The organism is Pseudomonas urethralis (assembly GCF_021602465.1).
In the GTDB taxonomy this organism is placed as follows: domain Bacteria; phylum Pseudomonadota; class Gammaproteobacteria; order Pseudomonadales; family Pseudomonadaceae; genus Aquipseudomonas; species Aquipseudomonas vlassakiae.
The window spans coordinates 1-55,687 of record NZ_BQIJ01000021.1; the positions used below are offsets into that span (position 1 = coordinate 1).

General features: G+C 63.6%; 52 protein-coding genes and 1 pseudogene (1 of these 53 cut by a window edge). 27 read left to right on the forward strand and 26 right to left on the reverse strand.

Going from position 1 to position 55,687, the window contains the following annotated elements; all coding sequences use genetic code 11:
* Window positions 1–415: 415 nt before the first annotated feature.
* Window positions 416–1,231, reverse strand: coding sequence for an exodeoxyribonuclease III (gene xthA / locus L6D64_RS24515; protein WP_176510132.1), 816 nt, complete (start codon window positions 1,229–1,231; stop codon window positions 416–418).
* A 164-nt stretch (window positions 1,232–1,395) separates the two neighbouring features.
* Here xthA and L6D64_RS24520 point away from each other — a divergent pair, with 164 nt between their 5' ends.
* From L6D64_RS24520 to L6D64_RS24530, 3 genes are read left to right on the forward strand one after another with little or no spacing between them, the layout of a single operon-like run.
* A complete protein-coding gene (locus tag L6D64_RS24520; protein WP_176510131.1) occupies window positions 1,396–2,046 on the forward strand; it encodes a GNAT family N-acetyltransferase in 651 nt (216 codons plus the stop codon).
* A 53-nt stretch (window positions 2,047–2,099) separates the two neighbouring features.
* Window positions 2,100–3,842 (forward strand): autotransporter assembly complex protein TamA, encoded by a 1,743-nt coding sequence (locus L6D64_RS24525; protein WP_176510134.1) that lies wholly within the window; start codon window positions 2,100–2,102, stop codon window positions 3,840–3,842.
* The gene (locus tag L6D64_RS24530) at window positions 3,839–7,513 is read left to right on the forward strand and encodes a translocation/assembly module TamB domain-containing protein (protein ID WP_176510130.1); all 3,675 of its coding nucleotides are present in this window, start codon (window positions 3,839–3,841) and stop codon (window positions 7,511–7,513) included. Before L6D64_RS24525 ends, L6D64_RS24530 begins: the two co-directional genes overlap by 4 nt.
* Window positions 7,514–7,521: 8 nt before the next feature.
* On the opposite strand, the pseudogene L6D64_RS24535 reads toward L6D64_RS24530, so the two are convergent.
* The 4 genes and pseudogenes from L6D64_RS24535 to L6D64_RS24550 all read right to left on the reverse strand — a co-directional run bounded on the left by L6D64_RS24535 (window position 7,522) and on the right by L6D64_RS24550 (window position 9,948).
* Window positions 7,522–8,057, reverse strand: a pseudogene (locus tag L6D64_RS24535) (DUF2589 domain-containing protein).
* A gap of 83 nt (window positions 8,058–8,140) precedes the next feature.
* Window positions 8,141–8,815, reverse strand: a complete 675-nt coding sequence (locus L6D64_RS24540) for a DUF2589 domain-containing protein (RefSeq protein ID WP_176510129.1) — start codon at window positions 8,813–8,815, stop codon at window positions 8,141–8,143.
* A gap of 63 nt (window positions 8,816–8,878) precedes the next feature.
* On the reverse strand, window positions 8,879–9,259 hold the full coding sequence (locus L6D64_RS24545; protein WP_176510133.1) for a Mor transcription activator family protein: 381 nt from the start codon (window positions 9,257–9,259) through the stop codon (window positions 8,879–8,881).
* A 230-nt stretch (window positions 9,260–9,489) separates the two neighbouring features.
* A complete protein-coding gene (locus L6D64_RS24550; RefSeq protein ID WP_176510128.1) occupies window positions 9,490–9,948 on the reverse strand; it encodes a hypothetical protein in 459 nt (152 codons plus the stop codon).
* A 148-nt stretch (window positions 9,949–10,096) separates the two neighbouring features.
* On the opposite strand from L6D64_RS24550, the gene L6D64_RS24555 reads away from it, so the two are divergent.
* The gene (locus L6D64_RS24555) at window positions 10,097–10,285 is read left to right on the forward strand and encodes a hypothetical protein (RefSeq protein WP_003248064.1); all 189 of its coding nucleotides are present in this window, start codon (window positions 10,097–10,099) and stop codon (window positions 10,283–10,285) included.
* A gap of 34 nt (window positions 10,286–10,319) precedes the next feature.
* On the opposite strand, the gene L6D64_RS24560 is transcribed toward L6D64_RS24555, so the two are convergent.
* A complete protein-coding gene (locus L6D64_RS24560; protein WP_176510127.1) occupies window positions 10,320–10,694 on the reverse strand; it encodes a fe2+ zn2+ uptake regulation protein in 375 nt (124 codons plus the stop codon).
* A 195-nt stretch (window positions 10,695–10,889) separates the two neighbouring features.
* On the opposite strand from L6D64_RS24560, the gene pvdQ reads away from it, so the two are divergent.
* Window positions 10,890–13,208: a bifunctional acylase PvdQ gene (gene pvdQ / locus L6D64_RS24565; RefSeq protein ID WP_176510126.1), complete on the forward strand. Its 2,319-nt coding sequence runs from the start codon at window positions 10,890–10,892 to the stop codon at window positions 13,206–13,208.
* Between the two features lie 121 nt (window positions 13,209–13,329).
* Here pvdQ and L6D64_RS24570 read toward each other — a convergent pair whose 3' ends face one another.
* Together L6D64_RS24570 and L6D64_RS24575 are read right to left on the reverse strand one after the other, a co-directional pair.
* A complete protein-coding gene (locus L6D64_RS24570; RefSeq protein WP_176510125.1) occupies window positions 13,330–14,052 on the reverse strand; it encodes a UDP-2,3-diacylglucosamine diphosphatase in 723 nt (240 codons plus the stop codon).
* Complete coding sequence (locus L6D64_RS24575; protein ID WP_176510124.1) at window positions 14,049–14,549, reverse strand: peptidylprolyl isomerase; 501 nt, start codon at window positions 14,547–14,549, stop codon at window positions 14,049–14,051. Before L6D64_RS24575 ends, L6D64_RS24570 begins: the two co-directional genes overlap by 4 nt.
* A 248-nt stretch (window positions 14,550–14,797) precedes the next feature.
* On the opposite strand from L6D64_RS24575, the gene L6D64_RS24580 reads away from it, so the two are divergent.
* Together L6D64_RS24580 and cysS are read left to right on the forward strand one after the other, a co-directional pair.
* Window positions 14,798–16,501: a glutamine--tRNA ligase/YqeY domain fusion protein gene (locus tag L6D64_RS24580; RefSeq protein ID WP_054887315.1), complete on the forward strand. Its 1,704-nt coding sequence runs from the start codon at window positions 14,798–14,800 to the stop codon at window positions 16,499–16,501.
* Between the two features lie 9 nt (window positions 16,502–16,510).
* Window positions 16,511–17,893, forward strand: a complete 1,383-nt coding sequence (gene cysS, locus L6D64_RS24585; RefSeq protein WP_176510123.1) for a cysteine--tRNA ligase — start codon at window positions 16,511–16,513, stop codon at window positions 17,891–17,893.
* Between the two features lie 133 nt (window positions 17,894–18,026).
* On the opposite strand, the gene L6D64_RS24590 is transcribed toward cysS, so the two are convergent.
* From L6D64_RS24590 to L6D64_RS24610, 5 genes are all read right to left on the reverse strand, one after another.
* Complete coding sequence (locus L6D64_RS24590; RefSeq protein WP_176510122.1) at window positions 18,027–19,418, reverse strand: sensor histidine kinase; 1,392 nt, start codon at window positions 19,416–19,418, stop codon at window positions 18,027–18,029.
* A complete protein-coding gene (locus L6D64_RS24595) occupies window positions 19,396–20,076 on the reverse strand; it encodes a response regulator transcription factor (protein ID WP_054887312.1) in 681 nt (226 codons plus the stop codon). Before L6D64_RS24595 ends, L6D64_RS24590 begins: the two co-directional genes overlap by 23 nt.
* Before the next feature lie 145 nt (window positions 20,077–20,221).
* On the reverse strand, window positions 20,222–21,241 hold the full coding sequence (locus L6D64_RS24600; RefSeq protein WP_176510121.1) for a branched-chain amino acid aminotransferase: 1,020 nt from the start codon (window positions 21,239–21,241) through the stop codon (window positions 20,222–20,224).
* A gap of 199 nt (window positions 21,242–21,440) precedes the next feature.
* Entirely contained in the window at window positions 21,441–21,806 is a 366-nt protein-coding gene (locus L6D64_RS24605) for a hypothetical protein (protein ID WP_176510120.1), read from the reverse strand.
* A complete protein-coding gene (locus L6D64_RS24610; RefSeq protein WP_176510119.1) occupies window positions 21,803–22,180 on the reverse strand; it encodes a glyoxalase superfamily protein in 378 nt (125 codons plus the stop codon). The genes L6D64_RS24605 and L6D64_RS24610 overlap by 4 nt, the downstream gene beginning before the upstream one ends.
* 272 nt (window positions 22,181–22,452) lie before the next feature.
* Here L6D64_RS24610 and L6D64_RS24615 point away from each other — a divergent pair, with 272 nt between their 5' ends.
* From L6D64_RS24615 to ureG, 8 genes are read left to right on the forward strand one after another with little or no spacing between them, the layout of a single operon-like run.
* The gene (locus L6D64_RS24615; protein ID WP_176510118.1) at window positions 22,453–23,286 is read left to right on the forward strand and encodes an urease accessory protein UreD; all 834 of its coding nucleotides are present in this window, start codon (window positions 22,453–22,455) and stop codon (window positions 23,284–23,286) included.
* A gap of 9 nt (window positions 23,287–23,295) precedes the next feature.
* A complete protein-coding gene (locus L6D64_RS24620) occupies window positions 23,296–23,598 on the forward strand; it encodes an urease subunit gamma (protein WP_027916767.1) in 303 nt (100 codons plus the stop codon).
* 19 nt (window positions 23,599–23,617) lie between these two features.
* Window positions 23,618–23,935 carry an urease subunit beta gene (locus L6D64_RS24625; protein WP_176510117.1) on the forward strand — a complete coding sequence of 106 codons (318 nt, stop codon included), beginning with the start codon at window positions 23,618–23,620 and terminating at the stop codon, window positions 23,933–23,935.
* Window positions 23,932–25,635: an urease subunit alpha gene (gene ureC / locus L6D64_RS24630; RefSeq protein ID WP_176510116.1), complete on the forward strand. Its 1,704-nt coding sequence runs from the start codon at window positions 23,932–23,934 to the stop codon at window positions 25,633–25,635. Before L6D64_RS24625 ends, ureC begins: the two co-directional genes overlap by 4 nt.
* 10 nt (window positions 25,636–25,645) lie before the next feature.
* Window positions 25,646–26,137, forward strand: coding sequence for an urease accessory protein UreE (ureE, locus tag L6D64_RS24635; protein WP_176510115.1), 492 nt, complete (start codon window positions 25,646–25,648; stop codon window positions 26,135–26,137).
* A gap of 23 nt (window positions 26,138–26,160) precedes the next feature.
* Window positions 26,161–26,706 carry a HupE/UreJ family protein gene (locus tag L6D64_RS24640; RefSeq protein WP_099813961.1) on the forward strand — a complete coding sequence of 182 codons (546 nt, stop codon included), beginning with the start codon at window positions 26,161–26,163 and terminating at the stop codon, window positions 26,704–26,706.
* On the forward strand, window positions 26,706–27,380 hold the full coding sequence (locus L6D64_RS24645) for an urease accessory protein UreF (RefSeq protein ID WP_176510114.1): 675 nt from the start codon (window positions 26,706–26,708) through the stop codon (window positions 27,378–27,380). Before L6D64_RS24640 ends, L6D64_RS24645 begins: the two co-directional genes overlap by 1 nt.
* An 11-nt stretch (window positions 27,381–27,391) precedes the next feature.
* Entirely contained in the window at window positions 27,392–28,015 is a 624-nt protein-coding gene (ureG, locus tag L6D64_RS24650) for an urease accessory protein UreG (RefSeq protein ID WP_027916761.1), read from the forward strand.
* Here the strand turns inward: ureG and L6D64_RS24655 are convergent.
* The 3 genes from L6D64_RS24655 to L6D64_RS24665 all read right to left on the reverse strand — a co-directional run bounded on the left by L6D64_RS24655 (window position 27,978) and on the right by L6D64_RS24665 (window position 31,263).
* Complete coding sequence (locus L6D64_RS24655) at window positions 27,978–29,576, reverse strand: GGDEF domain-containing protein (protein ID WP_176510113.1); 1,599 nt, start codon at window positions 29,574–29,576, stop codon at window positions 27,978–27,980. The genes ureG and L6D64_RS24655 overlap by 38 nt on opposite strands.
* 104 nt (window positions 29,577–29,680) lie before the next feature.
* Window positions 29,681–30,409, reverse strand: a complete 729-nt coding sequence (locus L6D64_RS24660) for a DUF899 domain-containing protein (RefSeq protein WP_176510112.1) — start codon at window positions 30,407–30,409, stop codon at window positions 29,681–29,683.
* A gap of 194 nt (window positions 30,410–30,603) precedes the next feature.
* Window positions 30,604–31,263 carry an HAD family hydrolase gene (locus tag L6D64_RS24665; RefSeq protein ID WP_176510111.1) on the reverse strand — a complete coding sequence of 220 codons (660 nt, stop codon included), beginning with the start codon at window positions 31,261–31,263 and terminating at the stop codon, window positions 30,604–30,606.
* Between the two features lie 102 nt (window positions 31,264–31,365).
* Between L6D64_RS24665 and lexA the strand changes: the two genes are divergently transcribed.
* From lexA to L6D64_RS24685, 4 genes are read left to right on the forward strand one after another with little or no spacing between them, the layout of a single operon-like run.
* Window positions 31,366–31,974 (forward strand): transcriptional repressor LexA, encoded by a 609-nt coding sequence (gene lexA, locus L6D64_RS24670; RefSeq protein ID WP_476748440.1) that lies wholly within the window; start codon window positions 31,366–31,368, stop codon window positions 31,972–31,974.
* Complete coding sequence (gene imuA / locus L6D64_RS24675; protein WP_176510109.1) at window positions 31,974–32,594, forward strand: translesion DNA synthesis-associated protein ImuA; 621 nt, start codon at window positions 31,974–31,976, stop codon at window positions 32,592–32,594. The genes lexA and imuA overlap by 1 nt, the downstream gene beginning before the upstream one ends.
* Window positions 32,595–32,600: 6 nt before the next feature.
* The gene (locus L6D64_RS24680; protein ID WP_176510108.1) at window positions 32,601–34,019 is read left to right on the forward strand and encodes a Y-family DNA polymerase; all 1,419 of its coding nucleotides are present in this window, start codon (window positions 32,601–32,603) and stop codon (window positions 34,017–34,019) included.
* On the forward strand, window positions 34,016–37,096 hold the full coding sequence (locus tag L6D64_RS24685) for an error-prone DNA polymerase (protein WP_176510107.1): 3,081 nt from the start codon (window positions 34,016–34,018) through the stop codon (window positions 37,094–37,096). Before L6D64_RS24680 ends, L6D64_RS24685 begins: the two co-directional genes overlap by 4 nt.
* A gap of 15 nt (window positions 37,097–37,111) precedes the next feature.
* Here L6D64_RS24685 and L6D64_RS24690 read toward each other — a convergent pair whose 3' ends face one another.
* Together L6D64_RS24690 and L6D64_RS24695 are read right to left on the reverse strand one after the other, a co-directional pair.
* Window positions 37,112–37,933: an aldo/keto reductase gene (locus L6D64_RS24690; RefSeq protein WP_176510106.1), complete on the reverse strand. Its 822-nt coding sequence runs from the start codon at window positions 37,931–37,933 to the stop codon at window positions 37,112–37,114.
* Window positions 37,921–38,826: a LysR family transcriptional regulator gene (locus L6D64_RS24695; RefSeq protein WP_176510105.1), complete on the reverse strand. Its 906-nt coding sequence runs from the start codon at window positions 38,824–38,826 to the stop codon at window positions 37,921–37,923. Before L6D64_RS24695 ends, L6D64_RS24690 begins: the two co-directional genes overlap by 13 nt.
* Before the next feature lie 140 nt (window positions 38,827–38,966).
* Between L6D64_RS24695 and L6D64_RS24700 the strand changes: the two genes are divergently transcribed.
* From L6D64_RS24700 to L6D64_RS24710, 3 genes are all read left to right on the forward strand, one after another.
* On the forward strand, window positions 38,967–39,665 hold the full coding sequence (locus L6D64_RS24700) for a CoA transferase subunit A (protein ID WP_054885320.1): 699 nt from the start codon (window positions 38,967–38,969) through the stop codon (window positions 39,663–39,665).
* Between the two features lie 35 nt (window positions 39,666–39,700).
* Complete coding sequence (locus tag L6D64_RS24705; protein WP_176510104.1) at window positions 39,701–40,357, forward strand: CoA transferase subunit B; 657 nt, start codon at window positions 39,701–39,703, stop codon at window positions 40,355–40,357.
* Window positions 40,358–40,508: 151 nt separating this feature from the next.
* Window positions 40,509–41,927 carry a short-chain fatty acid transporter gene (locus L6D64_RS24710; protein WP_236192601.1) on the forward strand — a complete coding sequence of 473 codons (1,419 nt, stop codon included), beginning with the start codon at window positions 40,509–40,511 and terminating at the stop codon, window positions 41,925–41,927.
* Window positions 41,928–42,052: 125 nt separating this feature from the next.
* On the opposite strand, the gene L6D64_RS24715 is transcribed toward L6D64_RS24710, so the two are convergent.
* Window positions 42,053–42,940, reverse strand: coding sequence for a dihydrodipicolinate synthase family protein (locus tag L6D64_RS24715; protein WP_176510022.1), 888 nt, complete (start codon window positions 42,938–42,940; stop codon window positions 42,053–42,055).
* Window positions 42,941–42,972: 32 nt separating this feature from the next.
* Window positions 42,973–43,755, reverse strand: a complete 783-nt coding sequence (locus L6D64_RS24720) for an aldolase (protein ID WP_176510023.1) — start codon at window positions 43,753–43,755, stop codon at window positions 42,973–42,975.
* A 152-nt stretch (window positions 43,756–43,907) separates the two neighbouring features.
* On the opposite strand from L6D64_RS24720, the gene L6D64_RS24725 reads away from it, so the two are divergent.
* The gene (locus L6D64_RS24725; RefSeq protein ID WP_176510024.1) at window positions 43,908–44,450 is read left to right on the forward strand and encodes a helix-turn-helix domain-containing protein; all 543 of its coding nucleotides are present in this window, start codon (window positions 43,908–43,910) and stop codon (window positions 44,448–44,450) included.
* A 10-nt stretch (window positions 44,451–44,460) separates the two neighbouring features.
* Window positions 44,461–45,258, forward strand: a complete 798-nt coding sequence (locus L6D64_RS24730; RefSeq protein WP_176510025.1) for a helix-turn-helix transcriptional regulator — start codon at window positions 44,461–44,463, stop codon at window positions 45,256–45,258.
* A 26-nt stretch (window positions 45,259–45,284) separates the two neighbouring features.
* Here the strand turns inward: L6D64_RS24730 and L6D64_RS24735 are convergent, their stop codons facing one another.
* Window positions 45,285–45,866, reverse strand: a complete 582-nt coding sequence (locus L6D64_RS24735; protein ID WP_176510026.1) for a LysE family translocator — start codon at window positions 45,864–45,866, stop codon at window positions 45,285–45,287.
* A gap of 258 nt (window positions 45,867–46,124) precedes the next feature.
* On the opposite strand from L6D64_RS24735, the gene L6D64_RS24740 reads away from it, so the two are divergent.
* Window positions 46,125–47,696 (forward strand): TerC family protein, encoded by a 1,572-nt coding sequence (locus L6D64_RS24740; protein ID WP_176510027.1) that lies wholly within the window; start codon window positions 46,125–46,127, stop codon window positions 47,694–47,696.
* Here the strand turns inward: L6D64_RS24740 and rarD are convergent.
* Both rarD and L6D64_RS24750 read right to left on the reverse strand, forming a co-directional pair.
* Window positions 47,659–48,546 (reverse strand): EamA family transporter RarD, encoded by an 888-nt coding sequence (gene rarD, locus L6D64_RS24745; protein WP_176510028.1) that lies wholly within the window; start codon window positions 48,544–48,546, stop codon window positions 47,659–47,661. The genes L6D64_RS24740 and rarD overlap by 38 nt on opposite strands.
* A gap of 31 nt (window positions 48,547–48,577) precedes the next feature.
* Window positions 48,578–50,164 (reverse strand): EAL domain-containing protein, encoded by a 1,587-nt coding sequence (locus tag L6D64_RS24750; RefSeq protein WP_176510029.1) that lies wholly within the window; start codon window positions 50,162–50,164, stop codon window positions 48,578–48,580.
* Between the two features lie 302 nt (window positions 50,165–50,466).
* On the opposite strand from L6D64_RS24750, the gene hppD reads away from it, so the two are divergent.
* Entirely contained in the window at window positions 50,467–51,543 is a 1,077-nt protein-coding gene (hppD, locus tag L6D64_RS24755) for a 4-hydroxyphenylpyruvate dioxygenase (protein WP_176510030.1), read from the forward strand.
* A 16-nt stretch (window positions 51,544–51,559) separates the two neighbouring features.
* On the opposite strand, the gene L6D64_RS24760 is transcribed toward hppD, so the two are convergent.
* The gene (locus tag L6D64_RS24760; protein ID WP_236192603.1) at window positions 51,560–52,333 is read right to left on the reverse strand and encodes a CSS-motif domain-containing protein; all 774 of its coding nucleotides are present in this window, start codon (window positions 52,331–52,333) and stop codon (window positions 51,560–51,562) included.
* Window positions 52,334–52,498: 165 nt separating this feature from the next.
* A complete protein-coding gene (locus tag L6D64_RS24765; protein ID WP_176510032.1) occupies window positions 52,499–53,185 on the reverse strand; it encodes a type 1 glutamine amidotransferase domain-containing protein in 687 nt (228 codons plus the stop codon).
* 267 nt (window positions 53,186–53,452) lie between these two features.
* On the opposite strand from L6D64_RS24765, the gene L6D64_RS24770 reads away from it, so the two are divergent.
* Window positions 53,453–55,474, forward strand: coding sequence for a response regulator (locus L6D64_RS24770; RefSeq protein ID WP_176510054.1), 2,022 nt, complete (start codon window positions 53,453–53,455; stop codon window positions 55,472–55,474).
* Window positions 55,475–55,509: 35 nt separating this feature from the next.
* Here the strand turns inward: L6D64_RS24770 and L6D64_RS24775 are convergent, their stop codons facing one another.
* A protein-coding gene (locus L6D64_RS24775; protein ID WP_176510033.1) for a tetratricopeptide repeat protein crosses the window boundary here: on the reverse strand, window positions 55,510–55,687 show its 3' end. Its footprint extends 878 nt past the window's final position; the window shows 178 of its 1,056 coding nt (coding positions 879–1,056); the start codon falls outside the window, past its right edge; its stop codon occupies window positions 55,510–55,512.

The following is a 55,687-nucleotide window of genomic DNA, read 5'->3' on the forward strand; positions in this document are numbered from 1 at the left end:
TGCCTTTAGGTTTGCAGCGCCTGTGAGATCGAGCGCCGCCCGCGCGGCGCATCGCGGGCAAGCCCGCTCCCACATCTGTTTCGGGCCAATCTCTCCTGTGAAGCCAACAGGGACCGCCTTGGTGCATGACTGGAGACAGGTGGAGCAGCATCTGTGCCCGCCGAGATGCATCGTCGGACCCTGTCGGCTTCCACCGAGATGCATCGTCGGACCCTGTCGGCTTCCACCGAGATGCATCGCCATACAAACAAGGCGGTCCCTGTTGGCGGCACAGGAATAACTGGCCCGAAACAGATGTGGGAGCGGGCTTGCCCGCGATGCGCCGCGCGGGCGGCGCTCGATCTCACAGGCGCTGCAAACCTAAAGGCATGCACCTTAAGGACCACAATGCCTCTATTGAGCCGAACACCAACTTCTATTGGCTCAGTTCCAGCCAGATCGGCGCATGGTCCGAAGGCTTTTCCATCGCGCGCAGCTCATAGTCCACACCGGCCGCCTTGATCCGCGGCACCAGGCCCAGGGAGGCCATGATCAGGTCGATGCGCAGCCCGCGCTTGGGTTCGTCCTCGAAGCCGCGGCTGCGGTAGTCGAACCAGCTGAAGCGGTCGGCCACGTCCGGGTGCAGGTGGCGGAAGCTGTCTACCAGGCCCCAGCCCTTGAGGCGTTCCATCCACTCGCGCTCTTCCGGCAGGAAACTGCACTTGCCCGTCTTCAGCCAACGCTTGGCGTTGTCCGGGCCGATGCCGATGTCACAGTCCTGGGGCGAGATGTTCATGTCGCCCATCACCAGGACCGGCTGGTCGTTGTTGAACTGCCCTTCGAGCAACGCTTGCAGGTCGCTGTAGAAGCGCTGCTTGGCCGGGAATTTGGTAGGGTGGTCACGGCTTTCCCCTTGTGGGAAGTAGCCATTCATGATCGTGATCGGGTTGCCGTCGGCATCGGCGAAGGTGCCCCAGATGAATCGGCGCTGGGCGTCTTCTTCATCCGTGGCAAAGCCCTTGAACAGGGTCAACGGTGCCTGGCGCGAGAGCAGGGCGACCCCATAGTGGCCTTTCTGGCCGTGGTAGTGCACGTGGTAGCCCAGCGCCTGGACATCGGCCAGAGGGAACTGATCGTCGCTGACCTTGGTTTCCTGCAGGCCGATCACGTCCGGCTGGTGCTTTTCGATCAGCGCCGCCAGCTGGTGCGGACGGGCCCGCAGGCCGTTGATGTTGAAACAGACGATCTTCATTGGAAAGACAATCCTGGTAAAAGGCCGGATGCTAGCCGACATCGGCGATGATCACCAGCATGGCGGCCAGGCCCCGGCACTGCTAACGTGCTGGGTGAGGTGAACGATGCGCAGTGGAGCACCTCCAAGGCACTGACATGCCCTTTCCAGGAGGACGACCCGCCATGCTCGAAACCGCTGCCGCCCAGGCGCGTATCTGCACCCTCGATGACGGCTACAGCCGTGAGGCACGCTCGCTGTTGTACCACGCCTACCGCCACGAACCGACTTTTGCCTATATCTTCGAAGCCCAGCGCCCAGGCTACGAGCGCCGGCTGCGGGTGATGGTGCGCGAGTGGGTACGTCAACATTTTTACCTGCAGCTGCCGGCCATCGGCCTGCTGCTGGAAGACCGCCTGATCGCCATGGCCCTGATCGTGCCGCCGCAACGCCGCCTGGGTGTGGCCGACAGCTGGGCCTGGCGCTTGCGCATGCTGCTGGGCACCGGCCAGCGCTGTACCCGACGCTACATGGATTACCAGGCAGCGCTGGCCAGCTGCCTGCCGAGCGGGCAGGTGCACATGCTGCCGCTGCTGGGGGTGCATCCGCAATTTAGAGGCTGTCACTATGGCGAGCAATTGTTACAAGCTGTTCACGATTGGTGCGCGGAAGACCCCAACACCCAGGGCGTGGTGCTGGACTCTGGCAACGAGCATTACCTGGCCTTTTACGCGCGCCAGGGCTATGAAGAGATAGGGGAGGTGGCTGTAGGGCCAATCCGGGAAAGGGTGTTCTTTCATCCCAATCCAGTGTCATCCATGTCATCAATTGCTTGAACTGTGCCGCCAGGCGCCTCCCTTGAGCGCCTGGCTCTGGTAGCATGCGCCGCATGACGTATTCAGGAAGACTTACCTGGGGCCTGGTTTTCTGGGCTGCCAGTGTTGCAGCATGGGGCCAGAGCGAGTTGCTGGTGAAGGTAAAGCCCGCCAACAAGGCACTCAAGGCCAATGTCGAAGGCTATATCGGTACCCTCGGAGACCGCGATGAACAAGCGCTGCTGCGTTTCAGTCGCGGTGCCCAGGAGCAGGCGCGCAAGGCCGCGCAGGCCCTTAGCTACTATCAGGCGCAGATCGACACCGAGGTCAAGCCGCCAGCCAAGGCCGACCAGCCCCCACAACTGATCATCGAGATCGCCCCCGGCGAGCCGGTGCGCCTGCGCAACGTGACGGTGCGCATCGAAGGGCCGGCCAGCGAGATGAAAGCTTTTCGCATACCCGACAGCAGGGCCCTGCGGGCAGGTGAACAGCTCAACCATGGCACGTACGAAGATGCCAAGCGGTTGATCCAGAACCAGGCTTCGCGTTATGGCTTCTTCAGTGGCCACTTCACGCGCCAGCGCCTGGCGATCGACCCTCAGGCCGGCGTGGCCGATATCGAACTGGTTTACCAGAGTGGTCCGCGTTATCGCCTCGGCGCGGTGAAATTCACGGGTGACACGCCGCTCGATGAAGACCTGCTGCAGCGCATGGTCTCGTTCAAGCCCGGCACGCCTTACGACTCCGAACTGATTGCCCAACTCAACAACGACCTGCAATCGAGTGGCTATTTCGAAGGCGTGCGGGTTGATGCCGCGCCCACTGCGGCAGTGGGCGAGGACATCCCGGTAGACGTGCGCCTCGACACCCGCAAACCGCGCACCATGGGCCTGGGCCTGGGCTTCTCGACTGACGTGGGACCGCGTGGCAAGGCCAACTGGACACGGCACTGGGTCAATCCGCAAGGCCATAGTTATGGCTGGGAAACCGAGCTTTCGGCGCCGCGGCAGAACGTGGGCTTGTGGTACGACGTGCCGCTCGATCCACCCTTGACCGACAAGCTGCGCTTCGCCGGTGGTTACCAGAACGAGGAAATTGCCGGCACCGACACCCTCAGCAAGTTGCTGACCGTCGGCCCGGAGTGGCACAGCAAACTGGCCAGCGGCTGGCAGCGGGTGGTCTCGCTCAAGTACCAGCGCGAAGAGTATCGCCTGGGCGATGACTCGGGTCTTAGCAACCTGCTGATGCCGGGCGTGAGTTTTTCCTACCTGCGCAGTGACAACCGCATCGACCCGCACAACGGCTACCGCTTGCAGTTCGACACCCAGGTGGCCAAGGAGGGGCTGGTGTCCGATACCAACCTGTTGCACGGCAATGTCCTGCTCAAGGGCCTGACTACGCTCGGCCACAATCATCGTTTCCTCGGCCGGGTGCAGTTCGGTGGCAGTGCCACCAACGGCTACAAGAACAACATCCCGCCGTCGCTACGCTTTTTCGCCGGTGGTGACCAGAGCGTGCGCGGCTACGACTACCAGACGCTCTCGCCGAAGAATAGCGACGGTGACCGCATTGGCGGGCGCTACCTGGTCGCGGGGAGTGTCGAGTACCAGTATTCGCTGGCCGAAAAATGGCGGGTGGCAACCTTCATCGACCAGGGCAACGCGTTCAACACGCTGGAACTGCCCAGCCTCAAGACCGGGGTCGGTTTTGGTGTGCGCTGGGTTTCGCCGGTAGGGCCGCTGCGCCTGGACCTGGCCAAGGCGCTCGATGACGACGGCGGTATTCGCCTGCACTTCTCCATGGGGCCCGAGCTGTGATGCGTGTGTTGAAATTCGTTCTGCCGGGCGTGCTCGGCAGTGTGCTGCTGGTGGCCCTGGCCCTGGGGCTGTTACTGGGTACCGAAGGCGGCAGCCGCTGGGTGCTCGGCCGGGTGCCAGGGCTGACGGTCGAAGCATTCCAGGGCCGCTTGGCAGGCACCTGGCAGGCCAGCCAGCTGCGCTGGGTCGACGGCGGCAACACGGTGCAGATGCAGGCGCCGCTACTGAGCTGGTCTCCCGCTTGCCTCATGCGCGCCACGCTGTGTATCGACCAGCTACAGGCTCAGCGGGTCGACATGGCCTTCGCGCCAGGCGATCAACCGGCCGAAAGTGCTCCGCTGCAGTTACCCGCCCTGCGCTTGCCGGTGGCGATCGAGGTCGGTGAGGTGAAGGTGGGGCAGTTGCGCCTGGATGGCAGTGATCTGCTCGGCGATCTGCACCTGGCGGCGCACTGGACCGCGAGCGGCCTGCGCATCGACAACCTGCAGTTGCAACGTGACGATTTGCGTGTGCAGGTGCAGGGCGATGTGCAGCCTGAGGGCGATTGGCCGGTACAACTTCAAGGCCAGGTGCAGTTGCCAGCGGTGGAGGGCAAAGCCTGGCAACTGGCCCTGACCGCCAAAGGTGAATTGCAGAAAACCCTTACCCTCGACGCCACCAGCAGCGGCTACCTGGATGCCCGCCTGAACGGGACGCTACAGGCCCTGGCCGAACACTTGCCGGCAACGCTGCAGATACGCGCCGACGCCTTCAAACCAACGGGCTCGTTGCCCGACACGTTGCAATTCAACCAGCTTGTGCTGGAGGCCCAGGGCGATCTCCTCAAGGGCTATCAACTGACGGGTAGCGCCAGCCTGCCGGCCGAACAGGCACCGATCGCACTGGCGCTGGCCGGCAAGGTCGACGCCAAGGGCGCCAAGCTGGATGCCCTGGACCTGACAGCCAGCGACACCCAGCGCGTCAAGCTGCAGGCCAGCGCTGACTGGCAGCAGGCGCTGAAGGCCGACGCTCAACTGGATTGGCAGGACTTTCCGTGGTTGCGTCTATACCCGCTGGAAACGCCGCCGCAGGTTACCCTCAAGCGTTTCATCGCCCAGGTTCACTACCAGGATGGCAACTACCAGGGCACCCTCAACGGTGACCTCGACGGCCCGGCAGGGGCATTCACCCTGGCCAGCCCGTTCCAGGGTGACCTGGGCCAGGTGCGCCTGCCGCAGCTGGCGCTGACCGCCGGGCAGGGCAAGGCGGCGGGCAGTGTCGCCGTGCGCTTTGCCGATACGCTGGCCTGGGACGTCGACCTGCAGTTGTCAGCGCTGGACCCCGCGTACTGGCTCGCCGAGTTGCCGGGCACCCTGGCCGGGCCTTTGCGCAGCAAGGGTGAGATGAAGGGCGAACAACTCAGCCTGGATGCCCAGCTCGACCTCAAGGGGCGCCTGCGCGGGCAGCCGGCGGTGCTCAAGGTCGAGGCCCAAGGGGCCGGGCAGAGCTGGACGCTCGGCGCGCTGGCTGTGCAACTGGGCGATAACCGTATCAACGGTAGCGGTAGCCTGCAGCAGCGCCTGGCCGGGCGTGTCGACCTCGATCTGCCACGGCTTGGCCAGTTGTGGCCGAGGCTGCAAGGGCAGGTTAAAGGGCGCCTGGACGTCAGCGGCACGCTGAACGCACCGCAAGGCAACCTGACCCTGCAGGGCCAGCAACTGGCGCAGGAAGAAAACCACCTCCAGCGGCTCGAGCTGCAGGGGCGTCTGGACAGCGCCCAACGGGGCGTGATCGACCTCAAGGCCAGCGGCATCCGCGTGGGGGACACGGTGCTGGGCACCTTGCAGGCCTACGGCAAGGGTGATATCCGCCAGCAGGCGCTGACCCTGGCCCTGGACGGTCCGCAACTCAAGCTCGACCTGGGCCTGGATGGCCAGCTGAGCAAGGGTGACTGGCGTGGTCGCCTGGCCAGCGGCAGGATCCAGGCCGGTGGCCAGGACTGGCAGCTGCAGTCACCGGCGCGCCTGCAGCGGCTGGCCAATGGCCAATTGGATTTCGGTGCCCATTGCTGGCGTTCAGGCCAGGCCAGCCTGTGCGGCGAGGACCAACGGCTGGCGCCCGAGCCGCGTCTGCGCTATCACCTCAAGCAGTTCCCGCTGGATAGCCTGGCGCAATGGCTGCCGAAGGACTTCGCCTGGCAAGGCATGCTCAATGCCGACGTGAACCTGGACATTCCGGCCAGCGGCCCGAAGGGCAACATCCGTGTCGATGCCAGTGGCGGTACGTTGCGTGTCCGCGACAACGGCCGCTGGATCGACTTCCCTTACCAGGCCCTGCGTCTGGACAGCACCCTGGCGCCACGCCGGGTCGATACGCGCCTGGATTTTCGCGGTGAGCGCCTGGGGGAGCTGAGCCTGAACACGCGCCTCGATCCGCTGGGCAAGAACAAGCCGCTGTCGGGCGAGTTCCGTCTCGCGGGGCTGGACGTATCGATTGCCCGTCCGTTCGTGCCGATGGTCGAACGCCTGGCCGGGCAGTTGAATGGCAGCGGCCGCTTGACCGGCACCTTGCTGGCGCCACAAGTCATCGGCAACCTGATGCTCACGGGGGGCGAGGTCAGTGGTGCCGAGCTGCCGGTCAGCCTGCAGGACCTGTCGCTGCAGGCCTTGATCGCTGGCGAGCAGGTGCAGATCAACGGCGGCTGGCGCAGCGGCGATGCCGGCCGCGGCCAGCTCGACGGCCAGCTGACCTGGGGCCAGGCCCTGGGCATGGACCTGCGTCTGCAGGGCCAGCAACTGCCCGTGACCGTCGAGCCCTACGCCACACTGGAAGTTGCCCCGAACCTGAACCTGCGGCTGATCGATGACAAGCTGGCGGTGACCGGCAAGGTGCTGGTACCCAAGGGCAAGATCATTGTGCGCGAATTGCCACCTTCTACCGTCAAGGTCTCGGACGACACGGTCATCGTCGGCCACCAGACCGAAGAGGGCAAGCCGCCCATGGCGATGGCCATGGATATCGACGTGGTCGTGGGGCAGGACACGCTGTCATTCAGCGGCTTCGGCCTGACCGCCAACCTGCTCGGCCATGTGCACATTGGCGACAACATGGACACCCGTGGCGAACTGAGCCTGGCCGATGGTCGTTACCGTGCCTACGGCCAGCGCCTGACCATTCGCCGCGCACGGTTGCTGTTTGCCGGGCCGATCGACCAGCCTTATCTGGATATCGAGGCCATCCGCAAGGTCGACGATGTGATTGCCGGTATCCGCCTGAGCGGCAGCGCCGAGCAACCGACCACCACGGTGTTCTCGGAACCGGCCATGAGCCAGGAGCAGGCGTTGTCGTACCTGGTGCTGGGGCGCCCGCTGGGGACTTCTGGTGAGGATAACAACATGCTTGCCGAAGCGGCATTGGGCCTGGGCCTGGCGGGCAGTGCGGGGATTACCGGCAGCCTGGCCTCGGGCCTGGGGATCGATGATTTCCAGCTGGATACCGAAGGCTCCGGTAACAGCACCAGCGTGGTGGCCAGTGGCAACCTGACCGAGAAGCTCAGCTTGCGCTACGGGGTCGGGGTGTTCGAGCCGGCCAATACCATTGCGCTGCGTTACAAGTTGAGCAAGAAGGTTTATCTGGAGGCTGCCAGCGGGCTGGCAAGCTCCCTGGATATCTTCTACAAGCGCGACTTCTGAGGGGCGCGTCAGCGTACGGTGGCGGCCTCGATGAATTCATTGCTGTCACTGGGTGGAGGGGGAGGGCCAGTGCGTACTGGAATGATCATGTTGGTGTACTGCTCAATCAGCCGGTTCAGCGCTTCAGGGGGGTCGCATGCCTGGAACTGCATGCGAATCTGCACTTCGTCAGGGTCGCGCGCTTCACCCTGACGCCCCTGCGAGCCTATGGATACCTTGAAGTTCGCAGCGGGGTTTTTCTCCGCTTCTGCTTCAGGTCCTGCACTCTATCGGTCCCTTTGACACGAACCGACAAGTCGACTTGCATGCGTTCAAGTGCCAGCCCTTTGGGGGATACCAGTGCAAAGAGGGGCACACGCATGATATGGAAGTCGTCCATGGCGACTTCTACCATCTTTGCCCTCATGGGGGCGCCCAGCGCCTGATCATCGAGATCGAAAAACTGGTCGAAGAGGTTTATATACTGTTGCGCGATCAGGCTGTTCGTCGCCGCCGCGGCCTCTTGCAGGCCGCGAGTGATATCGCGCAGGTCAAGCGAGGTCATGGGGGAGGGTGACGTGTCCACTCAAAGTTTCCTCTTTGTCGTAAGGTCCCCCGTCGCGGACGGCGGGGGTAATGACGCAGTGCTCAAGGTGCTGCCGTATTGGCATTAGCAGGTGCTGCTGAATTGGCAGCCGCGGCATTGTCGATCTTCAGAACGTCAGCGTCGGATATCTTTTCGAGACTGCGCGGTGCTTCGTCACCTTTGACCACGACAGGTTTGGTACTTGCGCTTACCAGGAAATCAATAACTTTCATCATGGCCTCAGGCGGTTCCTGGCGCGCGATTCGAGTATTGAACTTATAACGGGCAGTCGTGTCGGTTTTACGTGTTTGCTCGGAATGGTTACTGATACTGCCCTTGACGCTTACGCTGAAAGGCCCCCACCCCACTTTGCCTTCCAGACTGCCTTCTTTTTTGCTGGTGCTCTTGTCTTCGGCAAACTGGTTGATGGTCAGTTCGAACGCTACATTACCCTCCATGATCGAGATATTCGGGTGGGTGATGGCTGCCAGCAGGGGCACCTTCATGGTTTTGCTGACAACACCTTTGTATTCGCCTTGCTCATTGACGATCGTTTCGTCGTAGTCGAACTGGATAGCGACTGCCTTGCCATTCTGAATGCACACTTGCATGAGGAAGTCAGCGTAGGATTTGCTTGCACTCACTTGAGCCTTGATCATCGCCTGCAGCGGGGCAGCGATCATTTTATCCATTGGCAGCGAGTTGATCACGGAGCCGATGAGACTGTTATCTATCATGGGTATTCCCCTGTGTGGATATCAAGTTTTCGATAGGGCCGTTGTTTGGCGCCGCATTCATAATTAGCGAACGTCATGCTCCTGGCGCCGGATGTTGCCAATCTGTCGCAGGCTCAACCCATACTTGTTGGCGAGCAGACTGCGAGACAAACCTTCGGCGCTTTCTTTCTGGATTTGCAGATTGCGCAATTGCCTCAGGAAATGATCTGCCTTGGGTATTTCCAGGGCCACACCGGCAAATCGCTTGATCAGGGCGTCGAGTGCGTCTGCCGGAAGCACGTCGGCGAGTTTGGTGCGCGCTCGGTGCTTGGGGATGTACTTGGGCCTGCCGCCGTAGGCGCAGGTCAACTGGTAGGCGTTTTCAAGGCCGATGCATTCGATCAGGGCCTGCAACGAATGCGGTAACTGGCCGATGTCGATGGATGTGAGATCTGGCAGTTCCATAAGACTTCCTCGCGGTGGATGGAGCGCGATGCCTGTCGTTGGCATGGAGGAATTCTCGGTGAGCGCCGAATGTTGCGACTAGGCGCCAAGTGGGCTGGCAGTTGTAGTTTTGGTGAGCAGGGCTTGCAGGCAAGGATGTCGCGGGATGTAGGACGTTGCGTCAACACTGCTTTGCAGGCCCGATTGCTCGTTGGGTTGCATTTCCATCGCGCTAGTGAGTGCCCGAACCCTTATTCACACGGATAACTGTTCAGCAGGCTCGCACTTGAAAGATAGTCGTGGGCGTTATCCGGATGACCGTGTGGCAAGGTGCGCCAGTCGATCTCCAGGCAGAGGCTGTTCAATGGCTGGTCATCGAGCATGCCGATGACCCGGTCGGGAAAGGTCCGCCGGTAGCGGGCGACGGTTTTGCCCAGGGGTTCGACCTGATCCGCCTGTGCCAGCGCCTGGCGAGCCAGTGCGGGCAGCAATGGCTGCGGGATGGTGAAATAGGGGTGACCGGGCCTTGCTTGCAGGTGCCCGGCTGCGCGGCTTCTTTGCCATAGTTGTTGCCACTGGCTGCTCCCTGCATGGGCAGCCAATTGGTCACCTAGTGTGAGCAATTGTTCAGGCGGCGCCTGGCCGGTGTCGAGGGCCTGAATGGGAAGTGATGGCGCGAGCAGCATGATGAACAGCGCGAACCTGCGCATGGTGCCTCCAGCATGGATTGAGGAAGCCCAATGCTTTCAGGCATGCCTTGCCATGCTAAGCAGGAAATGCAGCGCTGCAAGGCGTTGACGTTGTATCATTGTCGCCGCTCGTTGTGAGCAAATACCCCCGATGTTGAAGGATTTTTCGATGACCCACGTGCAGCGCCTCAAATATTCGCTTCTGATCATCCTGGTGGTGCTGGGCCTCATGCTGGGCCTGTCGCATCTGCAGAAGCAAGGCACGATCAGTGAACAGACCTTCCAGATGCTGGCTATCGCGATTGCCGTGGTGGTGGTCGTGATCAACGGGATTCTGCGGCGCAAGGTCAAGCCCTGACGCCTGCCCGGCGGCAGCGTCAGGCGGCCTGCAGTCAGCGCGGCAAGGGCTGTTCGAGTACGGCGCGTGCTTCGGGCTTGAGGCTGTAGCACTTGTCGCTGCCAAGGCTGATCACACCCTCTGTGCACAGCCGTTTGAGCACCTCGCGCACGCTCAGGAACGACAACGGGATATCCAGTTGCTCCAGTTGCGCATGCACGCCGCGCACGCCGATGCTGCGCCCGGTGCGATCCGCGTGGTACAGCGCATCGATCACTTTCAGGCGAATGAGGCTGGTGCGCAGGCCGTAATTGCGCAGCAGTTCGCGAATCTGCTCGTTGCCGGTACGCTCGTCCACGCTGGTGGCCGCGCCGATGGCCGCCTTCCCCGGAATGCGCCCGGTCTGCAATGAGGGTTGCGGGTCGTACATGTGAATGCTCCTTTTCGTGGACTGTCCCGAAATATGGGTGGCTCACTGATTAAGGACGAATGAGAACGGCAAATCTGCAGCGTCTGCCTGCAAAATTTTCTGCCGGTGTCTGTTGAAGACGGTTCGCGGCGCCACTGCGCGTAAAATTTTCATCCAGCCGTTCGTTTGATCGGGAATGATCCCTGAATCCGAGGAATGCCCGTGTTGTCAATTTCGCGTCCCTTGACCTGTGCCAGCCTGGCGGCTGCCCTGGTCGCCTCCAGCGTAGCCGTGCAGGCGCGGGAAACCGGCGCTGATGCCAGTGCGCAGATCCGTCGCACCAGTTTTGGTGTGCCGCATATCGTCGCCAAGGATGAGCGCGGCCTGGGGTATGGCATTGGCTATGCCTATGCCCAGGACAACCTGTGCTTGCTGGCCAATGAAGTGCTGACGGTCAACGGTGAGCGCTCGCGCTATTTCGGCGCTCAGGCCAAGACCCTCGAACAACGCGACAACCTCGCCAGTGACCTGTTCTTCAGCTGGCTCAACACGCCGGCGGCAGTCACTGGCTTCATGCAGGCCCAGCCAGCGCAGCTGCGCGAATTGCTGGAGGGTTATGCCAGCGGCTTCAACCGCGCCTTGGCCGAGCGGCGCAAGCAAGGCCTGCCTGCCGAATGCGGCGACGGCCAGTGGGTACGCCCGATCACCAGCCAGGACCTGGTCAAACTGACCCGTCGCCTGCTGGCTGAAGGGGGCGTGGGCCAGTTCGCCGAAGCGCTGGCGGGCGCCCAGCCCCCCAGGCTGGCAGCCCAGCGAGCAACCCCGGCCTTTGACGTGGCGCTGGCCCAGCAGCAGCGCTTCGCCTCCGAGCGCGGCAGCAACGCGGTGGCTGTGGGGGCGCAACGCTCGGCCAATGGCCGCGGCCTGTTGCTGGCCAACCCGCACTTCCCGTGGATGGGTGGCATGCGTTTTTACCAGATGCAGCTGACCATTCCAGGCAAGCTGGATGTGATGGGGGCCGCTTTGCCTGGCCTGCCGGTGGTGAACATCGGCTTCAACCGCCACCTGGCCTGGACCCACACGGTGGATACCTCAAAGCACTTCACCCTGTATCGCTTGCAGCTGGACCCCAAGGATCCGACCCATTACCTGCAGGATGGCAAGTCCATCCCGATGGCACGGCAAACCGTGAGCGTCACGGTCAAGGCCGCCGATGGCACCCTCAGCCAGGTCGAGCGCCAGGTCTACAGCTCCCGTTTCGGGCCGGTGGTGCAGTGGCCTGGGCGACTGGACTGGGACACCCAGGCAGCCTATAGCCTGCGCGATGCCAACCTGGACAACACGCGCGTGCTGCAGCAGTGGTATCGCATCAACCTTGCCGACAGCCTGGAGGCCCTGAAGGGGTCCATCGAACAGTTGCAGGGCATCCCCTGGGTCAACACCCTGGCGGTCGATGCCGCAGGCACGGCGCTGTACCTGAACCAGTCCGTGGTGCCTTATGTCGATCAGCAACTGCTGAGCGAATGCAGCAACGCGGCGGTGCAAGGCCCTCTGGTGGTGCTGGACGGGTCGCGCAGCGCCTGCCAGTGGAAGGTCGATGCCCAGGCCGCGCAGCCTGGCATCTTCCCGGCGCGGATGCTGCCCAGCCTGGAGCGCAACGACTTCGTGCAGAACTCCAACGACCCAGCCTGGATGGCCAACCCGGCCCAGCCGTTGACCGGTTTCTCGCCGTTGATCAGCCGCAGCGACCAGCCACTGGGCATGCGCGGCCGCTTTGCCCTCGAGCGCCTGCAAGGCAACGCCAAGCTGGGTGTCGATGACTTGCAGCGCATGGTGCTGGACGACGACGTTTACCTGGCCAGCCTGGTGCTGCCCGACCTGCTGCAGTGGTGCAAAGGGGCTGAAGCCGACCTGCAGGCTGTGTGCGCCAGCCTCGCCGCCTGGAATGGCAAGGCCGATTTGACCAGTGGTGTCGGCCTGGTGCATTTCCAGAACATGGTCGAGGCCATGGCCAAGCAGCCGCAAAGCTGGCGCGTGGCCTTCGACCCGGCAGACCCGCAGCACACCCCGCGTGGCCTGGCGGTGGAGCAGGCGGCCGTGCGCCAGCTGTTGCGCGAAGCAGCCTTGGCATCGATGCAGCAAGTGGCCAAGGCCGGTGTGGAGGAGGGCAGCCGCTGGGGGCAGATCCAGCAGGCCGCCGATGGCACGCCTGTACCAGGGGGGCCGCAGCAGCTGGGGGTTTATAACGCGATGTTCAGCGTGCCGCACGGGCCGGGCAAGCGGCTGGTGGTCAGTGGTACCAGCTACCTGCAGGTGGTGAGTTTCACTGAAGATGGGCCACAGGCGCGTGGGCTATTGGCGTTCTCGCAGTCCAGCGAAGTCGGCTCGGCGCACTTCAGCGACCAGACCAAGGCGTTTTCGGCCAAGCAGCTGGCAGCGCTGCCGTTTACCGAGGCGCAGATCAAGGCGGACCCGGAGTATCGGCAGTATGTGATCAGTGAGCGGGACAAGGGGGCTGTGGCCAGCCGGCCTTGAAGCGATAGCCTGTCATGGCCTATTCGCGGGTAAACCCGCTCCCACAAGGGCTGCACCAAGGCTACAGGCGGTGCAATTGCTGTGGGAGCGGGTTTACCCGCGAAGAAGTCAACTCAATCCGTCAGGAGAACTCGAACGGCTCCAGGGCAAAGCCTTGCCCATCGACCTGCAAGGTCCAGCCCCGTCGGTCCCAATCCCCCAGCACGATGCGCCGGGCCGGTTCACCTTCGACCATCAGCTTGTGAATCGCCGGCCGGTGGGTGTGGCCATGCACCAGCGTGCGTACGCCGTGCGCCGCCATCACTTTCGGCACTTCATCCGGCGTGACGTCGACGATCTCGGTGGCCTTCATGCGCGTCTGCGCACGGCTTTCGCTGCGCAGCTTGCGCGCCAGTTTCTGCCGGGTGGCCAGCGGCAGGTGCCGGAGGATCCACAGGCTCACCGGGTTGCGCAGGTAACGGCGCATCTTCATGTAGGCCAGGTCGCGGGTGCACAGGGTGTCGCCATGCATCAGCAGCACCGGTTCACCGCCCAGCTCGATCACGCTTGGGTCGGCCAGCAGTGTGCAGCCAGCGGCCGTGCAGAAGTCCTGGCCAATCAGGAAGTCGCGGTTGCCATGCATCAGGTAGATCGCCGTGCCGCTGTCGCTGAGCTGGCGCAAGGCCTGGCAGATCGACTGCTGGAACGGTGTCATGGCGTCGTCGCCGATCCACGCTTCAAAAAAATCACCGAGGATGTACAACGCCTTGGCGTGACGGGCGCGGCCGTCGAGCAGATCAAGAAACGCCCGGGTGATGTCCGGGCGTTCTTCTTGCAAGTGCAGATCGGAGATCAGCAGGATCACTCAATGATCTCGGCTTTCTCGATGATCACGTCGTCTTTTGGCACATCCTGGTGGCCAGCCTTGGAACCGGTGGCGACCTTCTCGATGGCATCGACCACTTCACGGCCTTCGATCACTTCGCCGAAGACCGCGTAGCCCCAGCCCTGCACGTTCTTGCCGCTGTGGTTGAGGAAGTCGTTGTCGGAGGCGTTGATGAAAAACTGCGCCGAGGCGGAGTGCGGCTCCATGGTGCGGGCCATGGCAATGCTGTATTTGGTGTTCTTCAGGCCGTTGTCAGCTTCGTTCTGGATGCTGGCGCGGGTTTTCTTCTGGTTCATGCCGGCTTCGAAACCGCCGCCCTGGATCATGAAACCCTTGATCACGCGGTGGAATACGGTGCCGTCGTAGTGGCCGTCCTTGACGTACTGAACGAAGTTTTCGGTGGTCAGCGGCGCTTTTTCGGCGTTCAGTTGCAGAACGATGTCGCCGTGGTTGGTGCTCAGTTTGACTTTGGACATGCTGAAATTCGCTCTTTCAAGGCATTCGGAAATAGGGTGCGCGGGGCGCGTGCAATGACCTGACGCAGGATCGGGCAACCGCGACACATGTTCATGGTTCATGGTGCGCATCGGCCATTTTGCCCGGATCGCGATAAATCGCGCCAGTTTGTCGGTGCCCGGCTGTCAGCAGCTTGACTGCTTCGGCTATGATAGGCCCTTTGATTCAATCGGCCTACCCAGGCCGGACACGTGCATTCAAGGATCCTATGAGCAAGCCCACTGCCGACAACGCGCCCAACGCCGCTGCCAAAGGCGCCCCCGCTGTCCCTGCGAACTTCCTGCGGCCGATCATCCAGGCCGACCTGGACTCGGGCAAGCACAGCAGCATCGTCACCCGCTTCCCGCCGGAGCCCAATGGCTACCTGCACATCGGCCACGCCAAGTCGATCTGTGTCAACTTCGGCCTGGCCAAGGAGTTCGGCGGCGTCTGCCACCTGCGCTTCGATGACACCAACCCGGCCAAGGAAGACCAGGAATACATCGACGCCATCCAGCGCGACGTGAAATGGCTGGGCTTCGACTGGGCCGGCGAGGTGCGCTATGCCTCCGACTACTTCGACCAGCTGCACGACTGGGCCGTTGAGCTGATCAAGCGTGGCAAGGCCTATGTCTGCGACCTGACCCCTGATCAGGCCAAGGAATACCGTGGCAGCCTGACCGAGCCCGGCAAGAACAGCCCGTTCCGCGAGCGCGGCGTCGAGGAGAACCTCGACCTGTTCGCGCGCATGAAGGCCGGCGAGTTCAAGGATGGCGAGCGCGTGCTGCGTGCCAAGATCGACATGGCTTCGCCGAACATGAACCTGCGCGACCCGATCCTGTACCGCATCCGCCATGCCCACCACCACCAGACCGGTGACAAGTGGTGCATCTACCCGAACTATGACTTCACCCACGGGCAGTCGGACGCCATCGAAGGCATCACCCACTCGATCTGCACCCTCGAGTTCGAAGGCCACCGCCCGCTGTACGACTGGTTCCTCGACAACCTGCCGGTCCCGGCGCACCCGCGCCAGTACGAGTTCAGCCGCCTGAACCTGAACTACACCATCACCTCCAAGCGCAAGCTCAAGCAACTGGTCGACGAAAAGCACGTCAGTGCCTGGGACGACCCGCGCATGTCGACCCTGTCGGGCTTCCGCCGCCGCGGCTATACCCCGGCGTCGATCCGCAACTTCTGCGAAATGATCGGTACCAACCGTTCCGACGGCGTGGTCGACATGTCGATGCTCGAATTCAGCATCCGTGACGACCTCGACCGCACCGCGCCACGCGCCATGTGCGTGCTGCGCCCGCTGAAGGTGGTCATCACCAACTATCCGCAAGGCCAGGTCGAGCAGCTTGAACTGCCGCGCCACCCGAAGGAAGACATGGGCGTGCGCGTGCTGCCGTTCGCCCGCGAGCTGTACATCGACCGCGACGACTTCATGGAAGAGCCGCCAAAGGGCTACAAGCGCCTGGAGCCCGCCGGTGAAGTGCGCCTGCGCGGCAGCTACGTGATCCGCGCCGACGAGGCGATCAAGGATGCCGACGGCAACATCGTCGAGCTGCGCTGCTCGTACGACCCGGACACCCTGGGCAAGAACCCGGAAGGCCGCAAGGTCAAGGGCGTGATCCACTGGGTACCGGCCGAAGGCAGTGTCGAGTGCGAAGTGCGCCTGTACGACCGCCTGTTCCGCTCCGCCAACCCGGAAAAGACCGAGGACGGCGGCAGCTTCCTCGACAACATCAACCCGGATTCGCTGCAAGTGCTGACAGGCTGCCGCGCCGAGCCATCGCTGGGCCAGGCGCAGCCTGAGGACCGCTTCCAGTTCGAGCGCGAAGGCTACTTCTGCGCCGACCTCAAGGACAGCCAGCCGGGTCGCCCGGTGTTCAACCGCACCGTCACCCTGCGTGACTCCTGGGGCAGCTAAGGAACCGCCGTGCTTACCATCTACAACACGCTGAGCAAGACCAAGGAAGCCTTCAAGCCGCTCGATGGCAACAAGGTGCGCATGTACGTGTGCGGCATGACCGTGTACGACTACTGCCACCTTGGCCATGGCCGCAGCATGGTGGCGTTCGACCTGGTGACCCGCTGGCTGCGTAAAAGCGGCTACGACCTGACCTACGTGCGCAACATCACCGACATCGACGACAAGATCATCAACCGCGCCAACGAAAACGGCGAGGCGTTCGATGCCCTGACCGCGCGCATGATCGACGCGATGCACGAAGACGAGCGCCGCCTGAACATCCTCAAGCCGGACCTGGAGCCGCGTGCCACCGACCATATCGCCGGCATGCACGCGATGATCCAGACCTTGATCGACAAGGGCTACGCCTACGCGCCCGGCAACGGCGACGTGTACTACCGGGTCGGCAAGTTCGCCGGTTACGGCAAGCTGTCGCGCAAGAAGATCGAAGACCTGCGCATCGGTGCCCGCATCGAGGTCGACGAGGCCAAGCAGGACCCACTGGATTTCGTTCTGTGGAAAGGCGTCAAGCCGGGCGAGCCGTACTGGGATTCGCCGTGGGGCCCGGGCCGTCCGGGCTGGCACATCGAGTGCTCGGTGATGTCCACCTGCTGCCTGGGTGAGAGCTTCGACATCCACGGCGGTGGCAGCGACCTGGAGTTCCCGCACCACGAGAACGAGATCGCGCAGAGCGAGGCGGCCACTGGCAAGCAGTACGCCAACAGCTGGATGCACTGCGGCATGATCCGTATCAACGGCGAGAAGATGTCCAAGTCGCTGAACAACTTCTTCACCATTCGCGACGTGCTCGACAAGTATCACCCAGAGGTGGTGCGCTACCTGCTGGTGGCCAGCCACTACCGCAGCGCCATCAACTACTCCGAAGACAGCCTGCGCGATGCCAAGGGCGCCCTGGAGCGCTTCTACCACGCGCTGCGTGGCCTGCCGCGGGTTGCCGCCAAGGGTGGCGAGGCGTTCGTCGAGCGCTTCAGCGTGGCGATGAACGACGACTTCGGTACCCCGGAAGCGTGCGCCGTGCTGTTTGACCTGGTGCGCGAGATCAACCGCCTGCGTGACAGCGATGTCGATGCGGCGGCGGGCCTGGCCGGTCGCCTGCGTGAGCTGGGCGATGTGCTGGGTGTGCTGCAGCTGGAGGCCGATGATTTCCTGCGTGCCGGCGCCGAAGGCAAGGTCGATGCGGCGGAGGTGGAAGCCTTGATCCAGGCGCGTTTGCAGGCGCGTGCGGACAAGAACTGGGCTGAGTCCGACCGTATCCGTGACCAGATCACGGCCATGGGTGTGGTGCTGGAAGACAGCAAGGGCGCTACTACCTGGCGTCTGGCTGACTGATCGGCGTAACGGGGTCTGCTTTGCAGCCCATCGCGGCTAAAGCCGCTCCTACAGGGACCGCGCAGCATGCTAACGTTGTGCAGTCCCTGTAGGAGCGGCTTTAGCCGCGATGGGCCGCAAAGCGGCCCCAGCTTTACTTGGCCAAACCGGCCAAAGGGCAGTGCAACACCAGTTTCGCCCCACCCAGCTCGCTCTCGCCAATCTCCAGCCCGAACCCGTGCAGGTCGACGATCGCGGCAACGATCGACAACCCCAGCCCGAACCCGGAATGGCGGTGGCCTTCCTCGCTGCGATAGAACCGCTTCAGCACCGCAGCGCGCTCCTCCTCGGGAATCCCCGGCCCGCTGTCTTCGACGGCAATGTGCACCCCCAGCTCATCCTCAGTCGCCTTGATGGCAACCCGGCCGTCTTCGGGCGTGAACTTGATGGCATTGCCCACCAGGTTGGCCAGTGCTTCGAACAGCAACTCGCGATCACCGTGCAGCGCCGGTAACTGGGCCGGCTGTTCCAGGTTGAGGCGAATGCCGCCATCTTCGGCCAGCGGCAGATAGAAGTCGTGCAGTTCCACCAGCAAGTCGTGCGGATCAAGCTGAACGAAGCCGGCGCGGCGCTGGCGGTCTTCCAGCTCGCTGATGCGCAGCAAGCCACGAAAGCGTGCCATCAACGTATCGGTCTCACCAATCGCCTGGTCCAGCGCTTCGGCTTGTGGTGAATCGTGCGCGCTTTGCTGACGAATACGGTAAAGCTGGGCCCGCAAGCGGGTAAGGGGCGTGCGCAGGTCGTGGGCGATGTTGTCGCAGACGCCTTTGACTTCATGCATCAGCCGCTCGATGCGGTCGAGCATGGCGTTGACGATATCGGCCAGCATGTCCAGCTCATCGCGGCGCGCTGACAGTGGCAAGCGGTGGGTGAGGTCGCCGGCGACGATCAGCTCGGCCTGGGCCTGAATGGCACGAATGCGCTTGAGCGGGCGGCGGCGTAGCAGGTACCAGCCGGCAAACCCCGGAATCAGGGTCAGCGAGATGCCCCACAGCAAGGCATGCAGGATGATGCGCGTGACCACGAACAGCGAGCCATTGTCGCGGAACAGTACCAGCCAACGGCCATCCTGCACCTTGATCGCCACCGCATCGCAGCTGTCACGTGGCATGTGCGGGTCATCGGCATCCAGGCAGCGCTTGAGTTCGTGCACCTTGCCGTCCAGGCCCAGGTCCGGGGGGATCGCGCGAATCCGCCCGCCCACGGGGTTGAACTGAGCGTCGAACAGGCCATAGGCATCGAAACTGCGTTCTTCGAACGCCTGGCTGGCGACCAGGGCATCGTCGAGCTGCTTGCCGCTCATGTGCGCGAACAGGTGCTGGCGCTGCAGCATCGAGTGGCGGGTCAGCTTGTTCAGGTAGCTGGACACCTCGAAATACAGCACCCCCATGAGGATGCTGCTCCAGGCCACGAAGAGGAAACTGTACAGCGCCAGCAGGCGGCTGGTGGACGAGCTCCACCCCTTAGACGGGTTCAGCAATGGCATAGCCCGAGCCCCGTACCGTACGGATCAGCGGCGACTGGCCGGGGGAGTCGATTTTCTTGCGCAGGCGCCCGATGTGCACGTCGATCAGGTTGGTGCCCGGGTCGAAGTGGTAGCCCCAGACTTCCTCGAAGATCATCATCCGCGTGATCACCTGGCCGCTGTGGCGCATCAGGTATTCCAGCAGTTTGTACTCGGTGGGTAGCAGGTTGAGGGTCTGCTCGCCGCGGCGGGCTTCGTGGCTGATCAGGTCCAGCTGAAGGTCCGCGACCTGCAGGCGGGTCTGGGTCATCGGTACACTGTTGCGGCGCAACAGCACTTCGACCCGTGCCGCCATTTCGTCGGAGGCGAACGGCTTGGTCAGGTAGTCGTCGCCGCCGGCGCGCAGGCCGCGCACGCGCTCATCCACGTCGGACAGGGCGCTGATCATCAGGATCGGCGTGGTGATTTTCAGGTTGCGCAGGGTGGTGACGATCGTCAGGCCATCGACCTCGGGCAGCATCCGGTCTACGGTGATCAGGTCGTAACCGCCGGCGATGGCCTTGGCCAGGCCCTCGCGGCCGTTGTCGGCCCAATCCACTTCCAGGCCGTGGCTGGAGAGTTCGGCGACGATTTCCTGGCCGGTGACGGCGTCGTCTTCGATGGTCAGTACGCGTGGCATGCTCGTTCCTGGGCGTCTATTGGAGACTTGATTGTGCCAAAGAATAGCCAAACGGCGATTTAAGAAAAATTCATCTACGCCGGGTAAAACAAAACGGGGCATGCCAGTGTCTGGCATGCCCCGTCGATCAGCGTGGTGCAGCGTCTCAGGCGACCTTGACGATCCAGCCGGCTGGCGCTTCGACGTCGCCGCTCTGGATGCCGGTCAGCTCGTTGTAGAGCTTCTGGGTGACCGGGCCGACCTTTTCCAGATCGTGGAACACGTGCAGCTTGCCGTTGTATTCGATACCACCGATCGGGGTGATCACCGCAGCGGTACCGCAAGCGCCGGCTTCGACGAAGCGGTCGAGCTTGTTGATCTCGACGTCGCCTTCGATCACGGTCAGGCCCAGGCGCGCTTGTGCCAGTTCCATCAGCGACAGGCGGGTGATGCCTGGCAGTACCGAGGCCGATTTCGGGGTGACGAATTCGTTGTTGGCGGTGATGCCGAAGAAGTTGGCCGAACCGACTTCCTCGATCTTGGTATGGGTCAGCGGATCGAGGTAGATGGCGTCGGCGAAGTTGGCCTTCTTGGCCTCGGCGCCTGGCTGCAGGCTGGCCGCGTAGTTGCCACCGACCTTGGCTGCGCCAGTGCCCTGAGGGGCGGCACGGTCGAAGCTGGAGATCTGGAAGTTGTGCGGTTTCATGCCGCCCTTGAAGTACGAGCCAACCGGGATGGCGAAGATCGAGAAGATGAACTCGGGGGCGGTGCGCACGCCAATGTTGTCGCCGGTGCCGATGACGAACGGGCGCAGGTACAGGGCGCCTTTGCCGTGCGGCGGGACGAACTTCTCGTTGGCCTTGACCACTTGCTTGCACGCTTCGATGAAGACATCGGTCGGCACCTGCGGCATCAGCAGGCGCGCGCAGCTGCGCTGCATGCGGGCGGCGTTCTGGTCTGGGCGGAACAGGTTGATCGAGCCGTCCTTGCAACGGTAGGCCTTGAGGCCTTCGAAGCACTGCTGGCCATAGTGCAGGGCGGTGGAGCCTTCACTGATGTGCAGCACGTTGTCTTCGGTCAGGGTGCCTTTGTCCCACTCACCATTGCGCCATACGGACAGGTAGCGCTTGTCGGTCTTGATGTAGTCGAAACCCAGCTTGTCCCAGTTAATGCTTTCGTTACTCATGACACCCTCGATTGTCTTGCAAGTGCCCGATCGCTCGGGCTGCTGTTATATGCGCACCTCGCCACGATAATACATCCATCGCGGATCGGGAACGGTCAGTCACGAATTGGGGGGCTGGCAGGTGTATGACGGTGGTTTTTCATGGCCTGTGAGATCGAGCGCCGCCCGCGCGGCGCTCGATCTCACAGGCGCTGAACCTCTATCGGCTGGCACCCGCAAGCCGTCGACTCCAATCGCCAGCATGGCTGCGATTACAGGCCTCTTCACTGTCGAATCGTACATGCCAGGCAACGTGGTCCAGCTTCACACCGGCCTCATCGAGCGCCTGTGTCGTCAGCGCCAGCATGCGTGCCATGGTTTCCCCAGCCAACGCTGCTGCTTTTTCGGCCTCACGCTCGAACACCCAGGTAATGCGCAAGCTAGCCGGAAAGTCATCCGGGGCCAGCCGATGGGTCAGCCAGCTGAACCCTACGATCTCTGCCTTGGCGGCTTCGCAAGCGTCAGTCAGGCAGGCGACCAGCTCACGCTCAAGGCGCGCCAGGTCGCGTTTTCTCAGGGCTTTCATTGAGCGCTCTCATCATCAATCTGCTGGCAGAAGCGCAACAGGTTGCCGAACGGGTCGCGAATCTGCATCTGCAACCCCCAGTCCACCCGCTCGGCCTGGGGGCGGGCGTAGCCGTACTTCTTGTCCAGCAGTTCCCGCTCCAGTGCGCGCAGGTCTTCAGTGCGGGCGAACACGGTCGAGCCTGGGCAGGCATCGCCGTGGTGCTCGCTCAGGTGCAGGATCAGGCCGTCCCGGTGGATCTGCGCGTAGAGCGGCAGGTCCGGGCTGAAGCGGTGCTCCCAGTCGAGCTGAAAGCCCATGAAGTCGAGATAAAACTCCTTGGCCTTGTCGACCGAGAAAATCCGCAGGACCGGAATGGCAGGGGCGAGGGGCATGGCGGTTCCTTGGCCGTAGGTAAAACAGAGACTGTAGCGCAGCACCGAAACAGGGCCAAGTGCCGCCCCGGCAATGTGCGATGTAACCCCATATGCCCCATGCCAGAGCCGTCGCCGTGAAGGTTTCATCTTCATTCACCTGCGTAGTTGGCCCGCAACCTGCTATATCCAGCCAGCGAAATTTGATCGAGTGGTCAGTCTGCGGTTGCCCGAAAAGGCCACGCATGACCCTCAAAACGGCCGTCAGGCCACGGATATCAAGGGGCCGCAGGATGTCGCTCGCGGAGCAGATCGAACCATCGGAGCAGGACGCCGGCTGGAGCGCGCACTTGCAGTTGCGCTTCGTCGAGCGCAATGGCGTGACCCGCATTGGTGCGCGCCGGCATTTCGGCCCGCTTTTGGTGCAGCGCCCGTTCTACCCAGAGGGTGGACCGTGCCACGTGTATGTGTTGCACCCGCCCGGCGGCATCGTTGCCGGTGACCGGCTGGAGCTGGATATCCACCTCGAGCCGGGCAGCCATGCGTTGCTGACCATGCCGGGTGCCAGCAAGTTCTACCGCAGCATCGGCCCCACCGCCCGGCTGGCCCAGCGCTTCCACCTGCAGGCCGGCAGCACGCTGGAATGGCTGCCGCAGGACAGCATCTTGTTCAACGGCGCCCGCGCCAGCCTCGACAGCCGCTTCACCCTGGAACCGGGGGCGAAGCTGTTGGCCTGGGAAACCCTGTGCCTGGGCCGGCCGGTGATGAACGAGCGTTTCGAGCAGGGTGCACTGGACAGCCGCCTGTGCATCGAGCTGCCCGGCGACCCCGGCCTGCACGAGCGGCTGCGCATTGCCGGCGGGCAACTGGCCAAGGTCGGCGGCCACCCGCTGGTCGCCACCTTCTGCGCAGCGCCTGCGACCCCGGCCGTGCTGGAGCAGGTGCGCGCGCTGCTCGATGAACTGGATACCCCCGCAGGCGCCACCTTGCTCGGTTCGCTGTTGGTGGTCCGCCTGCTCGATCACGACAACCAACACCTGCAACACACCCTGCAGCGCCTCTGGCATGCCCTGCGCCCGGCCGTTCTCGGCCTGGCTGCATGCCCGCCGCGCATCTGGGCCACTTGAGAGAGCGCCATGGAGCTGACCCCGAGAGAGAAAGACAAACTGCTGTTGTTCACCGCCGCGCTGCTGGCCGAACGGCGGCTGGCCCGTGGCCTGAAGCTCAACTACCCGGAGGCGGTGGCGCTGATCAGCGCTGCGGTGCTCGAAGGCGCCCGCGATGGCCGCACGGTGGCCGAGCTGATGAGCCTGGGCCGCGAAGTGATTGGCCGCGAGCAGGTCATGGAGGGCGTCGCCGAGATGCTGCATGACGTGCAGGTCGAGGCGACCTTCCCCGACGGCACCAAGCTGGTGACCGTGCACGACCCTATCGTCTGACCTGCAGCAGGAGCCCAGCATGATCCCAGGTGAAATTCAGGTCGCCGCTGGCGACATCGAACTCAACGTCGGCCGTGACACGGTCAGCGTCAGCGTGGCCAACCATGGTGACCGGCCGGTGCAGGTCGGTTCGCACTACCACTTCTACGAGGTCAACGATGCGCTGGTGTTCGAGCGTGAACCGACCCGTGGTTTTCGCCTCGATATACCGGCTGGCACCGCCGTACGCTTCGAGCCGGGCCAGGCGCGCACCGTGCAGCTGGTAGCCTACGCCGGCAAGCGTGAAGTGTACGGCTTCCAGGGCAAGGTCAATGGCGCACTGGAGGGTAAGGCATGAGCCGTATTTCCCGTCGGGCCTACGCCGACATGTTCGGCCCCACCGTCGGCGACCGCGTTCGCCTGGCCGATACCGCGTTGTGGGTTGAGGTCGAAAAGGACTTTACCGTCTATGGCGAAGAGGTCAAGTTCGGTGGCGGCAAGGTCATCCGCGACGGCATGGGCCAAGGCCAGATGCTCGCGGCCGAGGCCATGGACCTGGTGCTGACCAATGCGCTGATCATTGATCACTGGGGCATCGTCAAGGCCGATATCGGCGTCAAGCGCGGGCGCATCGCTGCCATCGGCAAGGCCGGCAATCCCGACGTGCAACCGGGCGTGACCGTGCCGGTCGGCCCAGGTACCGAGGTGATCGCCGCCGAGGGCAAGATCGTCACCGCCGGCGGCATCGATTCGCACATTCACTTCATCTGCCCGCAGCAGGTCGATGAGGCGCTGACCAGTGGCGTCACCACCTTCATTGGCGGCGGCACCGGCCCGGCCACCGGCACCAATGCCACCACCTGCACGCCCGGGCCCTGGTACCTGGCGCGGATGCTCCAGGCCGCCGATTGCCTGCCGATCAACATCGGCCTGCTGGGCAAGGGCAACGCCTCGCGCCCCGAAGCGCTGCGCGAGCAGATCGCCGCCGGTGCCGTGGGCCTGAAGCTGCACGAGGACTGGGGCTCGACCCCGGCCGCCATCGATTGCTGCCTGGGTGTGGCCGAAGAGATGGATATCCAGGTGGCGATCCACACCGACACCTTGAACGAGTCGGGCTGCATCGAAGACACCCTGGCTGCCATCGGTGACCGCACCATCCATACCTTCCATACCGAAGGTGCCGGTGGCGGCCACGCCCCGGACATCATCCGTGCAGCAGGGCAGGCCAACGTGCTGCCGTCCTCGACCAACCCGACCCTGCCGTACACGGTCAACACCGTCGACGAGCACCTCGACATGCTGATGGTCTGTCACCACCTGGACCCGAGCATTGCCGAGGACGTGGCCTTTGCCGAGTCGCGCATCCGCCGCGAGACCATTGCCGCCGAAGACATCCTCCACGACATGGGCGCCTTCGCCATGACCTCGTCCGACTCCCAGGCCATGGGCCGGGTCGGCGAAGTGGTGCTGCGCACCTGGCAAGTGGCGCACCAGATGAAGCTGCGTCGCGGCCCGCTGGCGCCGGACAGCGCATACAGTGACAACTTCCGGGTCAAGCGCTACATCGCCAAGTACACCCTCAACCCGGCATTGACCCACGGTATCGCCCATGAAGTCGGTTCGGTGGAAGTGGGCAAGTTGGCTGACCTGGTGCTCTGGTCGCCGGCGTTCTTCGCGGTCAAACCGGCCTTGGTGATCAAGGGCGGGATGATCGCCACCGCGCCGATGGGCGACATCAACGGTTCGATTCCAACGCCGCAGCCAGTGCACTACCGGCCGATGTTCGGTGGCCTGGGTGCGGCCCGTCACGCCACGCGCATGACCTTCCTGCCCCAGGCCGCCATGGACCGTGGCCTGCACCAGGAGTTGGGGCTGCAGAGCCTGATCGGCGTGGCCCACGGCTGCCGCCGGGTGCGCAAGGCCGACATGGTCCACAACACCTTGCAGCCAGTGATCGAAGTCGACTCGCAGACCTACCAGGTACGCGCCGACGGCGAGTTGCTGGTGTGCGAGCCGGCCAGCGAACTGCCGCTGGCCCAGCGTTATTTCCTGTTCTGAAGGAGTGAAGATGATTGTCCTGACCCGTCGGATCGAGGCATCCGAGAGCGTCACCGGTACTGTGACCCTGGACGTCGACAGCCGCATCAAGAGCCGCCTGCGCGTGGTCCTCGATGACGGCCGCGAAGCCGGCCTGATGCTCGAACGTGGCCACCTGCTGCGCGGTGGCGAGCTGCTTGCCGATGCCGCAGGCAACCAGGTGATCCGCATCCTCGCTGCACCTGAAGCGGTTTCGACGGTGCGCTGCGACGACCCGCATCTGCTGGCCCGTGCCGCCTATCACCTGGGTAACCGTCATGTGCCCTTGCAGATCGAGCCAGGCCTGCTGCGTTACCAGCACGATCATGTGCTCGACGAGATGCTGCGTGGCCTGGGCCTGACGGTGCTGGCCGAGCAGGCACCGTTCGAGCCTGAAGCCGGCGCCTACCAGAGCGCACCGCACAGCCACAGTCACAGCCATGGCAACGACCATCCGTTCGTGCGCCTGCCAGCCCATTCCTGAATCCCTCATCCAAGGAGCCCACCATGAAAAAGACTTTCGCCCTTGCCCTGCTGATGGTCGCACTGCCAGCTTTCGCCCACCCTGGTCACGACGGCAACCCGCTGCAGGATGGCTTGCTGCACCCGCTGACCGGTCTTGACCACCTGCTGATGCTGCTGGGTACCGGTGTGCTGGCTGCGCTGACCCGGCGCAACCTCGCCCTGCCACTGGCCACCCTGGCCTCGATGTTCGCAGGTGCCGTATGCGGCCACCTGTTCGGCGATGTGCTGGGCATGGAAAGCATGATTGCCGTGTCGGTGCTGGTGGCTGCCGTTGCCGTGCTGCTGCCGCGCCGTCAGTTGCTGCTGGCCCTGGCCATGCCGGTGTTTGCCTTGTTCCACGGCTGGGCGCACGGCGTGGAAGCCACGCCAAGCGCTTTCTGGATGTTCAGCGCTGGCTTCGTCACGGTCAGCGGCCTGCTGCTGGCCGTCGGCTTCGGCGTCGGATGCCTGCTGCGCCGTCATAGCGGCCTGCAGAAGGCCTTCGGTGGCGGCATGCTGGCTGGCGCCGCGCTGGTGCTGGCCGGTTGATGAACAGCGACCTGGCACTGCTGCGTCTGCTGCAGCTGGCCAGCCCTGGCCTGCCGGTGGGTGGCTTCACCTACTCGCAAGGGTTGGAGTGGGCCGTGGAGGCTGGCTGGGTGCGTGACACTGCCAGCTTCAGCGCCTGGCAACGGGAGCAGCTGCACGACACCCTGGCTTGTCTGGATTGGCCGGTGCTGGCGCGCCTGTATCGCGCCTGCGAGGCAGGCGATGCAGAGGCCTTTGCGCACTGGAGCAGGTTCCTGCTGGCCAACCGCGAAACCGCCGAACTGCGCCTGGAAGAACAGCAGCGTGGCTCGGCCCTGGCACGCCTGCTCGATGGCTGGCAGCTGGGCCAGGGCCCGGCCTGGCGCGCCAGCCTTGAACTCAGCCAGCTTGGCGGCATGGCCTGGCTGGCCGCCCACTGGCAGATCCCGCTGCGTCAGTTGGCCCTCGGCCATGCCTTCGCCTGGCTCGAAGGCGCGGTGATGGCCGGGGTCAAGCTGGTGCCGTTCGGCCAGCAGGCGGCGCAGACCCTGCTGCGCGACCTGGGGGGCGAACTGCCCGGCGTACTGGACCAGGCCCTGGCCTTGGCCGATGACCAGCTCGGCGGCGGCCTGCCGCTGCTGGCAATCGCATCTTCGCGTCACGAAACCCAATACACCCGTTTGTTCCGTTCCTGAGGACTGCCTACATGCAAAGCTATCAGCAACCCCTGCGCGTCGGTGTCGGCGGCCCGGTCGGCTCTGGCAAGACCGCGCTGCTCGAATGCCTGTGCAAGGCCATGCGCGATCACTATCAGATCGCCGTGGTCACCAATGACATCTACACCAAGGAAGACCAGCGCATCCTTACCGAAGCCGGTGCCCTGGAGCCTGAACGTATCGTCGGCGTCGAGACCGGTGGCTGCCCGCACACCGCCATCCGCGAAGATGCCTCGATGAACCTGGCTGCCGTCGAAGCGTTGGCGCGCAAGTTCGGCAACCTTGAAGTCATCTTCGTCGAGAGCGGTGGTGACAACCTCAGTGCCACCTTCAGCCCTGAACTGGCCGACCTGACCATCTATGTGATCGACGTGGCCGAAGGCGAGAAGATCCCGCGCAAGGGGGGGCCTGGCATCACCAAGTCGGATTTCCTGGTGATCAACAAGACCGACCTGGCGCCTTACGTGGGGGCTTCGCTGGAGGTGATGGAGCGTGACACCCAGCGTATGCGCCCGCAGCGCCCGTGGACGTTCAGTAACCTCAAGAAAGGCGAAGGCCTGCAAGCCGTGATCGACTTCATCGTGGAGCGGGGGATGCTGGGTGTGAGGGGCTGAAGTCCAGCACCTCGACGCGGTTGCGGCCATTCTGCTTGGCCTTGTACAGCATCTCGTCGGCCTGCTTGAGCAGGGTCTCGGCCAGTTCGGTGTCGGGCTGGCGGCAGGCCACACCGACCGACAGGGTGAGCTTGCCGCAGTGGGGCGTGTCGGCCTGCTCGACCGCCTCACGGATGCGCTCGGCGATACGCCGGGCATCGGCCAGGGTGGTATCGGGCAACAGCATGGTGAACTCCTCGCCGCCTACCCGGCAAGGCAGGTCATGCAGGCGGGAATTCTGCCGCAGCACTTCCCCCAGGTGCTTGAGCACGTCATCGCCGGCGTCATGCCCATAGGTGTCATTGACCCGTTTGAAGAAATCGATGTCCAGGGCCAGCACGGCATAGGCCCGTTCGCTTTCCATCAAGGCATCCAGTGCCAGTTGCAGCGCCCGGCGGTTGGCCAGGCCGGTAAGGGCATCGCTCTGGGCTTCCTGGCGCAGTTTGCCGAACTTTTCCTGCAACAGGCGTTCGGCGGTGATCAGCGCGCGGCGGATGGCGGCGGCTTCGGCATACCAGGCGTCGATGCCGTGCAGTTCATTGGCGGTTTCGCTGGCTGAAAGGTGCGTGGCGCCGTGTGCCAACTGGCGCAGCGGCTTGATCAGCCAGTAGGTCAGCCACAACAACAGGAGAAAGCCGATCAGGCTGGCCGGAATAATGTACAACAGTACTTTGCGCATCAATTCATGCAGCGGGGCCAGCGCCAGTTCGCGTGGCTGCTGGGCGACGACTGCCCAGTGCGTGTCAGGCACCGGGGCGAAGCCGGCGAGCATGGGAATGCCGATGTAGTTGGGTGCATCGAGGTTGCCGGTCTCGCCGCGCAGGGCTGCCTCGATGGTCGGGCTGCCGGTGGCCAGGGCGCCGATGCGTTCATGGTCAGGGTGGTACAGCAGGCGTTCGTTGGCGTCGGCGACGAAGGCAAACGTGCCGTCATGTTGGTAGTGCTGGCCGATCACCGTGTGCAGTTCGCTTTCTTTCTTGAGAAACACCGAGCCACCGACAAGGCCCAGATAGCGGCCATCCGCGGCGAAGATCGGCTCCGAGACGAACACCACCAGCTCGCCACCCCGCGAGGTATACGCAGGGCTGACCCGCGGCTTGCGGGCATCGATGGCCTGCTGGATTTCCGAGGCGCGCTGGCGGTGGCTGGCGATCTGGCGAATATCCGGGTAGGCCACCCGCACTTGCCCCTGCGCATCGACGATGACGATGGAATTGAAGTCATCATCCTGGGCTTGCAGGCGCTTGGCTTCGGCGTCCAGCAATGCCGGGTCTTCCAGGTTGCTGGCCAGTTGCTGGGCGCTGTAGGTCAGGTGGCTGCGGGCCGAGCGCAGGAACTCGGTGATGCTCGAGGCCACCTTGCTGGCGTAGGCCTGGTTGGCCCGCAGGGAGAATTGCACCAAGGTGTTGTGCTGCACCCGGTAGGCGACATACAGGGCATTGCCCAGCGTCGCCAGGCAGGCCAGCACGACGATGCCGAGTACCAGGGTTCGCAGGTCGATCATGGGCAAGCGCTTGGGCATGGTGGGCCTGTCCGGAAGGGTGACGGGCTCAAGTATGGCCGGTTTCTGCCCGGTTGCTGCCCCAAGTGCCGCCACCTTGCGGCAGGCGGCACTTGGGCGACGGGTCACTCATGGCAGCAATGGGGCTTGCCGGGCTGGCCCTCGTAGCGATCGTGGTGCCGTACCCAGTCCATGGTCCCGGCCTCGTTGCGCCCCAGCGGCGCGATGTCGAGGAAGTTGTAGGTGTTGACCAGGATGTCCAGGCCACGGGCGTAGGTGGAGTAGGTATGGTAGAGCGTGCCATCCGGGTCCTTGTAGAACGCGCTCAGGCCCGGCAGCTCGGCCTCATTGCCGGTGTACGGCGCGTAGTTGTACTGGCGTTGGCCCTCGGTGCCGACGCTGACGCCGAAGTCTTCGTTGAAACTGCTGCCGTGGGATGAATACCAGGGGAAGCGCCAGCCCATGCGCCGGCGGAAAGCCTGGAATTCGGGGTAGGGCGCACGGGATATGGCGACCAGCGAGACGTCGTGATGGGCCAGGTGCAGGTTGGCGCCATCGAAATGATCGGCAAGGAACGAGCAGCCAGGGCAGCCTTCGCTCCAGCCCTCGGCAAACATGAAGTGGTAGACCAGCAGCTGGCTGCGCCCGGCAAACAGGTCGGCCAGGCTCAGTTCGCCGTCCGGGCCGTGGAAGCGATAGGGCTGTTCGACCTTGACCCAGGGCAGGGCACGGCGGGCAGCGGCCAGTTCGTCGCGTTGGTGGGTGAAGGCTTTTTCGTGCAGCCACAGTTGGCGGCGGGCGGCCAGCCATTGCTCGCGTGAGGTGACCGGGTGTTTCTGATCGGGGGGGCTCATGGTGCTGACTCCGCTTGGGGGATTCAGCTTTTGGTCGATTTGAGGGGGCGGGGAATCGACAGGCAGGGCGGATGGGCGATGAGTGGTTAGGTGTGCTTGGCTTTAGATGTGTGGCGCCTGTGAGGTCGAGCGCCGCCCGCGCGGCGCTCGACCTCACAGGCGCTGAATGCCTCGCGGCGGGCGCCTGGTGGCCTTCAGCCGTGGATGGTCTCGATCAACTCCCACAGCGCTGGATCATTGAAATCCTTCACCACCAGCCTGGCCCCTGCAGCCAGCAATCGCTCCGGCGTCTGCGTCGTGGCAACCCCCACGGTAAAGATCCCGGCCCTACTCGCAGCCGTCACCCCCGGCAACGAATCCTCGAACGCCAGCGCCTCGCCAGCCACCGCTTCCAGGCGCTGCAGCCCGGTCAGATAAGGCAGCGGATCCGGCTTCGGCCGCTCCAGCTCCTCGGCCACCAACACATGTTCGAAACGATCGTCAAGCCCCATGGCCGCGAGCATATGCTCGGCATTCAGCCGCGGTGCATTGGTCACCACGCACATGCCGATGTTCCAGGCCCGCGCATGGTCCATCAGCCGCAGCAGGCCGGGCATGGGTTGCAACGCCGGTGACAGGTCGCGGAAAAGCGCTTCCTTGCGGTCGGCCAGCGCCTGGCGCTCGGACGCACCAGCAAGTGGAAACAGTTCGGCAAACAGTTCGCCATTGGCTCGGCCGCTGACCTGGGCATCGAATTGTTCCTGGGTCAGCTCGCGGCCGTCATGGTCGTGCAGCAGTTGACGGAAGGCTTGCAAGTGCAGGGTATCGGTGTCGGTCAAGGTGCCATCGAGATCGAACAGCAGGGCAGTCAGCATCAGGTATCCAGGGATTGAAGAACAAACGCCAGGGGATGATAACCAAACCTGACGACAAAGGGGGCTGTTCAGCGCACATCGAAAAGAGTACAAATGTGCTCCATGGACAATCTCACCCCAAAACGCCGTGCAATCCTCGATTTCATTCGCGAGCGCATTGCCGACCACGGCCAGCCACCGAGCCTGGCGGATATCGCCAGCCGCTTCGGTTTTGCCTCGCGTAGCGTCGCGCGCAAACACATCACCGCGTTGTGCCAGGCCGGCTACATCGAAGTCACCCCCAACCAGGCGCGGGGCATTCGCCTGGCCGAGCCCTTGCGCCGGCCGGAAATCCTCGAAATCCCCGTGCTCGGGCAAGTGGCTGCCGGCGCGCCGATCGGCCCGGACCTGGGCATTCACGAACAACTGCTGCTCGACCCCAGCCTGTTTCGCCGTACGCCAGATTACCTGCTCAGGGTGCGCGGCGATTCGATGATCGAGGACGGCATCTTCGACGGTGACCTGGTCGGCATCCTCCAGCAGGGCGAGGCACGTGATGGCCAGATCGTGGTTGCGCGGCTGGACGGCGAGGTGACCATCAAGCGCCTGCAGCGCCAGCCCGGCGGTTACCGGCTGTTGCCGCGCAACCCGGCTTATGCGCCAATCGATGTGGGGCCTGAGCGCGAGTTCTTCATCGAAGGCGTGTTCTGTGGCCTGTTGAGGCGCGACTGATGGGCGCGGTGGTCGATCTCGATCGGCTGCTCGACCAGCGCCAGGTCTGGCGTGGGCGGCAGGGCCAGGTGCGCCCGGCCGGTTTGCAGCCCACCGGCCATGCGCTGCTCGATCAGTGCCTGCCCGATGGCGGCTGGCCAGCCGCAGCCCTCAGCGAGCTGCTTCTGGCCAGCCCGGGCTGCGGCGAGTTGCAGCTGCTCTGGCCAGCCCTGTCACGCCTGACGGCTGAGGGCGGGCGGGTGGTGTTGGTGGCGCCGCCGTTCATTCCCTATGCACCGGCCTGGCAGGCAGCAGGTGTAGACCTGCGCTGGCTGGTGCAGGTCGATGCCGGTCAGGCCGATGCCTTGTGGGCGGCCGAACAGTGCTTGCGCTCCGGCAGCTGCGCGGCAGTGCTGTGCTGGCCGGAGCGCGCCGATGACCGCGCCTTGCGCCGCCTGCAGGTGGCCGCCGAGACAGGGCAGGCACTTGCCTTTGCCTGTCGGCCGCAACAAGCGGCGCACAACCCGTCGCCCGCTGCGCTGCGTATTGCCGTGGATACGCGCCCGGCACAATGGCGTGTACTCAAGTGCCGTGGCGGCATGCCCCCGGCCGTGCCCATCGCCTGCCCAGGGCGGGGCTGATGCAGCATGCTCTGGGCCTGCATCCTCCTGCCCCAGCTGGCGCTGGACTCGATCCTGCGCGAACGGGACGACGCCGATACGCCACTGGTGCTGATCGGCGGCCCTGTTCAGCGTCGCCTGCTGCAAGCCGTCACCCCGGCGGCGGCGGCGCTTGGCCTGCGGGCGGGGCAGACGCTGACGGCAGCGCGGGCCCTGGCCGATGGCTTCCACTGTGTCGAGGCCGACCCGGCCCGCATCGAGCGGTTGCAGCAATTGCTCGCGGCCTGGGCCTACCGGTTCAGTGCCCAGGTCAGTCTGCATTACCCGCGCGCCTTGCTGCTTGAAGTCGGCTCCAGCTTGCAGCTGTTCGGCCCATGGCCACTGTTCGAGGCCCGCTTGCGCGAAGAGCTGACTGCCCTGGGCTTGCGCCAGCGCATCGTGCTCGCGACCAACCCGGTCGCGGCTCGCATGCTTGCCAACGGCCATGATGGCTTGGCTTTGACCTGCGCCGAGCAAACCCGGTCGGCACTGGCGCGCATGCCTGTCGACCGGGTGGGGTTGCCAGCGGACGCTGCCCAGGCCTTTGCGCGCATGGGCCTGCGCCAGTTGGGCCAAGTGCTGGCCTTGCCGCGCGATGCGCTGGCCAGGCGGTTTTCCGCCGATGTGCAGTTGCACCTGGACCGATTGCTCGGGCTGCGCTCCATGGGGTTGGACTTCTATCAGCCGCCGGACCGCTTCGAATCGCGCCTGGAACTGAACTTCGACGTTGAATCACATCAGGCCTTGCTGTTCCCGTTGCGGCGCATGCTCAATGACCTGGCGGCCTTCCTGGCCGGGCGCGACTGCGGCGTGCAGCGCTTCAGCCTGCACCTAGAGCACGTCGAGGGGCCGGACACCCTGCTGCACGTTGGGCTGCTGTCTGCCGAGCGGGATGCCGGCCTGCTGTTCGAACTGGCCCGCGGGCGCCTTGAGCCGCTGCGCATCCCGGCACCGGTGCGCAACCTGCGGCTGGTCGCCGATGACCTGCCTGCCTTCGTGCCCCAGCATCAGGCACTGTTCGACCCCCGCGCCAAGCAGGCCCAGCCCTGGGAGCAACTGCGCGAACGCCTGCGCGCTCGCCTCGGTGATGAAGCCGTCAATGGGTTGCGTGCCGAGGCTGACCACCGCCCCGAGTGCGCCTGGCAGCAGGCGGAGCAGGGCGCCCAGGGTAACCTGCCGGTGATGCCGGGTAGCCGCCCAGGCTGGTTGTTGCCCACACCGCAGGCCTTGGATACGGCTGACCGCAAGCTGCTGGGCCCGGCCGAACGGATCGAGTCAGGTTGGTGGGACGGCGGCGACGTACGCCGTGACTACTACCGCATCGAAACCCGCGATGGCCTGCGTGGCTGGGCCTATCGCGACCTGGCTCAACCCGGCCCGCTGTGGCTGCAGGGCTGGTTCGCATGAGTACTCCGGGCTACGCCGAGTTGCATTGCCTGTCCAACTTCAGTTTTCAGCGCGGTGCGTCCAGCGCCGAAGAGCTGTTCCGCCGCGCCCGCGAGCAGGGTTACCAGGCGCTGGCGATCACCGACGAGTGCACCCTGGCCGGTATCGTGCGCGCCTGGCAAGCTGCCAAAGACCAGCAGATGCGCCTGATCGTCGGCAGCGAAGTGCGCCTGCAGGATGGCCCCAAACTGGTGTTGCTGGCGCAGAACCTCACGGGTTACCAGAACCTCTGTGCCTTGATCACCCGTGCCCGACGGCGGGCTGAAAAGGGTGGCTACCAATTGTTCGCTGACGATCTTGCGCTACACCACGAAGGGTTGCTGGCGCTGTGGATCGCCGATGATGCCGACGATCAGGCGGCAGGCCGATGGCTGTGCGAGATGTTCGCCGAGCGCCTGTGGCTGGGCGTGCACCTGCACCGGGGCAGCGATGATGCCCGGCGCCTGTCCCGCTTGCGTGAACGGGCGGTGCAGCTGGGAGTCCGCGCTGTGGCCTGTGGTGACGTGCATATGCACGTGCGGGGCCGGCGCGCCCTGCAGGACTGCATGACCGCCATTCGCCATCACTGCAACGTGGCCGAGGCAGGGCGCCACCTGTTCGCCAATGGCGAGCGTCACCTGCGTTCGCTGGAGCAGCTGGGCGAGCTGTACCCGGCAGATCTGCTGGCCGAAAGCCTGACCATCGCCGAACGTTGCCAGTTCGACCTGGCCGAACTGCGCTACCAGTACCCACGCGAACTGGTGCCCGAGGGCCAGACACCCGCCAGCTGGCTGCGCGCATTGTGCGAGCGGGGCTTGCCGCAGCGCTGGCCGTCAGGGCCGAGCTGCCAGGTCCGTGCGGTGCTGGAAAAGGAACTGACGCTGATCGAGGAACTGGGCTACGAAAGCTATTTCCTGACCGTGCACGACATCGTCGCCTTTGCCCGCAGCCAGCATATTCTCTGCCAGGGCCGTGGCTCGGCAGCCAACTCGGTGGTGTGCTTCGTATTGGGCATCACCGAGCTTGACCCGATGGAACATCGGCTGTTGTTCGAGCGCTTCTTGTCGCGCGAGCGCAACGAGCCTCCAGATATCGACGTGGACTTCGAACATGACCGGCGCGAAGAGGTGATCCAGTACGTGTTCCGCCGTTACGGCCGGCATCGCGCTGCGCTGACCGCCGTGGTCAATACCTACCATGCTGCCGGTGCTGTTCGCGATGTGGCCAGGGTGCTGGGCCTGCCGGCCGACCAGGTGGATGCCCTGGCCAAGTGCTGCGGCCGCTGGAGCGACCGTATCCCGGACGAGCAACGGCTGGCCGAGGCCGGTTTCGAGCCCGGCAGCCCTTCACTGCGGCGCATTCTGGTGCTGGCCGGTGAACTGATCGGCTTTCCGCGCCACCTGTCCCAGCACCCGGGTGGCTTCGTCATTTCCGAACAGCCGCTGGCCCACCTGGTGCCGGTGGAAAACGCCGCCATGGCCGAGCGCACGGTGATCCAGTGGGACAAGGACGACCTTGACATGGTCGGCCTGCTCAAGGTCGATGTCCTGGCCCTGGGCATGCTCAGCGCCCTGCGCCGCTGTTTCGACCTGCTGCAGCGGCACCGCGGTCGGCAGCTGACCCTGGCGACCATCCCCGGCGAAGACCCGGCGACCTATGCGATGATCAGCCGCGCCGAAACCATGGGCGTGTTCCAGATCGAGTCGCGGGCACAGATGGCCATGCTGCCGCGGCTCAAGCCCGAGACCTTCTATGACCTGGTGATCGAGGTCGCCATCGTGCGCCCCGGGCCAATCCAGGGGGACATGGTTCACCCTTACCTGCGCCGGCGCCTCAAGCAGGAGCCTGTGACCTACCCCTCGGCAAAGCTCAAGGAAGTCTTCGAGCGCACCCTGGGCGTACCGTTGTTCCAGGAACAGGTGATGGAGCTGGCCATGGTCGCTGCCGACTACAGCCCCGGCGAGGCCGACCAGCTGCGCCGCAGCATGGCGGCCTGGAAGCGCCATGGCGGGCTCGAGCCCCATCGCCAGCGGCTGGTGGAGGGCATGCTGCGCAACGGCTACGACCTGGCGTTCGCCGAGCGCATCTTCGAACAGATCAAAGGCTTTGGCAGTTACGGCTTCCCTGAATCGCACGCGGCCAGCTTCGCCTTGCTGTGCTATGCCAGCAGCTGGCTCAAGTGCCATGAACCGGCGATCTTCACCTGTGCCCTGGTCAACAGTTGGCCGATGGGCTTCTACAGCCCGGATCAGCTGCTGCAGGAGGCGCGGCGACAAGGCATCGAAGTACGTCCGGTGGATGTGTTCCATAGCCAATGGGACTGCACGCTGGAGCCCGATCAGCACGGGGTCCTGGCCATTCGCCTAGGACTGCGACAGATCCGTGGTTTCAGCGAGGCGGATGCCCGCCGGCTGGAGCAGGCGAGGGCGCAACGCCCCTGGCGGGATGTCGAAGACGTGTGCCTGCGCGCAGGGCTCGACAGCCGTGCCCGCGCCCGGCTGGCCGATGCGGGGGCACTGCGAGCCCTGGCCCGCGACCGTCACCAGGCGCGCTGGCAGGTGGCGGCGGTGCAGGCGCAGTTGCCGCTGTTCGCCGAGGTGCAGGCAGTGCCGGAAGTACAGGTAGCATTGCCCGCTCCCACGGTCGGCGAAGACCTGGTTGCTGACTACACCACCTTGGGGACCACCTTGGGCCCGCATCCGCTCAGGCTGTTGCGCTCACGGCTGCGGGCGTTGGGGTGTCGCAGTTGCGGCGAGCTGGCGGGGCTCGAGCATGGCGATGCGATTGCCGTGGCCGGGCTGGTGGTGGGGCGGCAGCGGCCGCAGACCGCCAGCGGGGTGACATTCGTTACGCTGGAGGATGAGTTCGGCATGGTCAACGTGGTGGTCTGGCGTGACCTGGCCGAGCGGCAGCGGCGGGCGCTGGTGGGGGCGCAGTTGCTCAAGGTGAGTGGGCGGCTTGAGCAGGACAACGGGGTGCGGCATCTGATTGCCCGGCGCCTGGAAGACATCAGCCCTTTGCTGCAAGGGCTGGATGTCAAGAGCCGGGACTTCCACTGACGTGAATGGTGTCCGTCAGACCATCGCCAGATGCTGCTTGCGCGTCGGTGCCGGGAAAGCGCGGTCGATCGCCCGCAAGTCCTCGCTGGTCAAGGTCAACGCCCCCGCAGCTGCATTCAGCCGCACATGTTCCGACGACACCGCCTTGGGAATGGCAATCACATCATTCTCCCGTGTCACCCAGGCCAGGCTGACCTGCGCCGGCGTTGCGCCATGGCGCTCGGCGATTTCGCTCAGCACCGGGTGCTGCAACAGCCGCCCGGCCTGGGCCAGCGGGCAATAGGCCATGGTCGGCAAGCGGCGCTGGCGGCTCCACGGCAACAGGTCGAACTCGATACCCCGCTGCGCCGGGTTGTACAACACCTGATTGGTGGCGCAATCCGGGTTGTGCAGTTCGCGCAGGTCGTCGACATCGAAGTTGGACACCCCCCAGCGGCCGATCTTGCCTTGCTCGCGCAAGCGCTCGAAGGCTTCGACCGTTTCCTCCAGCGGATACTGGCCGCGCCAGTGCAACAGATACAGGTCGATCTTATCGCTGCCCAGGCGCTTGAGGCTGCGCTCGCAGGCTTCAGCCACACCGCGGCGGCTGGCGTTGTGCGGATAGACCTTGCTGACCAGAAACACCTGGTCACGGCGCCCGGCAATGGCTTGGCCGACCACGGCTTCGGCGCCGCCCTCGGCATACATCTCGGCGGTGTCGATCAGGGTCAGGCCCTGTTCGATGCCTTGTCGCAAGGCCGCCACTTCGGCGGCCCTGTGCGCCGGGTCTTCGCCCATGTACCAGGTACCCTGGCCAATGGCCGGCACGCTGCAACCTGCCAGTTTCACGTAACGCATGTCACCTCCGGAGTCTGGGTATGGGAAAGCAATACGTCGAGCAGCGCCTGGGCTGCAGTGGAAAGCTTGTGATCGGCCAGGGCGATCACGCTGATGCGCCGTTCGACCGTGGGTTCTACCAGTGTCACGCAACGTGCGCCGAGTTCCTGCATCTGGTTGATGCACAGCGCAGGCACAGCGCTCACGCCAAGGCCACTGGCAACCATGCGACCGATGGTCGAAAGCTGGTGGCTTTCAAAGGCCACCGCCAGCTTGCCGTGGCGCGCCGCGACGTTCTGCTCCAGCAGCAGACGCACTGCCGACGGGCGTTGCAAGGCAATGAAGTCTTCGGCCAGCAACTGCGCCCAGGTGACCTCGGCCTGCAAGGCCAGTGGCGAGTCTGCCGGCACCACGGCGACGAAGCGGTCCATGTATAGCGGGTGGAAATTCAGGCCTTCGCTGTTATCCGGCTCGAAACCGATGCCCAGTTCGACGCGGCGATGGCGCACCAGTTCCAGCACTTGTTCGTTGATCACGTCGTGCACCGTGACGTTGACCTTGGGATAACGCTGGCGGAACACCTTGAGCGATTGTGGCAGCAGGTTGCCGGCAAAGGCTGGCATCGCCGCCACCGAGACGCGGCCAAGCTGCAGGGTGAAGCGCTGGCGCAGCATCTCTTCGGTGTCGTCCCAGTCGGCCAGCAGGCGCCGGGCCAGCGGCAGCAACACCTCGCCCTCGGCAGTCAGGCTGACGCTGCGGGTGGTGCGGGTGAGCAGGGCGCCGCCGAGGTTGTCCTCCAGCGCCTTGATGGTCAGGCTCAGGGCCGGTTGCGACACATGCAAGTGTTCACCGGCCTGGGCGAAGCTCTGGTACTTGGCGACGGTGACGAAGGCACGCAGTTGCTTGACGTTCATGACAGCCTCGCGCGCTGTTTTGGAAAAGTTATCAATCGATGATGAAAACAAAATTAACAAATCAGTCGCCAGCGGTGAAGATGGCTTCACACGCTCACCGACAGCCTCGTCGGTTCAACAACTACAAAAGGCGGATCAGCATGGCCGGACTGGACAAGCGCGTAGCAACCTATGAAGAGGCCCTGGCAGGCCTGACCGACAACATGACGGTACTGGCCGGCGGCTTCGGCCTGTGTGGTATCCCCGAAAACCTGATTGCCGAAATCAAGCGCCTTGGCGTCAAGGGCCTGACCGTGGTCTCCAACAACTGCGGTGTCGACGGCTTCGGCCTGGGCGTGCTGCTGGAAGACCGGCAGATCCGCAAGATGATTGCCTCCTACGTTGGCGAGAACGCCGAATTCGAACGCCAGTTGCTCAGTGGCGAGCTGGAAGTCGAACTGACCCCGCAAGGCACCCTGGCCGAGAAGATGCGCGCCGGCGGTGCCGGTATCCCGGCCTTCTTTACCGCGACCGGTTACGGCACCCCGGTTGCCGACGGCAAGGAAGTGCGCGAGTTCAAGGGCCGCAAGTACATCCTCGAAGAGTCCATCACCGGCGACTTCGCCATCGTCAAGGGCTGGAAGGCCGACCACTACGGCAACGTGGTGTACCGCAACACCGCGCAGAACTTCAACCCGCTGGCGGCCACCGCTGGCAAGATCACCGTGGTCGAAGTGGAAGAAATCGTCGAGCCTGGCGTGCTGCTGCCCAGCGAAATCCACACCCCGGGCATCTATGTCGACCGGGTGATCGTCGGCACCTTCGAAAAACGCATCGAAAAGCGCACCGTCAAGGCCTGAGCGCCGTCCATCAGAACAACAAAGAGATCCTGACCATGGCATTGACCCGCGAACAGATGGCGCAACGCGTCGCCCGTGAACTGAAGGACGGCTACTACGTCAACCTCGGCATTGGCATCCCGACCCTGGTGGCCAACTATGTACCGGCCGACATGGACGTGATGCTGCAGTCCGAAAACGGCTTGCTCGGCATGGGCGAATTCCCCACCGAAAGCACCCTCGATGCCGACATGATCAACGCCGGCAAGCAGACCGTCACCGCCCGCCGTGGCGCGTCGATCTTCGACTCGGCGCAATCGTTCGCCATGATCCGTGGCGGCCACGTCGACCTGACCGTACTGGGTGCTTTCGAAGTGGATGTGGAAGGCAACATCGCCTCGTGGATGATCCCTGGCAAACTGGTCAAGGGCATGGGCGGCGCCATGGACCTGGTCGCCGGTGCCGAGAACATCATCGTCACCATGACCCACGCCTCCAAGGATGGCGAGTCCAAGCTGTTGCCACGTTGCAGCCTGCCGCTGACCGGTGCCGGCTGCATCCGCAAGGTGCTGACCGACCTGGCCTACCTGGAGATCGAAAACGGCGCCTTCATCCTGCGCGAGACCGCGCCGGGGGTGAGCGTTGAGGAGATCATCGAGAAAACCGCCGGCAAGCTGATCGTGCCGGATGATGTAAAGGAAATGACCTTCTAAAGCATCGCACTGTCCCCTGTGGGAGCGGGTTCACCCGCGAAAGCGTCGGTACTTTCACCGCCGCCTTCGCGGGTGAACCCGCTCCCACAGGGTTTTGGCATTGCCAATGCAAAACTGCTCCGCCCCATAAAACCAATAAAAGGAAGTAACCGTGGCCGCTGAAATCCAAGACAGCCGCTCCGCCCGCTTTGCCCTGCGTTGTTCCAACTGGGCCGAACGCTGGTTCCCCGACTCCTGGGTATTCGCCGCCCTCGCCGTGTTGCTGGTGTGCATCGGCGCCCTGGCCATGGGCGCCAAGCCGACCGACACTGCCAAAGCGTTCGGCGATGGCTTCTGGAGCCTGATCCCGTTCACCATGCAAATGGCTTTCGTGGTCATCGGCGGCTACGTGGTGGCCAGCTCGCCACCGGCGGCCCGGCTGATCGACCGGCTGGCGCGCATCCCCGGCAATGGCCGGTCGGCGGTGTGCTGGGTTGCGCTGATCTCGATGCTGGCCTCGCTGCTCAACTGGGGGCTGTCGCTGGTGTTTGGCGGCCTGCTGGTCCGTGCCTTGGCCCGTCGTACCGAGCTGAAGATGGACTATCGCGCCGCAGGTGCAGCCGCCTACCTGGGCCTGGGCGCTGTCTGGGCGCTGGGCCTTTCGTCTTCGGCCGCGCAGTTGCAGGCCAACCCGGCCAGCCTGCCGCCATCGATCCTGTCGATCACGGGCGTGATCCCCTTCACCGAGACCATTTTTCTCTGGCAGTCCGGCGTGATGCTGGCAGCCCTGGTGATCGTCTCGCTGGTGATCGCCTATGCCACGGCACCTGGTCCGAACAGTGCACGTAGCGCCGAAGCCTGTGGCGTCGACCCCAGCTTTACCGCGCCACCGCCAGCCAGGCGTACCCGCCCCGGTGAATGGCTGGAGCACAGCCCGATCCTGATCCTGATGCTGGTGGCCCTGGCTGCGGGCTGGCTGTACCAGGAGTTCGCCACCAAGCCGGCGATCACGGCGATTTCCGGGCTGAACACCTATAACCTGCTGTTCATCATGCTCGGTGCCTTGCTTCACTGGCGCCCGCGCAGCTTCCTCGATGCCGTGGCCCGCGCCGTGCCGACCACCACCGGGGTGTTGATCCAGTTCCCGCTATACGGCTCGATTGCAGCGATCCTGACCCAGGTCAAGGGAGTGGATGAACAGACCCTGGCCCACCACATTTCACTGTTCTTCACCCAGATCGCCAGCCACGACACCTACGCGCTGCTGATGGGCGTTTACTCTGCCGTGCTGGGGTTCTTCATCCCGTCGGGGGGAGGCAAGTGGATCATCGAAGCGCCTTACGTGATGCTGGTGGCCAACGACCTGCAGTACCACCTGGGCTGGGCCGTGCAGATCTACAACGCCGCGGAGGCGTTGCCGAACCTGATCAACCCGTTCTACATGCTGCCACTGCTGGGCGTGCTGGGGCTCAAGGCGCGTGATCTGATCGGTTTCTCGTTCGTGCAGTTGCTGGTGCATGTGCCGTTGGTGCTGCTGTTGCTGTGGGCACTGGGCACTACGTTGCAATATGTGCCGCCGGTGATGCCTTGAGGTAATTGCGTTGCCTGCACCGGCCTCTTCGCGGGTGAACCCGCTCCCACAGGATTCTCACTAGCCCAAGGGCGGTGGAGTACTTGTGGGAGCGGGTTTACCCGCGAAGAGGCCGGTGCAGGTTTTCAATCAGCCAGCGTTACCAGCAATGCCGCCAGGGTCGCTCGTCCTGGCTCATCCAGCCCGAACACCGGCCGACGTGGCTCACCCACCGGCAACCCGGTCAGCCCCAAACCCGCCTTGATGGTCGCTGGCAAGCCGCCTTTGAGAATGAAGTCGAGCAACGGCAGCTGCCGGTAGAAAAGCGCCCGCGCCCGCACCAGATCTCCCTCACGTACTGCCTGGTAAAGCGCCTGGTTCAGTGCCGGAATCAGGTTCGGCGCTGCCGTGCACCAGCCTTTTGCACCGGCCACGAACGCTTCCAGCGCCAGCGGGTTGCAGCCGTTGTAGAACGGTACCTGGCCTTCACCCAGCAACTGCAGCTTGTGCATGCGCTGGATGTCGCCGGTGCTTTCCTTGACCATGGTCACGTTGGCCACTTCGCGGACGATGCGCAGGATCAGCTCCACCGACATGTCAGTGCCGCTGGTGGCGGGGTTGTTGTAGAGCATGATCGGGATATCGATGGCGTCACCGATCGCGCGGTAGTGCTGGAGGATCTCGGCTTCGCTGAGCTTCCAGTAGGCGGCCGGCAGCACCATCACCGCGTCGGCCCCCTGTGCCTGGGCAAAGCGGGCGCGGCGCACGGCACCGGCAGTGGTCAGGTCGGAGACGCTGACGATGCTGGGCACCCGCTTGTCGATCTGGGCCAGGCTGTATTCCGCCACCTGCTGCCATTCGCTGTCGCTGAGGTAGGCGCCTTCGCCAGTACTGCCCAGCGGCGCGATAGCCTGCACGCCGCCGTCGATCAGGCGCTCGATGGATTGGCCCAGTGCGGGCAGGTCAAGCTGTTCGCCGTCGGCGCTGAAGGGGGTGATGGTGTAGCCGATGATGCCGTGGAATTCAGTGGTCATGGTGATAGCTCCGCAAGCAAGGCATTCAGGGGTCAGTTCAGGCAGTCTGTGTGGGCACGCAGGCTCTGCCGGGCAAAATAGTTGAAGGCAGCGGCGTGGCGCTTGGGCCGGTCGATCCAGTCGTGGGCTTCGCGGCCCAGGGCCGGGGCGATGGGCTTGATGGTGCCAGCCGACATCGCCAGCAGTTGCAGGCGAGCGGCGCGCTCGATCAACTGGGCGTATACGCAGGCCTGCTCGATGCTGATGCCGGTGGACAGCTGGCCATGGTGCGAGAGCAGGATGGCGCGCTTGCCCCCCAGTGCGGCACTGATGATCTCGCCTTCCTCGTTGCCCACCGGCACGCCAGGCCAGGCTTCGAGAAAGGCACAATCGTCGTACAGCGGGCACAGGTCCATGTGCGAGACCTGCAGCGGGACTTCCAGCATCGACAGGGCGGCAACGTGGGTCGGGTGGGTATGGATGATGCAGTTCACATCCGGCCGGGCGCGGTACACCCAGCTGTGGAAGCGATTGGCCGGGTTGGGCATGCCTTGGCCTTCGAGCACGTCGAGGTCCTCGTTGACCAGCAACAGGTTGCTGGCGCTGATTTCATCGAAACCCAGGCCCAGCTGCTGGGTGTAGAACGTCCCGGGTTGCGGGCCGCGGGCGCTGATCTGCCCGGCCAGGCCGGAGTCGTGGCCGTGATCGAACAGAATTCGGCAGGTCAGGGCCAGCTTTTCTCGTACAGTCCACGTATTATCGGCAAGCGAGCCTTGCATCTGCGTCAGCGCCTGCTGGACCAGTTGGTCCTTGCTGAGTGTCAGGGTCTTGGCCATGGGGTTTTCCTCTGTGGCGTGATGAGCGATGTCAGCGCTGGCCGGTTCCGAAGCTTTGGTCGGTCGAGGAATCTGCCAGCGTGTGACACAAATAATCCTATATGACACAAAGTGTCATAAGCAAGCCAGTGGACCTGGGAAAATCGCGTCGCATGTCTAACCGATTGAAAGTGTTGAGAAAAAAACTGGGGGTCACGCTCGAGGTGCTGGCCGAAAAGTCCGGCATGACCAAGAGCTACCTGTCCAAGGTGGAGCGTGGCCTGAATACGCCGTCGATCGCTGCTGCGCTGAAGCTGGCGCGGGCGCTGAATGTCAACGTCGAAGAACTGTTCGCCGAGGAGCAGGCCGCGCAGAGCCGCTATAGCCTGGTACGCCAGGGCGAGCGTCAGCCGCTGGTGGGCGATGGCCACGGGCCGGGCTACGCAGCCTTGACCCGTCAGTTCGGGCAGCACAGCCTGTTGCCGTTCCTGATCCAGCCGCCGACCGAGTTCAGCGACCCGACCTTCAAGGAGCATGACGGTGAGGAGTTCTTGTTCGTCCACGCCGGCCAGGTGGAGGTCGACTTCATCAATGAGCGGGTGTTGCTGGAGCAGGGCGATGCACTGCACTTCAATGCCCAGACACCGCACCGGCTGCGTTCGGTCGGCGCGCATCCGGCGCAACTGCTGGTTGTGGTGCAGCACAGCGGCGAATGAGGGCCGGGGGATGATCGAGGTGTCGCGGTTCTGGCGGGATCCGGCATTGCCCTTCGTCGAAGCGCGGCGCGTGGGGGATGGGCGCAAGGTCTGTTATGCCGCGCATTCCCATGAGAGCTTTTCCATCGGCGTGATCACTGGCGGGCGCAGTACCTACCTGAGCGGCGCCAGTCAGGTCGAGGTGATGGCCGGTACCACGGTCTTGATGAACCCGGGTGTGGTGCACACTTGCAACCCCATCGCCGGCCAGCCCTGGTCGTACCTGATGCTGTTCGTCGACATGCCGTGGTTGGTGGCTCGGGGCTTCGTCCTGCCTGCGCAGACGTTCAGCGCTTCTGCGGGGTTGTACAGCCGGCTGCTGCAGTTGTTTGCCGACCTGTTCGACGCCGAGCTGGATGACCGAGAAGCACGGCTGGCCGCCTTTTTTGCCGATCTTCCCGGCTATTTGCACCCCAATGCGCACAAGTTGCCAAGCGAACATCCGCAATTGGATGCTGCTGCGGCATTCATTCGTGCGCACCGGAGCGACCCGCTTGGCCTGGCAGATATCTGCGCGGCGTGCGGCCTGTCCCGGTCCTACCTGATCCGTGCGTTCCGCCAGCGCTTCGGCCTGACCCCTCACGGTTATTTGCTGGATCAGCGGGTGCAGCATGCCCGGGCGCAACTGCGCAAGGGCAGGGCGATCGCCGAAGTGGCACTGGAGGCGGGCTTTGCCGACCAGGCGCATCTTCAGCGGGCGTTCAAGCAGCACCTGGCGGCGACACCCGGGCATTACCGAGATGCAGTGCCGGGCTCTTCGCGGCTTTAACCGCGAAGTGGCCGGCACTGGCGACATCAAACCAGCAGATAAATCGCACTCCCCACCAGCAACACCGCCAGCCCCCGATTCAGCAACCGTAGATACCGCGGCTCCCGCAGATAGTGGCGGATCACACTCCCGGCCCAGGCCCAGCAGGCGACCGAGACGAAACAGATCGGCCCATAGATCCAGGTGAACAACCACAACAGATGCTGTTCGCCACCGGTGTAGGCGCCCACCCCCGCCACCGCAGCCAGCCAGGCCTTGGGGTTCAGCCATTGCATCGCTGCGCCATGCCAGGCCGAGGGAGCACGCGGCTGATCCGAGCCACCCAGCTGACCATCATCGCTGGCCAGCTTCCAGGCCATGTACAGCAGAAACGCCACGCCACCCCAGTGCAGCGCCAGCTCCAGGTGCGGCCAGCGCAACAGCAGTTCATGCAACCCCAGGCCGACCAGCACGAGCAGCAGGCAAAAGCCCAGCGTCGCGCCTGTTACATGCCACATACTCGCTCGTAAGCCATGGCGGGCACCGCTGCCAAGGGCGACGACATTGACCGGCCCGGGCGAGATCGAAGCGGCGAGGGCGAATGCGGCCATGGAAAGGGACAGGCTCATTTCCGTAACTCCGTGGATGGATGAATGCCGCCATCCTGTAGCCTTGCGCCGCGGTGGTATTGAAGAAAAGTCCCCTGCGAGCTGGTTACAGGTTTTGTAATAGTTTCGCGCTATCAGAAAAACCTGCTGTGCTTGTAGCATCGTCTTTCCTTTTTCAATCAAGGTCCCTATGAGCACCTTCGCGGAACCCCCCAGTCCCTGGCCATCACGGCCATCCCCCCTCCGTCTACGTGACGCCTTCTTCGTGAGTACCCGCTAATGGAATGGCTAGCCGATCCCACGGCCTGGCTAGGCCTGTTGACGCTTATCGTCCTCGAGCTGGTGCTGGGTATCGACAACCTGGTGTTCATCGCCATCCTCGCCGACAAGCTGCCACCGCATCAGCGCGACCGCGCGCGGGTCATCGGCCTGAGCCTGGCGCTGATCATGCGTCTGGGCCTGTTGGCCAGTATCTCGTGGATGGTCACCCTGACCGCACCGCTGTTCGAGGTGTTCGGCAAAAGCTTCTCTGGCCGTGACCTGATCATGCTGTTCGGCGGTGTGTTCCTGCTGTTCAAGGCGACCATGGAATTGCACGAGCGCCTGGAAGGGCATGCCACCCAGGCTACGGGAGCCGTGCGTCATGCCTTGTTCTGGCCGATCGTGGCGCAGATCGTCGTGCTCGACGCGGTGTTCTCGCTGGACGCGGTGATCACGGCCGTTGGCATGGTCGAAGAATTGTCGGTGATGATGATCGCAGTGATCTTCTCGATCGGCATCATGATCGTCGCCAGCAAACCATTGACCCGTTTCGTCAACGCGCACCCGACGGTGATCATGCTGTGTCTGGGCTTCCTGATGATGATCGGTTTCAGCCTGACCGCCGAAGGCCTGGGCTTCCATATCCCGAAAGGCTACCTGTACGCGGCCATTGGCTTCTCGATCCTCATCGAGCTGTTCAACCAGTTGGCCCGTGCCCGCCGCAAGCGCAGCCTGCAGCAGCACCGGCCACTGCGTGAGCGTACCGCGCATGCGGTACTGCGCCTGCTGGGTGGCCGCCGGGTCGAGGCTGACGAGGTGGGCGAAGAAATCGCCGACCTGGTCGAAGGGGGCGAAGAGCAGGTGCTGTTCGACCGCCGGGAGCGGGTGATGATCAGCGGCGTGCTGAACCTGGCCGAGCGGCCGATCCGCACGGTGATGACCGCGCGTGCCGAGGTCGACGTGCTCGACCTGGCGCAACCCGCGCAAGCCATTACCGAGGCGCTGGCCCACTCGCCGTATTCACGCCTGCCGTTGATTCGCGACGGCCATATCGAGGAACCGCTGGGCTTCGTGCACAAGAAGGAGTTGCTCAAGGAATTCCTGTCTGGCAGCCAGCCTGACCTGGAGCGCATGGCCCGGGCGCCGTTGAACCTGCTGGAGAGTTTCAGCATCCTCAACGCCCTCGAGCAAATGCGTAGCCAGTCGACGCACATTGCCTTCGTGATCAACGAGTTCGGTGATTTCACGGGTTTGCTGACCATGACCGACATCCTCGAGTCGATCGCCGGTGAGTTGCCGGATGCCAGCGAGGTGGAAGGCCCGGCGATCATCGAGGAAGAGGGCAGCTTTGTCGTCAGTGGTGCCCTGAATCTGAGCCAGGTCCAGGCGCGGACAGGCTTCAGCGCCCGCGCCACCGAAGACTACCAGACCCTGGCAGGGCTGGTGATGAGCTTGCTGGATCGCCTGCCGGTGGTGGGTGACCAGCTGGCCTGGAACGGTTGGCGCATGACCGTGGTGGCGGTCGAGGAGCGCCGGGTACGCCAGGTGCGCCTTACACCGAGCGCCGACGCTGACGCAGCAGGTGCTTGAAGCCTTCAAGCACCAGCACCAGCACTGCGGCCCAGATCGGCAGGTAGGTCAGCCACTGATCCGGGCCGATGGTTTCGCCCAGTAGCAGGGCGACCCCCACCAGCAACACCGGCTCGACGTAGCTGAGCAGGCCGAACAGGCTGAACGGCAACAGGCGGCTGGCCAGCACGTAGGCGATCAATGCGCAGGCGCTGATTGCCCCTAGCAGTGGGATCAGAGCATACAGGCCCGGGTGCTGGTGCAGATCAGCCTTCGTCAACGGCCCCTGGGTGACGAAATACAGTGCCCAGGGCAGCAACAGGCACATGTCGCACCACAGGCCACCCAGGTGGTCGGTGCGGCAGCGTCGCCGCAAGACGAAGTAGATCGGGTAGCCGATCGTCACCAGCAAGGTTTCCCAGGCGAAGCTGCCGTTCTGGTACAACTCGTGCCCGACACCCAGCGCGGCGCAGCCGACCGCCACTTGTTGCAGGCGTGACAAGCGCTCGCCATAGACCAGGCGCCCGGTCAGCACCATTGCCAGCGGCAGCAGGAAATAGCCCATCGACACTTCCAGGCTACGCCCGTGCAACGGCGCCCAGAGGAACAGCCACAGCTGCACCCCCATCAACCAGGAGGTACCGACCATGCCCAGCAGCAGGGTCGGCGTCTGGCGCACGCGGGCGAGCAGTTCGCCGACGCGCTTCCAGTCTTTGCTGGCCAACATGAACAGGGTGAGGCAGGGCAGGGTCAACAACGTGCGCCAGCCGAAGATCTCTTCGCCATCGAGCGGCGACAGCAAGGAAGTATAGAAATACATCACGGCGAACAGACAGGACGCCATGACCGACGAAATAATGCCTTTTGACACGAATGCCTCGGATAGGGAGTGAGCGGGTGGATCAGCCGCGCATGATCTCAGGGGCCGCGTCTTGCGGCAACCGCGCAACCGCCGGGTGGGTAGCGAGTGCCTTGAGGAAGTCGGCCGCCGGCATTGGCCGGGCAAACAGATAGCCTTGCTGGAAGTCCACCCCGCTGCGTGCCAGGTAGTCACGCTGCACGTCGGTTTCCACCCCTTCGGCAACGATGCCCAGGCCCAGCTTGGCGGACAGCTCGATGATGCTGTCGAGTATGTGTTGCGACAGCGCGTCGCCACCGATCATGGCCACGAAACTCTGGTCGATCTTCAGGTAATCGACCTTGAACTGGCGCAGGTAATTGAGGCTCGACTGGCCGGTGCCGAAGTCATCGAGGGCGATCATCACCCCCATGTCATGCAGCTTGGCGAACAGTTCGAGGGCTACCGGTGTGGCTTCAAGCAGCTTGCGCTCGGTCAGCTCCAGGGTCAGCCGGACTCGTCCTGGCGGAAAATGCTGGAGGAAGGTGCGGCAGTCGTCGAGCAGGCTCAGGTCGCGGCAGTGATCGGCGGTAATGTTGATGCCGATGTGGAAACCGTCCTCCAACAGCGCGGTGTAGGGCGCAAGACTTTGCGCAGTGTGCAGCATCAGGGCCCGGGTCATGGCGACGATCTGCCCACTGTGTTCGGCATAGGGGATGAACAGGTCCGGACGCACCAGGCCCTCACGGGGATGGTTCCAGCGCATCAGCACTTCAGCCCCGGCCCAGCGGTAGTCGCCCTTGCGCACCACGGGTTGGAAGTACGGCAGAAACTCGTCCGCCTCCAGGGCCCGGCGCAGCTCGGCACGCGGCGAGCTGGCCCGGCGAATCTGCCAGCGGCAGGCGCAACCGGCCACCACGCCGAGCACCAGCAGCAGGCTGAGCAGGGCGGGGTAGTGGCTGCGTAGCACTTGACCTTGTTTGCCGGCTTCGTAGCCGCCGTGCACGCTGAACGGATAGCGGGTCGAGCCCAATGTCACATCGGCGGCGGCGGCGGCCGGTGGCACGCCGTCATGCACCACGCCGTCCTTGCCCATCCAGGCCTTGCCGACGCGGATCTGCAGGGCTTCCTCCGGGCCAATCAGGCGCAAGGCGGTGAGCAGATGGTCGCCATCCACGGTGGTGATCGCGCCGCGGTCGCCATCGCTGGCGCGATAGACCAGCAGGGGATGGCCAGGCGTTACCGAATTGCCATCCATCAGCCATAGCCGGCCATCGGTGTAGTCATTGGCCTCGACCTGTTCGTCGAAATCGCCGAACAGCGAACTGCAGTACAGGTTATGGTGCTGAAACAGGTTGGTCGAACGCACGAAGGCGTTGCGCGTGACCTGGCTGCGCAAGGCCAGCTGGGCATCGGCGCAGGGGGTGCCAGCCAGTGGCAGCAGGGCCAGCGCGGCATTGGCCAGGTTGTCCAGAATGTGGTCGACATGCTCGATCACCTGGCGTGTCGTCGCCTCGCTGCTGGCGCGCAATTCGCGCTCGATCTGCCAGTTCATGACCGCCAGACCGCAGACAAGCGGCACCACGCCGACGATCCACGGCAGCAGCGTGCGCCAGCTCCAGCGAGCGGGGCGTTTGACGGTGAGCGGCATGCTGGGGTGATCTTCCTGGTGACTGAGCTGATGAGGATAGCCGTTTGTCGGCGCAGGTGGCGAACTAAAGCGCGACAAAGCAATTTACGCACTGTAGAATCGGTTTACGAATACAACAATAAGGTCCTTCGTTGCTGAAGGGTCAACCCTCGCCGAGAATGGGTCCATATGACATACCATGGGTTCAAGCTGATCATTGGTGACTTCCTCGCCCGCAGCGTGCGCGGTATCCCATGCTCTCCACCATTGCCGTTCCACATCCTACGCAATCATTAATTTCCGCTGCAGATGAGGGTTCGAACATGGCTGATATCTTTGACAATCCAATGGGCCTGATGGGCTTTGAGTTCATCGAACTGGCTTCGCCGACACCAGGCGTGCTGGAGCCGGTGTTCCAGATGCTCGGCTTCACCAAGGTGGCCACTCACCGTTCCAAGGACGTGCACCTGTACCGCCAGGGCGGCATCAACCTGATCCTCAACAATGAGCCAAAGAGCATCGCCTCCTACTTTGCCGCCGAGCATGGCCCGTCGGTGTGCGGCATGGCGTTCCGTGTGCGTAACGCCCATGAAGCCTACGCCCGGGCCCTGGAGCTGGGCGCACAGCCAGTCGAAATCGAAACCGGCCCGATGGAACTGCGCCTGCCGGCCATCAAGGGCATCGGTGGAGCTCCGCTTTACCTGATCGACCGTTTCGATGAAGGCAGCTCGATCTACGATATCGACTTCAATTTCATCGAGGGTGTTGATCGCAACCCGGCGGGTGCCGGCCTCAAGATCATCGATCACCTGACCCACAACGTCTATCGCGGGCGCATGGCCTACTGGGCTGGCTTCTACGAGAAGCTGTTCAATTTCCGCGAGATCCGCTATTTCGATATCAAGGGCGAATACACCGGTCTGACCTCCAAGGCCATGACCGCGCCTGACGGCATGATCCGCATTCCGCTCAATGAAGAGTCATCCAAGGGGGCAGGGCAGATCGAAGAGTTCCTGATGCAGTTCAACGGCGAAGGCATCCAGCATGTGGCCTTCCTTACCGATGACCTGCTCAAGACCTGGGATGCACTCAAGGGCTTTGGCATGCGATTCATGACCGCACCGCCAAAGACCTATTACGAAATGCTCGAAGAGCGCCTGCCAGGGCATGGCGAGCCAGTCGACCAGCTGCAGGCCCGTGGCATCCTGCTGGATGGCGCTTCCGAGGCAGGTGACAAGCGCCTGCTGCTGCAGATTTTCTCGGAAACCCTGCTTGGCCCTGTGTTCTTCGAGTTCATTCAGCGTAAAGGCGATGACGGTTTCGGTGAAGGCAACTTCAAAGCCCTCTTCGAGTCCATCGAGCGTGACCAGGTACGCCGCGGCGTGCTCAATGCCGAATGAGTGAATTGTGGCGCCGTCAGCCTTTGCTGGCGGCGCTACGAGCACGCTGGCGACGTTGCCTGAACAGGCCCCAGTACGTGATCGAACCGGTAATGACGCCTATCAGCGCCAAGATAGGGAAAAGCTGTTTCAATGTCTGGTGTGTCTGTTGTGCTGCATAACCTTGGGCATAGCCTGCCTTGACGGCATAGCCATACTTGCTCGAGACCCCCTCCTGGAAAAACTCGACTTGTGATGGGCGCGCTGAATCGCGGCTATCGCCGTCGGCCCAGATGTAGAACTCCTCGAATTCGAGCAATAACGTCAGACCCGTCTGAAACGCGCGCAACTCATTGCGCAGTAACATGCCATAGGATGTGGCAATGACCCCCCTGTTTTGCTCACTGAGCTGGTAGGCGAGCAGCACCGCATTGGGTGTTGCAGGCGTATCCAGCACCAGGCGAAATTGCGATCGAGCATCAGGGAAGATGTCATCGGGTGGAAACGGCGTTTTCAAGGTGTTGCAATAGGTGCGGCGATCAATGGTCAATGCCAACGAGCGCAGGTGCGGTGCTTTGGTAACCTGATCGACCAATCGCGGCTGGGCACTCTCGCAGGCAGTTCCTGCCAACTTCATTGCAGCAGACGCGGACGCATGTATACGATCCAGTGCCAGGTCCACGGAGTAGATCGCTTCCTTCACGGAGATTCGTGCGGTTTCCTCAAGCTTCTTATCCTGCTGATAAAGCATGACCATCAGCCCGGTGCCGACCGGCAGCAGGCTGATTGCCAAAGTCAGCAACAGTTCCATCAAGCCCTGCCCAGCAGTTTTGATTCTCGACATGAATGTTCGGCCCCCAGTTTCCAAGCTGCCCGAGATGGGCAGCCCCAGTGGTGAGCCTATGAATCAATCACGGTGCCTGCTGTAATCCGAAGCCATGCGTGCTTGCTGAACTACGCTGCTGAGGTGTAGGACTCATCGTCGCGAGAGGGCAGCAATGACCTCCTCGGCCAGCAGGCTCGTCGAGGCTGGGTTCTGCCCGGTAATCAGCCGGTCGTCGCAAACCACGAACGGCTTCCACGGGTCGTCGTCCTTGCTGTAGTTGCCGCCCCGGGCAATCAGTTCGTTCTCGGTGAGAAAGGGCACCACCTTGTCCAGCTCCGCCAGTTTTTCTTCGGTATTGGAAAACCCGGTGACCTGCCGGTCCTTGAGCAACAGGCTGTTGTCACTGAGCTTGATGTTCAAGAGGCCGACCACGCCGTGGCAGACGGCGGCAACAACGCCGTTGTTTTCATAGATGCTGCGTGCCAGCTCCTGCAATGGCGAGTTGTCGGGGAAGTCGTACATGACACCGTGGCCGCCCGTGTAGTAGATGGCGCAGTAATCACTTGCCCTGACCTCGCCCGGGCTTGATGTTGCGCCCAGTCGGTTCATGAACGATTTGTCGTCATACCATTGCCAGTCCAGCTCCGGCGCCATTTGCAGGCTATGCGGGTCGATGGGTACATAGCCGCCATTCGGGCTCACATAATCGACTTCATACCCAGCTTTCAGCGCGACCGCGACAAAGTGCACGGCTTCCCCCAGCCATAGGCCCGTGGCCCGCTTCAGGGTCGGGTACTTGGCCGTGTTGGTCAGTGCTACCAGAATCTTTTTGCTCATCACCTCGCTCCCGGGTCTGTCGTCGTGGGGCAATGGGTTCAGTGGCGCGGGGAAAACCTGTTAAGCATAGCTTCCGTTTGCCAAGGCGCTATTTCGGTAATGGCTCTATGCTGGTGGTCGATGCCTGCGCACGCTGAATGCGCAGCTATTGCAGTGGCAAATCGTCGGGCAGATGATGCGCCAACGGAATCTTCATCCCAACGCAACGGTGGAATCACGACAGTGCTGTTAAACGACACGCCGCGCAAACCTTCAGCGCAAGGCATGATGCTCGCCACGCGGCCGGCAATGGCAGCGGGCATGGCTGAGCAGGTCACGCGGTTCGACTGGCGTTACAGTGCGCTCGGGCCGCTGCCGCATTGGCAGGCCCCGTTGCGCATCGCCGTCGACATGATGGTGCTTTCGCCGTTTCCCTGCGCGGTGGTCTGGGGCGCCGGGATGAGCGTGGTTCACAATGATGCTTACGCGAATTTGCTCGAATGTGACGGTCACGCCCTGGGGCAGGCGTTCGACAGGCTGTGGGCAAAAGCCTGGAAGGTCATCGGCCCTTGCGTATTCGAGGTGCTTGAAGGTGGCTCGATCTTTGGCGAAGACCAGCCACTGTGGCTGAAGAACAAGCAAACGGGCAACGAAGCCTGCTATGTCTTCAGCTACACACCGTTACGCGATGAACAGCACGAGGTGGTCGGGTTCCTGCATACGGTGATCGAAACCAGCGCCAGCGTCGACGCGCATGCTCAATGGCGCGAGCAGGCGTTGGCGTTCGAGCGCAAGATCCAGTCCGTCATGGCCGATCGTGATCACATCTGGCAACTGTCTCGCGATGCGATGATCGTCGTGACCCCCGACCTGCGGCTGCAAGCGGTCAACCCGGCCTGGCAACGCGCGCTGGGTTGGACTGAAGAGGAGGTGGTCGGTAAGCCGATTCTGCAACTGGTCCATCCTGCGGACAGAGCCGAAGTGGAAGTGGCGGTGCTGGAGTTCGTCAACGACCGCGGGCTTGAGCAGCTCGAGACGCGGTTACGCCACAAGGACGGGCACTACCGGTTGTTCCGTTGGACGGCGAGTTTCGACGGCACGCTGCTGACGGCCGTAGGGCGGGACATTTCGCAGGAGCATGAAGATGCCTTGCGCCACTCCGACACCCTTCTACGGGCAACCCAGCGGCTGGACGCGGTCAGCCATCTGGCCGGAGGCATGGCCCACGAGATGAACAACCTGCTGTCGGGTATTGGCGGCAGCCTGGAGTTGTTGCAACGACGCATGGAGCAAGGGCGCCTGGAGCACATCGACCGTTATGTGTCCCTGGCCAGCGATTCTGTACAGCGCGCCATGAAGCTCACACACCGTCTGCTGGCGTTCTCGCGTCATCAGCCGCTGTCACCCAAGCCGGTGGACATCAATCGTCAGCTGGCCGCCATGGAACCGCTGTTGCATCAGGTGCTGGGCACTGAAATGCGACTGAGCTGGGAGCTGGATGTACAACCCTGGACCGTCTGCCTGGATGTTGCGCAGCTGGAAACCGCCATGGTGAACCTGTTCGCCAACGCCCGCGAGGCGTGCCTTGGCCGTGGCGTGGTGACGTTGCGTACGATCAACAAGCGCCTGGAGGCGGCGTTCCCCGACGACCAAGGTGTTCCGCCTGGTGACTATGTCGCCTTGTATGTGATCGATGATGGCCATGGTATGCCCCAAGTGGATCTGGCCCGGGCATTCGAGCCGTTCTTCACCACCAAACCCATGGGCCACGGTGCCGGGTTGGGCCTGGCGATGGTGTATGGCTTCGTCGGCCAGTCGGGTGGCCACGTGTGGCTTGAATCAGCACCTGATCACGGTTTCAAGGTCTGTATGTTGTTCCCGCGATGCTTTGAACACATGGCGCAGCAAGCCCCGCAGCCGGTTCCGACGGTAACCCGGGCCAGTGGCCAACGGGTGCTGCTGGTAGATGATGAAGAAAACCTGCGTTCGGTGATGAAGGAGTATCTGCAGGAACGTGGTTTCGACGTGTGCGATGCCAGGGATGCGAATTCGGCGCTTGACCGCTTCCGCCACCACGGCCCATTCGACCTGGTCATCACCGACATCGGCCTGCCCGGAGGTTTCAGTGGGCGGCAGGTCGCCAGGGCGATGCGCATGCTGGTGCCGGAGCAGAAAATTCTGTTCATCACCGGGTTCAATGACCAACCGCTGGACCCGCAACTGTCCGAGGCGCCCGGCACGGCGCTGATGCTCAAGCCGTTCGCGTTGGCCAGCCTGATGAACCAGGCCCTGCTGATGCTGAGCGACTGAACCGGTCCCCTCGACAACCCACTGGCCAATGCCAGTCACAGACCCTGCTGCAGGAAGGGATCGTCCGGGTTCTGCCGCTCCAGTTCAGCCAGCAAGACCTGGACATTCTGCAACTGGCCGGACGCTTTCCAGTACTGGATCAGCAGCACCCGCGCCTTGCGGTTGGCTGGCTGGCGGCTGAGCAGGGTTTCCAGTTGTTTTTGCGCAGCATCG

What these genes read in the sequence shown, in the direction of transcription:
- L6D64_RS24610 (WP_176510119.1), bottom strand. Translation starts at nt 22,180, where the DNA reads ATGCCCCTCGCCCCTGCCATTCCGGTCCTGCGGATTTTCTCGGTCGAC.
- L6D64_RS24590 (WP_176510122.1), bottom strand. Translation starts at nt 19,418, where the DNA reads ATGCCATTGCTGAACCCGTCTAAGGGGTGGAGCTCGTCCACCAGCCGC.
- L6D64_RS24695 (WP_176510105.1), bottom strand. Translation starts at nt 38,826, where the DNA reads ATGAACGTCAAGCAACTGCGTGCCTTCGTCACCGTCGCCAAGTACCAG.
- L6D64_RS24700 (WP_054885320.1), top strand. Translation starts at nt 38,967, where the DNA reads ATGGCCGGACTGGACAAGCGCGTAGCAACCTATGAAGAGGCCCTGGCA.
- L6D64_RS24655 (WP_176510113.1), bottom strand. Translation starts at nt 29,576, where the DNA reads ATGCCCAAGCGCTTGCCCATGATCGACCTGCGAACCCTGGTACTCGGC.
- L6D64_RS24735 (WP_176510026.1), bottom strand. Translation starts at nt 45,866, where the DNA reads ATGAGCCTGTCCCTTTCCATGGCCGCATTCGCCCTCGCCGCTTCGATC.
- L6D64_RS24640 (WP_099813961.1), top strand. Translation starts at nt 26,161, where the DNA reads ATGAAAAAGACTTTCGCCCTTGCCCTGCTGATGGTCGCACTGCCAGCT.
- L6D64_RS24620 (WP_027916767.1), top strand. Translation starts at nt 23,296, where the DNA reads ATGGAGCTGACCCCGAGAGAGAAAGACAAACTGCTGTTGTTCACCGCC.
- L6D64_RS24665 (WP_176510111.1), bottom strand. Translation starts at nt 31,263, where the DNA reads ATGCTGACTGCCCTGCTGTTCGATCTCGATGGCACCTTGACCGACACC.
- L6D64_RS24550 (WP_176510128.1), bottom strand. Translation starts at nt 9,948, where the DNA reads ATGCGCAGGTTCGCGCTGTTCATCATGCTGCTCGCGCCATCACTTCCC.
- L6D64_RS24595 (WP_054887312.1), bottom strand. Translation starts at nt 20,076, where the DNA reads ATGCCACGCGTACTGACCATCGAAGACGACGCCGTCACCGGCCAGGAA.
- ureC (WP_176510116.1), top strand. Translation starts at nt 23,932, where the DNA reads ATGAGCCGTATTTCCCGTCGGGCCTACGCCGACATGTTCGGCCCCACC.
- L6D64_RS24605 (WP_176510120.1), bottom strand. Translation starts at nt 21,806, where the DNA reads ATGAAAGCCCTGAGAAAACGCGACCTGGCGCGCCTTGAGCGTGAGCTG.
- L6D64_RS24545 (WP_176510133.1), bottom strand. Translation starts at nt 9,259, where the DNA reads ATGGAACTGCCAGATCTCACATCCATCGACATCGGCCAGTTACCGCAT.
- L6D64_RS24750 (WP_176510029.1), bottom strand. Translation starts at nt 50,164, where the DNA reads ATGCCGCTCACCGTCAAACGCCCCGCTCGCTGGAGCTGGCGCACGCTG.
- L6D64_RS24520 (WP_176510131.1), top strand. Translation starts at nt 1,396, where the DNA reads ATGCTCGAAACCGCTGCCGCCCAGGCGCGTATCTGCACCCTCGATGAC.
- L6D64_RS24770 (WP_176510054.1), top strand. Translation starts at nt 53,453, where the DNA reads ATGCTCGCCACGCGGCCGGCAATGGCAGCGGGCATGGCTGAGCAGGTC.
- imuA (WP_176510109.1), top strand. Translation starts at nt 31,974, where the DNA reads ATGGGCGCGGTGGTCGATCTCGATCGGCTGCTCGACCAGCGCCAGGTC.
- lexA (WP_476748440.1), top strand. Translation starts at nt 31,366, where the DNA reads ATGGACAATCTCACCCCAAAACGCCGTGCAATCCTCGATTTCATTCGC.
- L6D64_RS24730 (WP_176510025.1), top strand. Translation starts at nt 44,461, where the DNA reads ATGATCGAGGTGTCGCGGTTCTGGCGGGATCCGGCATTGCCCTTCGTC.
- L6D64_RS24740 (WP_176510027.1), top strand. Translation starts at nt 46,125, where the DNA reads ATGGAATGGCTAGCCGATCCCACGGCCTGGCTAGGCCTGTTGACGCTT.
- ureG (WP_027916761.1), top strand. Translation starts at nt 27,392, where the DNA reads ATGCAAAGCTATCAGCAACCCCTGCGCGTCGGTGTCGGCGGCCCGGTC.
- hppD (WP_176510030.1), top strand. Translation starts at nt 50,467, where the DNA reads ATGGCTGATATCTTTGACAATCCAATGGGCCTGATGGGCTTTGAGTTC.
- L6D64_RS24615 (WP_176510118.1), top strand. Translation starts at nt 22,453, where the DNA reads ATGTCGCTCGCGGAGCAGATCGAACCATCGGAGCAGGACGCCGGCTGG.
- L6D64_RS24625 (WP_176510117.1), top strand. Translation starts at nt 23,618, where the DNA reads ATGATCCCAGGTGAAATTCAGGTCGCCGCTGGCGACATCGAACTCAAC.
- L6D64_RS24690 (WP_176510106.1), bottom strand. Translation starts at nt 37,933, where the DNA reads ATGCGTTACGTGAAACTGGCAGGTTGCAGCGTGCCGGCCATTGGCCAG.
- L6D64_RS24580 (WP_054887315.1), top strand. Translation starts at nt 14,798, where the DNA reads ATGAGCAAGCCCACTGCCGACAACGCGCCCAACGCCGCTGCCAAAGGC.
- L6D64_RS24600 (WP_176510121.1), bottom strand. Translation starts at nt 21,241, where the DNA reads ATGAGTAACGAAAGCATTAACTGGGACAAGCTGGGTTTCGACTACATC.
- L6D64_RS24525 (WP_176510134.1), top strand. Translation starts at nt 2,100, where the DNA reads ATGACGTATTCAGGAAGACTTACCTGGGGCCTGGTTTTCTGGGCTGCC.
- L6D64_RS24660 (WP_176510112.1), bottom strand. Translation starts at nt 30,409, where the DNA reads ATGAGCCCCCCCGATCAGAAACACCCGGTCACCTCACGCGAGCAATGG.
- L6D64_RS24760 (WP_236192603.1), bottom strand. Translation starts at nt 52,333, where the DNA reads ATGGAACTGTTGCTGACTTTGGCAATCAGCCTGCTGCCGGTCGGCACC.
- xthA (WP_176510132.1), bottom strand. Translation starts at nt 1,231, where the DNA reads ATGAAGATCGTCTGTTTCAACATCAACGGCCTGCGGGCCCGTCCGCAC.
- L6D64_RS24725 (WP_176510024.1), top strand. Translation starts at nt 43,908, where the DNA reads ATGTCTAACCGATTGAAAGTGTTGAGAAAAAAACTGGGGGTCACGCTC.
- L6D64_RS24555 (WP_003248064.1), top strand. Translation starts at nt 10,097, where the DNA reads ATGACCCACGTGCAGCGCCTCAAATATTCGCTTCTGATCATCCTGGTG.
- ureE (WP_176510115.1), top strand. Translation starts at nt 25,646, where the DNA reads ATGATTGTCCTGACCCGTCGGATCGAGGCATCCGAGAGCGTCACCGGT.
- L6D64_RS24705 (WP_176510104.1), top strand. Translation starts at nt 39,701, where the DNA reads ATGGCATTGACCCGCGAACAGATGGCGCAACGCGTCGCCCGTGAACTG.
- L6D64_RS24645 (WP_176510114.1), top strand. Translation starts at nt 26,706, where the DNA reads ATGAACAGCGACCTGGCACTGCTGCGTCTGCTGCAGCTGGCCAGCCCT.
- L6D64_RS24685 (WP_176510107.1), top strand. Translation starts at nt 34,016, where the DNA reads ATGAGTACTCCGGGCTACGCCGAGTTGCATTGCCTGTCCAACTTCAGT.
- L6D64_RS24575 (WP_176510124.1), bottom strand. Translation starts at nt 14,549, where the DNA reads ATGTCCAAAGTCAAACTGAGCACCAACCACGGCGACATCGTTCTGCAA.
- L6D64_RS24560 (WP_176510127.1), bottom strand. Translation starts at nt 10,694, where the DNA reads ATGTACGACCCGCAACCCTCATTGCAGACCGGGCGCATTCCGGGGAAG.
- pvdQ (WP_176510126.1), top strand. Translation starts at nt 10,890, where the DNA reads ATGCCCGTGTTGTCAATTTCGCGTCCCTTGACCTGTGCCAGCCTGGCG.
- L6D64_RS24680 (WP_176510108.1), top strand. Translation starts at nt 32,601, where the DNA reads ATGCTCTGGGCCTGCATCCTCCTGCCCCAGCTGGCGCTGGACTCGATC.
- L6D64_RS24720 (WP_176510023.1), bottom strand. Translation starts at nt 43,755, where the DNA reads ATGGCCAAGACCCTGACACTCAGCAAGGACCAACTGGTCCAGCAGGCG.
- L6D64_RS24715 (WP_176510022.1), bottom strand. Translation starts at nt 42,940, where the DNA reads ATGACCACTGAATTCCACGGCATCATCGGCTACACCATCACCCCCTTC.
- L6D64_RS24540 (WP_176510129.1), bottom strand. Translation starts at nt 8,815, where the DNA reads ATGATAGATAACAGTCTCATCGGCTCCGTGATCAACTCGCTGCCAATG.
- L6D64_RS24765 (WP_176510032.1), bottom strand. Translation starts at nt 53,185, where the DNA reads ATGAGCAAAAAGATTCTGGTAGCACTGACCAACACGGCCAAGTACCCG.